This window comes from Chryseobacterium sp. FR048, from assembly GCF_056844665.1.
This window is the reverse complement of sequence record NZ_JBXDSE010000003.1, coordinates 1-57671: the sequence shown is the minus strand read 5'-3', so window position 1 is coordinate 57671 and position 57671 is coordinate 1. Positions and strand designations below refer to the sequence as shown.

The 57671-nt window shown below is 37.5% G+C and carries 46 protein-coding genes (1 of these 46 running past the window's edge); 29 read left to right on the top strand and 17 right to left on the bottom strand.

The annotated features are described in order from the left end of the window. Both AC106K_RS09525 and AC106K_RS09520 read right to left on the bottom strand, forming a co-directional pair. Window positions 1-192: the 5' portion of a patatin-like phospholipase family protein gene (locus AC106K_RS09525; RefSeq protein ID WP_482444840.1), read on the bottom strand. Its footprint begins 1398 nt before the window's first position; the window shows 192 of its 1590 coding nt (coding positions 1-192); it begins with the start codon at window positions 190-192; the stop codon falls past the left edge of the window. 96 nt (window positions 193-288) lie between these two features. Next, window positions 289-1188 (bottom strand): magnesium transporter CorA family protein, encoded by a 900-nt coding sequence (locus tag AC106K_RS09520; RefSeq protein WP_185289084.1) that lies wholly within the window; start codon window positions 1186-1188, stop codon window positions 289-291. Between the two features lie 73 nt (window positions 1189-1261). Here AC106K_RS09520 and AC106K_RS09515 point away from each other — a divergent pair, with 73 nt between their 5' ends. Further along, window positions 1262-2284, top strand: coding sequence for a 3-oxoacyl-ACP synthase III family protein (locus tag AC106K_RS09515; protein ID WP_482444838.1), 1023 nt, complete (start codon window positions 1262-1264; stop codon window positions 2282-2284). A 357-nt stretch (window positions 2285-2641) separates the two neighbouring features. Here the strand turns inward: AC106K_RS09515 and AC106K_RS09510 are convergent, their stop codons facing one another. Beyond that, entirely contained in the window at window positions 2642-3802 is a 1161-nt protein-coding gene (locus tag AC106K_RS09510; protein ID WP_482444836.1) for a thioredoxin family protein, read from the bottom strand. Window positions 3803-4102: 300 nt separating this feature from the next. Between AC106K_RS09510 and AC106K_RS09505 the strand changes: the two genes are divergently transcribed. Next, complete coding sequence (locus tag AC106K_RS09505) at window positions 4103-5728, top strand: tetratricopeptide repeat protein (protein ID WP_482444834.1); 1626 nt, start codon at window positions 4103-4105, stop codon at window positions 5726-5728. 402 nt (window positions 5729-6130) lie between these two features. Here AC106K_RS09505 and AC106K_RS09500 read toward each other — a convergent pair whose 3' ends face one another. Continuing rightward, on the bottom strand, window positions 6131-6337 hold the full coding sequence (locus AC106K_RS09500) for a hypothetical protein (RefSeq protein WP_482444832.1): 207 nt from the start codon (window positions 6335-6337) through the stop codon (window positions 6131-6133). A 202-nt stretch (window positions 6338-6539) separates the two neighbouring features. Between AC106K_RS09500 and AC106K_RS09495 the strand changes: the two genes are divergently transcribed. Then, complete coding sequence (locus tag AC106K_RS09495; protein ID WP_482444830.1) at window positions 6540-8033, top strand: serine hydrolase; 1494 nt, start codon at window positions 6540-6542, stop codon at window positions 8031-8033. Between the two features lie 85 nt (window positions 8034-8118). On the opposite strand, the gene AC106K_RS09490 is transcribed toward AC106K_RS09495, so the two are convergent. After that, a complete protein-coding gene (locus AC106K_RS09490; protein ID WP_482444828.1) occupies window positions 8119-8334 on the bottom strand; it encodes a cytochrome C551 in 216 nt (71 codons plus the stop codon). Window positions 8335-8789: 455 nt separating this feature from the next. Beyond that, a complete protein-coding gene (pruA, locus tag AC106K_RS09485; RefSeq protein ID WP_482444826.1) occupies window positions 8790-10415 on the bottom strand; it encodes an L-glutamate gamma-semialdehyde dehydrogenase in 1626 nt (541 codons plus the stop codon). Window positions 10416-10819: 404 nt separating this feature from the next. Between pruA and AC106K_RS09480 the strand changes: the two genes are divergently transcribed. From AC106K_RS09480 to AC106K_RS09420, 13 genes are all read left to right on the top strand, one after another. Then, window positions 10820-11185 carry a hypothetical protein gene (locus AC106K_RS09480; protein WP_482444824.1) on the top strand — a complete coding sequence of 122 codons (366 nt, stop codon included), beginning with the start codon at window positions 10820-10822 and terminating at the stop codon, window positions 11183-11185. Window positions 11186-11341: 156 nt separating this feature from the next. After that, complete coding sequence (gene ureA, locus AC106K_RS09475; protein ID WP_002977652.1) at window positions 11342-11644, top strand: urease subunit gamma; 303 nt, start codon at window positions 11342-11344, stop codon at window positions 11642-11644. A 12-nt stretch (window positions 11645-11656) separates the two neighbouring features. Continuing rightward, entirely contained in the window at window positions 11657-12025 is a 369-nt protein-coding gene (gene ureB / locus AC106K_RS09470; RefSeq protein WP_027374325.1) for an urease subunit beta, read from the top strand. Between the two features lies 1 nt (window position 12026). Next, a complete protein-coding gene (gene ureC / locus AC106K_RS09465) occupies window positions 12027-13748 on the top strand; it encodes an urease subunit alpha (protein WP_185290084.1) in 1722 nt (573 codons plus the stop codon). Window positions 13749-13857: 109 nt separating this feature from the next. Continuing rightward, on the top strand, window positions 13858-14508 hold the full coding sequence (locus AC106K_RS09460; protein WP_482444823.1) for a hypothetical protein: 651 nt from the start codon (window positions 13858-13860) through the stop codon (window positions 14506-14508). Further along, window positions 14498-15007, top strand: a complete 510-nt coding sequence (gene ureE / locus AC106K_RS09455) for an urease accessory protein UreE (protein WP_482444821.1) — start codon at window positions 14498-14500, stop codon at window positions 15005-15007. The genes AC106K_RS09460 and ureE overlap by 11 nt, the downstream gene beginning before the upstream one ends. Window position 15008: 1 nt before the next feature. Further along, the gene (locus AC106K_RS09450) at window positions 15009-15698 is read left to right on the top strand and encodes an urease accessory protein UreF (protein ID WP_482444819.1); all 690 of its coding nucleotides are present in this window, start codon (window positions 15009-15011) and stop codon (window positions 15696-15698) included. Between the two features lie 292 nt (window positions 15699-15990). Next, window positions 15991-16629: an urease accessory protein UreG gene (gene ureG / locus AC106K_RS09445; protein ID WP_047094673.1), complete on the top strand. Its 639-nt coding sequence runs from the start codon at window positions 15991-15993 to the stop codon at window positions 16627-16629. Next, window positions 16630-17418, top strand: coding sequence for an urease accessory protein UreD (locus tag AC106K_RS09440; protein WP_482444817.1), 789 nt, complete (start codon window positions 16630-16632; stop codon window positions 17416-17418). It abuts the gene before it with no gap. 136 nt (window positions 17419-17554) lie between these two features. Beyond that, window positions 17555-18256, top strand: a complete 702-nt coding sequence (locus AC106K_RS09435; RefSeq protein WP_185290087.1) for a hypothetical protein — start codon at window positions 17555-17557, stop codon at window positions 18254-18256. A 213-nt stretch (window positions 18257-18469) separates the two neighbouring features. Continuing rightward, window positions 18470-19357, top strand: a complete 888-nt coding sequence (locus tag AC106K_RS09430; RefSeq protein ID WP_482444815.1) for an urea transporter — start codon at window positions 18470-18472, stop codon at window positions 19355-19357. 226 nt (window positions 19358-19583) lie between these two features. Next, complete coding sequence (locus AC106K_RS09425; RefSeq protein WP_482444813.1) at window positions 19584-21830, top strand: TonB-dependent receptor; 2247 nt, start codon at window positions 19584-19586, stop codon at window positions 21828-21830. Between the two features lie 130 nt (window positions 21831-21960). After that, entirely contained in the window at window positions 21961-22848 is an 888-nt protein-coding gene (locus tag AC106K_RS09420) for a helix-turn-helix domain-containing protein (protein WP_482444811.1), read from the top strand. A gap of 100 nt (window positions 22849-22948) precedes the next feature. On the opposite strand, the gene AC106K_RS09415 is transcribed toward AC106K_RS09420, so the two are convergent. From AC106K_RS09415 to AC106K_RS09405, 3 genes are read right to left on the bottom strand one after another with little or no spacing between them, the layout of a single operon-like run. Beyond that, on the bottom strand, window positions 22949-24055 hold the full coding sequence (locus AC106K_RS09415; RefSeq protein WP_482444809.1) for a DNA topoisomerase IB: 1107 nt from the start codon (window positions 24053-24055) through the stop codon (window positions 22949-22951). An 8-nt stretch (window positions 24056-24063) separates the two neighbouring features. Next, window positions 24064-24231, bottom strand: a complete 168-nt coding sequence (locus AC106K_RS09410; protein ID WP_482444807.1) for a phosphatidate cytidylyltransferase — start codon at window positions 24229-24231, stop codon at window positions 24064-24066. A gap of 21 nt (window positions 24232-24252) precedes the next feature. Continuing rightward, the gene (locus tag AC106K_RS09405) at window positions 24253-24690 is read right to left on the bottom strand and encodes a DUF6526 family protein (RefSeq protein ID WP_482444805.1); all 438 of its coding nucleotides are present in this window, start codon (window positions 24688-24690) and stop codon (window positions 24253-24255) included. Window positions 24691-24995: 305 nt separating this feature from the next. Here AC106K_RS09405 and AC106K_RS09400 point away from each other — a divergent pair, with 305 nt between their 5' ends. The 9 genes from AC106K_RS09400 (at window position 24996) to AC106K_RS09360 (ending at window position 38877) form a co-directional block, all read left to right on the top strand. Beyond that, the gene (locus AC106K_RS09400; protein WP_482444803.1) at window positions 24996-26765 is read left to right on the top strand and encodes an aminopeptidase P family protein; all 1770 of its coding nucleotides are present in this window, start codon (window positions 24996-24998) and stop codon (window positions 26763-26765) included. Window positions 26766-27487: 722 nt separating this feature from the next. Continuing rightward, window positions 27488-27961 (top strand): T9SS type A sorting domain-containing protein, encoded by a 474-nt coding sequence (locus AC106K_RS09395; protein WP_482444801.1) that lies wholly within the window; start codon window positions 27488-27490, stop codon window positions 27959-27961. 5 nt (window positions 27962-27966) lie between these two features. Next, a complete protein-coding gene (locus tag AC106K_RS09390; protein ID WP_482444799.1) occupies window positions 27967-34548 on the top strand; it encodes an FG-GAP-like repeat-containing protein in 6582 nt (2193 codons plus the stop codon). Beyond that, complete coding sequence (locus AC106K_RS09385) at window positions 34548-34865, top strand: hypothetical protein (protein WP_482444797.1); 318 nt, start codon at window positions 34548-34550, stop codon at window positions 34863-34865. Before AC106K_RS09390 ends, AC106K_RS09385 begins: the two co-directional genes overlap by 1 nt. Window positions 34866-34990: 125 nt before the next feature. After that, window positions 34991-35749, top strand: a complete 759-nt coding sequence (locus AC106K_RS09380) for a hypothetical protein (protein ID WP_482444795.1) — start codon at window positions 34991-34993, stop codon at window positions 35747-35749. Then, window positions 35731-36162, top strand: coding sequence for a hypothetical protein (locus tag AC106K_RS09375; protein WP_482444793.1), 432 nt, complete (start codon window positions 35731-35733; stop codon window positions 36160-36162). The genes AC106K_RS09380 and AC106K_RS09375 overlap by 19 nt, the downstream gene beginning before the upstream one ends. A 280-nt stretch (window positions 36163-36442) precedes the next feature. Beyond that, window positions 36443-37009 (top strand): Crp/Fnr family transcriptional regulator, encoded by a 567-nt coding sequence (locus AC106K_RS09370; RefSeq protein WP_482444791.1) that lies wholly within the window; start codon window positions 36443-36445, stop codon window positions 37007-37009. A 273-nt stretch (window positions 37010-37282) separates the two neighbouring features. Continuing rightward, window positions 37283-38302 carry a saccharopine dehydrogenase family protein gene (locus AC106K_RS09365; protein WP_482444789.1) on the top strand — a complete coding sequence of 340 codons (1020 nt, stop codon included), beginning with the start codon at window positions 37283-37285 and terminating at the stop codon, window positions 38300-38302. Beyond that, entirely contained in the window at window positions 38299-38877 is a 579-nt protein-coding gene (locus tag AC106K_RS09360) for an NAD(P)H-dependent oxidoreductase (RefSeq protein ID WP_482444787.1), read from the top strand. Before AC106K_RS09365 ends, AC106K_RS09360 begins: the two co-directional genes overlap by 4 nt. A 302-nt stretch (window positions 38878-39179) precedes the next feature. Here the strand turns inward: AC106K_RS09360 and AC106K_RS09355 are convergent, their stop codons facing one another. Further along, window positions 39180-39815: a LysE family translocator gene (locus AC106K_RS09355; RefSeq protein WP_482444785.1), complete on the bottom strand. Its 636-nt coding sequence runs from the start codon at window positions 39813-39815 to the stop codon at window positions 39180-39182. Window positions 39816-39947: 132 nt separating this feature from the next. On the opposite strand from AC106K_RS09355, the gene AC106K_RS09350 reads away from it, so the two are divergent. Beyond that, window positions 39948-40538: a helix-turn-helix domain-containing protein gene (locus tag AC106K_RS09350; RefSeq protein ID WP_482444783.1), complete on the top strand. Its 591-nt coding sequence runs from the start codon at window positions 39948-39950 to the stop codon at window positions 40536-40538. Window positions 40539-40625: 87 nt separating this feature from the next. Continuing rightward, window positions 40626-42113: a serine hydrolase domain-containing protein gene (locus tag AC106K_RS09345; RefSeq protein WP_482444781.1), complete on the top strand. Its 1488-nt coding sequence runs from the start codon at window positions 40626-40628 to the stop codon at window positions 42111-42113. A gap of 302 nt (window positions 42114-42415) precedes the next feature. On the opposite strand, the gene AC106K_RS09340 is transcribed toward AC106K_RS09345, so the two are convergent. Beyond that, complete coding sequence (locus AC106K_RS09340; RefSeq protein WP_482444780.1) at window positions 42416-42961, bottom strand: hypothetical protein; 546 nt, start codon at window positions 42959-42961, stop codon at window positions 42416-42418. Window positions 42962-43035: 74 nt separating this feature from the next. Beyond that, window positions 43036-43776 carry a hypothetical protein gene (locus AC106K_RS09335; protein WP_482444778.1) on the bottom strand — a complete coding sequence of 247 codons (741 nt, stop codon included), beginning with the start codon at window positions 43774-43776 and terminating at the stop codon, window positions 43036-43038. Window positions 43777-44094: 318 nt separating this feature from the next. On the opposite strand from AC106K_RS09335, the gene AC106K_RS09330 reads away from it, so the two are divergent. Both AC106K_RS09330 and AC106K_RS09325 read left to right on the top strand, forming a co-directional pair. Beyond that, window positions 44095-45456 (top strand): toxin-antitoxin system YwqK family antitoxin, encoded by a 1362-nt coding sequence (locus AC106K_RS09330; protein WP_482444776.1) that lies wholly within the window; start codon window positions 44095-44097, stop codon window positions 45454-45456. Between the two features lie 22 nt (window positions 45457-45478). Then, window positions 45479-51625 (top strand): alpha-2-macroglobulin family protein, encoded by a 6147-nt coding sequence (locus AC106K_RS09325; protein ID WP_482444775.1) that lies wholly within the window; start codon window positions 45479-45481, stop codon window positions 51623-51625. Between the two features lie 119 nt (window positions 51626-51744). On the opposite strand, the gene AC106K_RS09320 is transcribed toward AC106K_RS09325, so the two are convergent. From AC106K_RS09320 to AC106K_RS09300, 5 genes are all read right to left on the bottom strand, one after another. Further along, window positions 51745-52977, bottom strand: coding sequence for a hypothetical protein (locus tag AC106K_RS09320; protein WP_482444773.1), 1233 nt, complete (start codon window positions 52975-52977; stop codon window positions 51745-51747). Then, complete coding sequence (locus tag AC106K_RS09315; RefSeq protein WP_482444771.1) at window positions 52977-53906, bottom strand: hypothetical protein; 930 nt, start codon at window positions 53904-53906, stop codon at window positions 52977-52979. Before AC106K_RS09315 ends, AC106K_RS09320 begins: the two co-directional genes overlap by 1 nt. A 3-nt stretch (window positions 53907-53909) precedes the next feature. Continuing rightward, on the bottom strand, window positions 53910-54938 hold the full coding sequence (locus AC106K_RS09310; RefSeq protein WP_047094649.1) for a hypothetical protein: 1029 nt from the start codon (window positions 54936-54938) through the stop codon (window positions 53910-53912). Window positions 54939-55124: 186 nt separating this feature from the next. Continuing rightward, a complete protein-coding gene (locus AC106K_RS09305; protein ID WP_482444769.1) occupies window positions 55125-56312 on the bottom strand; it encodes an FAD-dependent oxidoreductase in 1188 nt (395 codons plus the stop codon). A gap of 85 nt (window positions 56313-56397) precedes the next feature. Next, a complete protein-coding gene (locus AC106K_RS09300; RefSeq protein WP_482444767.1) occupies window positions 56398-57246 on the bottom strand; it encodes a helix-turn-helix domain-containing protein in 849 nt (282 codons plus the stop codon). Between the last annotated feature and the right edge of the window lie 425 nt (window positions 57247-57671).

The following is a 57671-nucleotide window of genomic DNA, read 5'->3' as shown; positions in this document are numbered from 1 at the left end:
GTATCCCACCAAAGCACTTCCCCAGACGCCGCCACCTTCCTGTACAAACTCTATATACTGATTGCCCTGCTGATCCAGAAGATCAGAGAATTCTTTGGAAGAGATATTTTCGTGTAAGGCAATAAGCTTATCCTTAGACTCATTCGAAAGCGAATCATCTTCCAGAATTTTATTAAGGTCTTCAGTTTTCATAGTATTTTGTTTTGGGACATTGTAGTTTAAGAAAGGGGTCCATGCAAACAATAGATTGACTTATTCTTCGCCTTTAAACCTGTCTCAACAATGAGATTACCACTGTCTTCGTCTCACATAGATGAAAGTGCTGATCACTACCGTAGCCATTACTCCCAACGTAATAAAATAACCATGCTTATGATGAAGTTCAGGCATATTTTCAAAGTTCATTCCGTAAACTCCGGCAATGAAGGTGATAGGTAAGAAGTAAACCGAATAGATGGCGAGAACTTTCATCACCTGGTTGGCTTTCTGATCCGAAAGGGCCAGAAACATCGAAATAAGGTTGGTAATCTGTATATTCAAATGATCAAAATCGGCTACTACGTCTTTGTGTTTATCCTTTAGATCCACAATTTCAGAATCCTGTAAGTTCAGGAGTTTAAATTTATCAATAGCATCTGATGAGATGACCAGTACCCTGGAATTCAGACCAGATTTTCGCTTCAGCTTATACAATCTTCGGATCTGGCTCGTATGGTTGGTATTCTTAAGGAAAATTTCATTTTCAATATTGTCCATTGTTTCCAGCAGGCTTATCGATTCATCATCGAAACTTTTCATGATCAGAATAGCGATCATCAGAGCTATTTTTTGTGGGGTAATGTCCTCCTGGGTGGTCTGTAGTTTCTTTTTGGTTTCAGAAATACTCCTCGTTTTCATCCTATGGATCGTGATGATGGTATTGTCCAGCAGGAAAATGGCAATTTTGGTGCTGATGTCGCTGATGGTGTTGAGGTTTTTTCGCTCCAGTTCCGTACTTTCACGGAGAAGAAAGAATTTTACACTTCCGTCCTCTTCATATTTGGGAAGGTGGTTAGGATCTATAGTATCTTCCAGAAGAAGATTGTTGATTTCGTATCTTTCATGAAGAAATTTCAGGTCTTCTGCAGTAGGAGCCTCTACATCTACCCATTCACATTGGGAGCTTCTGTATATCGTATCAATTGGCATAAAGTAAAAATACTAATATTTTGAAAAACTATGTGTTAAATAAGTTTTATCTTTGCCAAAATTAAAAAACTATATGATTAAAAGTACAATAAAAGGTGTTGGATTTTATGTTCCAGATAACGTTGTTACAAATGATGATTTAGCCAAACTAATGACGACTAATGATGAATGGATTACGGAAAGAACAGGCATCAAGGAACGAAGACACAGAAAAAACAGGTATGACTCTCAGGAAACCAGCGCTTACTTAGGTTTCAAAGCTTCAGAAAAAGCGATTCAGAATGCAGGGCTTACTTCAAAAGATATTGATTACATTATTTTTGCGACACTTTCTCCGGATTATTATTTTCCTGGCTGTGGAGTTTTGCTTCAGGATATGCTAGGTTGCGATACGATCGGGGCCTTGGATGTGAGAAACCAGTGTTCCGGATTTGTATATTCTATGAGTGTTGCCAATGCATTCATCAAATCAGGAACCTATAAAAATATTCTTGTAGTAGGAGCGGAGATCCATTCTTTCGGATTGGATTTTTCAGATGAAGGAAGAGGTGTTTCTGTTATTTTCGGAGACGGGGCAGGAGCCATTGTACTTTCTGCAACAGAAGACGAAAATGCAGGTGATATTTTAGCAATGAATATGCACTCTGAAGGAAAATATGCTGATGATCTTTGTACACAGTTCCCAGGTTCCAAATTCGGATGGAGTGACCGAATGAGAAAAGATCCTGAAAATGTAACGAATAAGGAAGTGTATCCGATCATGAACGGAAACTTCGTATTCAAACATGCGGTAACAAGATTCCCTGAAACCATGATGGAAGCTTTGAATAAAGCAGGAAAAACAGTAGAAGATCTTGATATGTTTATTCCGCATCAGGCCAACCTTAGAATTGCTCAGTTTGTACAGGAAAAATTCGGGTTACCCAATGAAAAAATCTTTAACAATATCCAGAAATACGGAAATACAACCGCTGCTTCTATTCCAATTGCTTTAAGTGAAGCTATTGAACAGGGAAAAATTAAAAGAGGAGATTTAGTCCTTCTTTCAGCTTTTGGAAGTGGATTTACATGGGGAAGTGTTCTTTTTGAATATTAAGGGGCAAAAAGGCGAAAGGGCTGAATGGTGAAAAGGGGGAGAGTAAGGTAGCTAGGATGGTTGATGAGGCTGAGGAAGAGAAGAAAGTAATGAGGAGAATTAATGAAGGTGATGAGGTGGTGATGGAGTGATAAATGGTAGATTGATACTTCCTATTATTTTGCCTGTAAAGTTGCTTTTGTCTTTAAACATTCACTGATATTCAAATGGAAACCGAATATTCCCCTCCCTTGGAGGGGTGGCAAAAATTCAGAGAATTTTTGACGGGGTGGTTTTACCACTACATCTATTAGAAAAATAAAACATAAAAACCCGCAGAACTCTCGTTCTGCGGGTTTTACTTTTATATAGCACTTATTAAAGGCTTTTCAATAACTTTTCCGTATCAGAAGAATCCTGTCCGGAGCTTTTAGCCAGTTCAATAGACTTTTCAGCCCACATTTTTGCATTTTTCTTGTCCCCTACCTTGTTATAAAGATTGGCTAGCGTATCTGTATTAGCAAAGTTCTGATCTTTCTTTACAGATTCCTGAGCCCAGGCAATTGCTTTTTCCAGGGAAGTCTTATTGCTTACATTTTCAAAGAAGTTCCATGCAAGAGAATTCAGTTCTTCAGAACCTGCTGCAGAATAATCCTTATACAGATCAAGAATTAATTTTTCATACTCAGGAATATCTTTATTCTTTAAAGCTCTGTTGGCTTTCATTCTTTTCAGGATTTTGTCAGCTTCTTCTTTGCTTAGAAATTTTTGAGTTTCCGTCATGAAGTAAGTGTCATTCCATGTTTTGGTATCCGGGTTGTATGCTTTTTTAGCAACTGTATTTAGCTTAATGTTTTTATCAAGCTTTTCATACTTATCTTCCGGGAGGAATTTGACAATATCAGTTTTCTTATCCTGAAAGATTTTATAAAGTGGACTTTCAGTACTTTGAACCCCTGAAAGAAGCATCTGTACGTCTTCCTGATCTAAAGCCGTTTTCTGTTGGAAATAACGGTTCAGAACTTTCCCTGCAAATTCCGGATCATTATAAATAGTAAGACCAGCCAGGTTTTTTAAGAATTCCGGTGATTTTTCTCCCTTTTCAAACTGCTGTTTCAAAGAAGTCAGCCTTCTGGTAGGATCTTCAGCATCCTTAGCAAACTGAATGAAATCCTTTTCTTCCACATACCCAAGCGTTCTGTGTACAGCCTCACCGTTTCCATCGATGAAAAGATAGGTAGGGAATGCCTTTACATTGTATTTTTTAGCCAGTTCGATACCTTCTCCTTTCTCCATATCAATTTTAGCATTGATAAAATGAGAATTATAATAATCACCTACTGATTGAAGCGGAAAAATATTTTTCACCATCAGTTTACATGGCCCGCACCATGAAGCGTATGCGTCTACAAAGATCAGTTTGTTTTCTTTTTTTGCTTTAGCCAGGATGGAGGCAAAATTGCTGTCCTCAAATTTGATTCCCTGTGCCCATGCAAGAATTCCTACAAATAGAGTGGAAAGTATGGTTATTTTTTTCATAAAAACTTTTTATTCCCTGCAAATGTAATAAATATGCTGACATTTAGGTCGTTCATATTGAAAATAATTATACAGGAACCTTGTTTTTAATACAGATATAGATTAATATGAAAGATAATCGTTTATTGTTTTGGTCTTATTATTAAATTTAATACAAATTGATGTTTTAGGTTAAATGATTAAATTTCAATAGAATATTTTAATTAAAAGTAAAATATTACTAATTTTGTAAAAAACAAAAAGACACCCGTGAAAATAATGATGAATTATTATAAAATAAAAATAATAATTTGTTTTTGTATGTCCAGAATCCTACTGATATTTTTGTTTTTGCTTACAACAGCAATCCCTCTATTTGCCCAGAAAAAGAACAGCTTTGATCAGGCTTGTGAAAGGACTTCCTCCATCACGGCCTATAAAGATCTGCCTAAAGCGATCAGAACGGCAGATTCCCTTTATATGGTGGCACAAGAGCCCACAGAGAAAATCAGAAGCCTGATGCTTTCTTCAGAGCTTTATCATCATGCAGGTGAACTTAAAAAAGCGATATGCTACGGAGAAAATGCCCATTCATTAATCAATCAGAAAAGAGATCCCCAATGGATGGCCAATGTAAGCAGATTGCTGGCTCGTGAATACAGACAGGTGGGACTCAATGAAAGAGCCAGAAAATATATCTTAAAAGGACTCGAATCTTCCAAACAGATCTTAAGCTTTCAGGAAAGTAATGAAGCCTCAGGATTACTGAATCAGGAAATGGCTTTCTATGAAATGGAACAGGGTAACTATTCTAATGCAGTACAATATATAGAACGTTCTCTGGAGCATTTTGAAAAAATAAACAGTAAGAATGAAGACCGGACAGCAGCGGCGTCTTATCAGGTATTGGGTGATGTTTATTTTAAACTCAATAATTATACTGCCTCAGAAAATTATTACAGAAAAGCGCAGGAATTACTCAAAGAAGGAAGCTGTACACTGGGATTGGTGTATAACGGGCTGGGAGGAATCCGTCTGAAGCAGCAAAACTGGAAAGAAGCAGAATTATATCTGAAAAAAGCAGAAAAAATAGCCGATACTTCCCGAAGCCTCAAGCTGAAAAAAGCTGTATATTCCAATATTAACGATTATTACGAAGGAACCGGAGACAATTTCAAAGCATCTTTATATGCAGTTAAATATGTAAAAGCCTATGATAGCATTGCTGCCCGAAACCAAGGGTTTGTAGTGAATAATAAGGAAATTCTGGGTAATAGAAATAATAAGAAGAACGGTTCTATGAATGTCGCTAAAAATGCCGCAATCATTATATTGTCGGCAGCCGTGATCGGTCTGATCATCTTTTTCAGAATGAAACAGAAAAAACAGCATTCAAAATTCAGAAGCATTATAAGGGCACAGCTGAAAATGATAAGTACCAGAAATCAACCTTTAAAACCATCTGAACATTCCGAATTCTCCAATATATTCGTAGAAGAAATTGATGAAAAAGACAGTGAAGCAGACCGAAAAAGAAATGACTCACTGATGACTTCCGAAACAGAATCGAAACTGCTTGAACTGCTTGAAGCGTTTGAAAAGGGAGCTCTTTACAACAATAAAGGCATGTCTTTATCTTTCCTTGCAGGAGAGCTGAATACCAATACAAAGTATCTGTCTTATGTGATCAATCAGCACAAGTGTACCGATTTTAAAACGTACATCAACCGTTTAAGAATCAATTATATTGTAGACAAACTGATCAATGATGAAAAGTACAGACAATATAAAATCAGTATTCTTGCTGATGAATGTGGCTTTTCTTCACACAGTAAATTTGCTGCCGTATTCAAAGCAGTCACTGATTATTCTCCTTCAGCCTATATTAAGTATCTTGATTCTGAAAACCAATCAGATAAGAATGTCCATTTTCGTGAAAATGATTAAAAACAGATCGTTTCTTTTATTCTGACTTGCCATTTTCACGAAAACAGACAACCTATTATTTTACGCAAGCGTCCTCCTGTCATATCTTTGCGGCAGTTTCACGGGAATGACGACTATCACACTACAGCTTGTCTCTTTTATTTTTGAAGAAATTCTGTTTCTTTTAGAATGAAATAAAATGAGGGTCTACATTCAATCAATTCAACGATGAAACTTTTAGGAAAAAGATCTGGTCTTCTTTCTGTAATCGGGAAATAATTGCGATGTCATTTTATCTGCTAACGTAAAATATTCTGATCCGGAATTCCGGACCATACCATATAATCGGGGTTGATTGCCCGGTTTTTTTTCAGTCAAGTTTTTTTAAGTGCAAATCCACAGAAAGTCTGTGGATTTGTGATTTTATTTACCTTTTGTTTGGGTACTGTCAGTTTTTGAGGTTGAAGGAGCAGAAGCAGACTGAGAATTGGCTACAGCAGAGTCACCCATTTTGTTTCTTAAAGAATCTTTATTGTGAGCCTCTTTAAACGCTTCTCTTTTTTCTTTATTTTGAGCGCAGCTTCCCAGAAAGAGAATTCCAAGGAGAGCTCCAAAGCAGAACTTTTTCATATTATTTTATTTTTTTTGGTGTTTGTTTAATCAAATATAATGAAATATTAATATTTTTATTGATGATCAGATCATATTCTGATAAAATTGTTTTTAAAGTAATAAGTAGGGGGGATATTATGACTCTGTGCCTGTTCCAAAATGGTATTGAGGAATAAGAAATTGAAGGAATAGCACTCTGTTTATCTTAAAAATAGAAAATATGAAAAAAATACTTTACCTGCTAAGTCTGTTACTATACAGTTTTACATCAAGTCAGGAATCAAAGGTAAATTTAAAAGGGATTGATGACGAAATCAATAAGATCATGGCCGATTATCAGGCGGTAGGGATCTCTGTGGCAATCATTAAAAATGATAAAGTAATTTATTCCAAAGGCTATGGATACAGGGATCTTGAAGCTAAACAACCCGTAACTCCGAATACTGTTTTTAGCATCGGAAGCAATACCAAATCATTTACATCTGCTTTGATAGGCATGTTGGAGACGGAAAAGAAATTGTCCGTTCAGGATAAGCCTTCCCGATATATTCCATATCTCACCTTTTCTACAGACAGGATGAACAATCTGATCACGATTGAAGACTTACTGGAACACAGAAGCGGATTGGGAAGCATAGACGGGACTTACATTTTCTTTCCTGAGGCTAAACGTATACAGTTGATGCAAAGACTTCCCTTTATCAAAGAAAACGGAGAACCTAAGAACAGCTGGAAGTACAGTAATTTTGGGTATCTTATGCTGGGAACAATTGCAGAACAGGTGACTGGAAAAAGCTGGGATAGTCTCATCAGGGAAAAAATATTTGTTCCCCTGAAAATGAACACAAGTACTACCTCGATTGATGAAATGGTAAAACAACCGGACTTTTCTTATCCTTATGGTATTTACCAGAAACATACTGAAAAATTATTATTTCAAAGACCCGATAATGATAAACCAGGTGCTGCTGTCAACAGTTCTGCTACAGAGATGGCCAATTGGATCAGACTCTGGCTGAATTACGGGAAATTTGAAAACCAGATACTTGTTTCAAAAGATTACATGAAAAATGCAATGAGTGCCAAAGTCATGATTGATGGAGCTCCTCCGACAAGTCCGGATGAAAAAAGTTACTTATTTGGTCATGGATATGGCTGGCTTACCCAGATTTTCAAAGGCCATTATAAAGTATGGCATGCTGGCGGAGTATCCGGTTTCAATTCGAACGTCTTTTTGTTTCCTGCAGATCAATTCGGTGTTGTAGTGCTCAGTAATCAGCACAATTCAGACATTTCCAATACTATTGCGAATATGATTTCCATCCGGATGCTTGGTTTGGATGGTAATAAGCCTTACGCATATGAAAAAGGGATTTCGGATATTGTAAAGCCGGATAAAAATATCAGTACGGCGGTTAATGAGAAAAAGAAGCCCACCCACGATCTTGATTCGTATGGTGGTGAATACTCCAATAAAGGCTATGGAACTTTTACCATTTCAAAAGAAGGAAACAACCTCTATGCGAATTTTCCTACCTTTAAATTTATACTGGTTCATCAGCAATACGATCTTTTTTCCTCAAAATTGACAGAAGAAGTTCCGCAGCAGATGAATCCTGATTTCGATTTTAATTTTACCCTGGATGATAAAGGGAATGTAAATGGAGTCGTTATGGATATGCAGGGGGGAACGACCTTTAAGAAAATAAAATAATTGCCGGCTGTTTCAAGATGGTTTAACAAAAAATCTGCAGAACTTTCATCTGCAGACTTCTATTTTAAATTAGACGTATATCATATTATTTGGCAGGAGGAGTTGCCATTGAATCCTTTTTCATCTTAGTAGTATCAGGATTCATTTTCTTTGTAGTCATCGTATCTGTTGTGGCAGGTGATGCTGTTCTGGACTGATCCATTACCGAATCACGATTACTGGTTGACATAGATGACTCTTTGGTTCCACAGCTCACTGCAAATATTCCTATTCCGATGGCTGCTAGCAATAACTTTTTCATACTATTTTATTTTGGGGTGTAATGATGAAAAAACAATTATTATTCCTAACAGGGGTAGTGGAGTTGTAAAGTATAGGTAAAGTTTGTTAAAAGATGTTAGATTGGGGTGGTGTAGAGTATTAGAGTATTAGAGTATTAGAGTATTAGAGTATTAGAGTATTAGAGTATTAGAGTATTAGAGTATTAGAGTATTAGAGTATTGCGGAAATATCAGGCATTTAATCTTAGTCTTAAACATTGAAATCCTTAGAAAGAAACAAATATAGAAACCCATAAACTAAGTTACTTTTACCGTCTAGAGCGTCTATTATCTCATCATCTATTATCTATCATCTCTTATCTCTTTCCCTCTCTTCTCACCATCATCCACAAAAAAGCCCCGAAACCGAAATTCCGAGGCTGTATTCAAAAAACAGACAACAAATTACTCATTGCCTGTTACTCATTACTTATAATTATCCTAAGTATGGATATTTGTAGTCTTTTGGAGAAACAAATGTTTCTTTCACACTTCTTACAGATGTCCATCTAAGAAGATTCATTTTAGAACCTGCTTTGTCGTTAGTTCCGGAAGCTCTACCACCACCGAAAGGCTGTTGTCCTACTACCGCACCTGTTGGTTTGTCGTTGATGTAGAAGTTACCGGATGCATTTTCTAAAGCTTTGTAAGCTTCAGCAATTGCGTAACGGTCTTGAGAGAATACAGAACCTGTTAATGAATAAGGAGAAGAAGAATCAACTAATTTTAGAGTCTCTTTCCAGTCCTGATCTTCATATACAAATACAGAAAGGATTGGGCCGAAGATTTCTTCTACCATACTTTCGTATTGAGGATTTGTCGTTTCAATTACTGTTGGGTGTACAAACCATCCTTTAGAATCATCACAAGTTCCACCGATCGCTACAGTAGCTTCAGAAGACTCATTAGCTCTGGTGATATATCCTTTACATTTTTCGAAAGAATTTCTGTCGATTACAGCGTTTACAAAGTTAGATGGATCTTCAGGAGAACCGATTTTAATAGTCGACATCTGAGCTTCCATTACTTTTTTCACATCAGCCCAAAGAGACTTAGGAACATAAGCTCTTGAAGCTGCAGAACATTTCTGCCCCTGATATTCGAAAGCACCTCTTACTAAAGCGGTAGCTACTGCTTCTACGTTCGCAGACGGGTGAGCGATTACGAAATCTTTACCACCAGTTTCTCCAACGATTCTTGGATAAGTTCTGTAGTTGTGGATGTTGTCACCGATCATTTTCCACATTCCCTGGAATACTTTTGTAGACCCTGTGAAGTGAAGACCAGCAAAATCTTTGTGAGCCAATACTTTCTCAGCAGTTTCTTTACCGTCTGTAAAGATCATGTTGATAACCCCTGCAGGAAGACCCGCTTCAATTAATACATCCATGATTACTTTTGCAGAATAAACCTGCTTGTCAGAAGGCTTCCATACCACAACGTTTCCTAACATTGCCATACAAGTAGGAAGGTTTCCTGAGATAGCCGTAAAGTTGAACGGAGTTACTGCAAAGCAGAATCCTTCAAGTGGTCTGTACTCTACACGGTTCCAGATTCCGTTGTCAGAAACCGGCTGCTCAGAATACATTTCTGTCATGAATTCTACGTTGAATCTTAAGAAGTCGATGAACTCACAAGCAGAATCAATTTCAGCCTGGTGTACATTTTTAGACTGTCCGATCATGGTAGCTGCGTTGATTACATCTCTGTAAGGACCTGCCAATAGATCAGCTGCCTTTAAGAAAATAGCTGCACGCTGCTCCCAACCTAGCCCGTTCCATGCTTCTTTAGCTGCCAATGCTGAATTGATCGCATCATCCACATGCTGCATACCACCCTGGTAGTAGAATCCGAAGTCGTGAGCATGATCCTGTGGAGACTGAAGCTGTACTTTTGTATCAGTTTTTACTTCCTTTCCGTTGATGATCATTGGAATTTCTACCTTTTCAGCCCACATTTTTTTGTAGGTATCAATAAGGCTTTTAACTTCCGGAGATCCCGGTACATAAGAATTTACCGGCTCGTTTACCGCTAATGGTACTTGCGAAATTGCTTTTGACATATTACGTTTTTATTATTTTATTAAATTGAATGTTGTATACAAATTTACGATAATTATAAGGAAAGAAAAAAATACCACCTGTTTTTGTGAAATAAACTTTATTGCTGAATAATCATTACTACATAACGTTTTTTCAAGATTAAATATTGAAAACATTTAATGTATTTCTTCAATTCTTTAGATAGAATAAAAAGATATATCAGATTGTCATAATTGTTGGAATTAGGACAATAAAATATTTGTCATAGTTCATAAATAGTAATTAAGTGTTGTAAATAAAGGATTTAATACGAAATGTTAAAAATATATAAAATTGAGTTTGTTGCGATTTTGAACATTTTAAATAAATTTTTTGATAGCCGGGATTTTAAGATTGTTCTAATTTTACACCATTATTAACAGGTATGAAGAAAAGAGTCCTATTTTTCTCTTTTGTATTATTTTTCTCAGCGTTGTGTGCAGGTCTTTTTGCACATAAGGGGAAAACTCAACCATACTCTGATCTCCTTTCAAAAATTCATCTCCTTCAGCAAAAATCGGATCAGCAGACCCAGCCTGAAATGTATAGCTTTTCAGACGCTCAGGATGTACAGGATTCCAACGACTGGGAGAAAGTAAAATTTGATTATTCTGTACTTGCACAGCAGTGGCTCAACTATTTCTTTGCCAAGTATACCTTTAATACTCCGGTGGCGGCCGTTCAAAACCGTATTTACATTACAGCACCAAGATACATCCTGTATCATTCCCTGCAGATAGCGGGCTGCTAATCTTATTTTAAAACCTTTGATGATCCTTTGCAGTTTGTATTGTACAATACAGATCTATAGACATCATTCCTCAATTTACATTTTTTGAACATTTCTATTTGCCTTTTCAGAAAGGCAGACCAGATACTGTTTGTCTAAACTTTAAATAAAAATACTATGCACTTAACACCGAGAGAAACGGAGAAGCTTATGCTATTTCTGGCAGGAGAGCTCGCTCTAAAAAGAAAGGCAAGAGGCCTTAAACTAAACTACCCAGAATCTATAGCATTGATCAGTCATTTCCTGCTTGAAGGAGCAAGAGATGGAAAAAAAGTCGCTGAACTGATGCAGGAAGGCGCTAATCTTTTGACTAAAGAGGATGTAATGCCGGGCGTGGCAGAAATGATCCACGATGTTCAGATTGAAGCTACATTCCCTGATGGAACAAAGCTGGTAACCGTACACAACCCAATCCGTTAATCCCTATTGATTATGATACCAGGAGAAATTTTTGTAAAAGAAGGTACAATCATCTGCAACGAAGGCAGAGAAACCGTAAAAATAAAAGTAACCAACACAGGAGACCGTCCTATTCAGGTAGGTTCACACTTCCACTTTTTCGAAGTAAACAAGGCGATGAGCTTTGACCGTGAAAAAGCTTTCGGAAAGAGACTGAATATTGTAGCAAGTACAGCAGTTCGTTTCGAACCGGGAGAAGAAAAAGAAGTGGAATTGGTAGAAATAGGAGGAACCAAAAAAGCGATGGGCTTCAATAACCTTGTTGATGGACAGGTAGATTCTGAAGATCAGAAAAAAGCAAGCCTAGCAAAAGTTCAGGAGTTAAACTTTAAAAATCAGTAAGATGAGCTTAAACGTAGACAGAAAACAATACGCCAATATATTAGGTCCTACAGCTGGAGATAAAATCAGACTGGGAGACACTGAAATCATTATTGAAATCGAAAAAGATTTCACCCATTACGGAGACGAAGCTGTTTTCGGAGGAGGTAAAACCGTACGTGATGGTATGGGACAGAATGTGACTGCAAAAAGAGACGAAGGTGTTCTTGACCTTTGTATCACCGGAGCAGTGATCATCGACCACTGGGGAATTGTAAAAGGAGATATTGGAATTAAAGACGGTAAGATCGTAGGAATCGGTAAAGCAGGTAACCCTGATACAATGGATGGAGTATCTCCAAATATGATCATCGGTGCTTCTACCGAAGTGCATGGTGGAAAAGGATATATCGTAACTGCCGGAGGTATTGATACGCATATCCACTACATCTGCCCTCAACAGATCGAAACTTCTCTATACAGCGGTATCACTACCATGATCGGAGGGGGAACAGGTCCAAACGACGGAACGAATGCTACAACGGTAACTCCGGGTAGATTCAACATGCAGAAAATGCTTGAAGCGGCAGAAGAATATCCAATGAACCTTGGTTTCTTCGGAAAAGGAAACTGTTCTGCAGAAGAGCCTATCGAAGAGCAGGTAGAAGCTGGAGCTTTAGGGGTAAAAATCCACGAAGACTGGGGAGCAACACCTGCAACAATTGATGCCGCTTTAAAAGTAGCAGATAAATATGACGTTCAGGTAGCTATCCACACCGATACATTGAATGAAGGAGGATTCCTGGAAGATACCATGAGAGCGATCAACGGAAGAGTAATCCACACATTCCACACGGAAGGTGCAGGTGGAGGTCACGCTCCGGACATCATCAAAGCAGCGATGTATCCAAACGTACTACCGGCTTCTACCAACCCTACACGTCCTTATACGATCAATACAATCGATGAGCACTTAGATATGCTGATGGTATGCCACCACTTGAGCAAAAACATCCCTGAAGATGTGGCATTTGCAGACTCACGTATCCGTCCTGAAACAATTGCAGCAGAAGATATTCTTCACGATATGGGAGTTTTCAGTATCATGAGTTCAGACTCTCAGGCAATGGGTAGACCAGGGGAAGTCATCACAAGAACCTGGCAGACGGCAAGCAAGATGAAGGAGCAGAGAGGCGACCTGGCTGAAGATAAGGATAGCGGAAACGACAACTACCGTGCTAAAAGATATGTAGCTAAGTATACAATCAACCCTGCTATTGCACACGGTATTTCAGAATACGTAGGATCTCTTGAAGAAGGAAAATTAGCAGATTTGGTGATCTGGAAACCGGCATTATTCGGAGTAAAACCTGAAATGATCGTAAAAGGTGGATTCGTCATCGCAGCTAAAATGGGAGACCCGAATGCATCGATCCCAACACCTCAACCAATTATCTACAGAAATATGTTTGGGGCTCACGGAAAAGCTAAGTTCGGTACTTGTGCCAACTTCGTTTCTCAGATCTCTATCGATAACGGAACTATTGCTTCTTATGGATTAGAAAAAATGATCCTTCCGGTGAAAAACTGTAGAAATATTGGTAAAAAAGACCTTATCCATAACGATAAGACTCCTTTGATCGAAGTGAATCCTGAAAACTATAAAGTAACGGTAGATGGTGAATACATCACTTGCGAACCGGCAGAAAAACTTCCTTTAACGCAGTTGTATTATTTATTCTAAGATCAATCTTATTCATAAAACCTAACAGGTTTCAAAAACCTGTTAGGTTTATTCAACAATAAAGATTCATCAGACAATATTTTAAAACAATTAAAGAACTAAGTTTAAAATGAAATATTTAAATAAAACAGTTTTTTCTCTTGCACTGGCCGGGATGTCTGTCCTTTCAGGAAATCTAAGTGCTCAGTTTTTGGGAGGTCACAGAATAAAGAGTGATGAAGACGGGCCAAAAGGGCAATTCATGATGTATGGCTCGTTGGATTATTCAAAAGTAACAACTCCTACCAACAGCAGCAGTACCGTTTCAAGTGCGCCACTTGGAGTAGGATACTTCATCAATAATAATGACCTGATTGGGGTGAATTATGCATACTCACAAAATTCTGTTAACCATAACGTTGCCTACAAACAAAATGAAGCGGGAATCTGGTACAGTCCTTCTGTAATGCTTGGGAAATATTTTGTATTGATAGGGCAGGTAGATGCTCACTATGTTTGGGGACAGCAGCAATCGGCAACAGCTGATGCGATGCAGAATTTTAACGGATTCCGTCTTCGTGCCTATCCTTTGATCGGGATATTATTAGGCGGAGGCTGGGCCTTGAAATTCAAATTTGCAGAACTTTCAATGCTTCAGACCAAAACCAAAGAAGAAGGATGGACGAAGAGCTATGTAGCAGGGCTTAGTGGCTCCACGTTCGGGGTAGGTATTTCTAAAAACTTTGACTTCAGAAAAAAATCCGCTAAAGATGATAATTAATCAGACCTTAGGCAATCTCACCGAAAATCCTACGGTAAAAACCATAGATTATCTGGATCTGGAATGGTTTGAGACCACCAAAAGAATCCAACGCAAAAAAACCAGACAGGGAGTAGATCTGGCGATCAAATTCCTGAGAGAAGGACAACGTTTGCGTGAAGGAGATATTCTTTTTGAGGATGCAGAAAAAGTAATCGCAGTCAACATTTTAGAAACAGATGCGATTGTAATGGCTCCCGGCTCCCTGTTGGAAATGGGAACAGTATGTTACGAAATCGGAAACAAACATATTCCGCTTTTCATTCAGGAGAATAAAGTATTGATTCCTTTTGAAATGCCGATGTTCAGATGGCTGGAAGCAAGCGGTTTCAAACCGGAGAAACAATCCGTAAAACTGCTGAATCTCCTTAAATCGAATGTAGAGCCTCACGGACATGGAAGTCTGGGGTCTACAATTTTTACAAAAATCTTAAAAATGGCCGCTCCAAAAGATGAATAATATGAACATCAATTTTTTGTCAGGACTGCTTCATCTTGCAGATCCTACACTTCCTATCGGTGGCTATACCCATTCTAACGGGCTTGAAACCTATGTACAGGAAAGAATTGTACATAATGTAGAAACCGCGAAGGAATTTGTGCAGAATATGCTTCAGTACAATCTTAAATTCAATGACGGATCTTTTGCAAAACTGGCTTATAAAGCAGCTGAAAAAGGAGATCTGCAGGCACTTCTGGATCTTGATAATGAATGTAACGCGATAAAGTGTCCGAAAGAAATCAGACAGGCCAGTCAGAAACTGGGGCTCAGACTGATAAAAATTTTTAAAAGAAGAGAAAGCTTTCCGTTGATGGAAGCCTTTGAAAAAGCTGTTCGGAACAAAGAAGCCAATTCTCATTACTGTATCGTGTTCGGGGTATATGCTTATTTAATGAAAATTCCTTTATATGAAGCATTGCTGGGATTCTATTATACTTCTGTTGCCGGAATGATTACCAATGCCGTAAAACTGGTTCCTCTGGGACAGCTTGACGGGCAGGATATTTTATTCTCACTCTATCCGGTAATGGAAAAAACAGTCTGGGAAACCATGGAACTGGACAGAGATCTGGTGGGGCTTTGTAATACAGCATTTGACATCAGGTGTATGCAGCATGAGAGGTTGTATTCGAGGTTGTATATGTCTTAGAAGGCGGAAAGGCAAAAGGGCGAAATTGTAAAAGGGTAAAAAGGTGAAGAAAGCGGAGAAGGCGAAGGAAGTGAAGGAAGTGAAGAAGGTGAAGAAGGTGAAGGACGCTGATAGGTAAATGGAGTGAGTTTTTCTTGGCTGAGTAAAATGCCCTTGCGATCGAAAGCTCTTCACAATCAATAAAAAATCTTGGCGCCAATAGCGTTAAAAAAATAAAAAAGCATACAGTGAATTTGCAAATCAACCTTTTCACTGTTTTGCCAACATATCATCAATTAAAATTTAAAATAAAATGGAAAATAGAAAATACATAAAAGTTGGAGTAGCAGGACCTGTAGGATCAGGAAAAACTGCATTATTGGAACGTTTAAGCAGAAAATTATTCGGGACTTACGATCTTGGAGTAATTACCAATGATATTTATACCAAAGAAGATGCTGAATTTATGGCTAAAAACAGCTTGCTTCCTCATGACAGAATTATCGGAGTAGAAACAGGAGGCTGTCCTCACACGGCCATTCGTGAAGATGCAAGTATGAACCTTGAAGCAGTAGATGAACTGGCAGCACGGTTCCCTGAAATTGAACTGGTCCTTATCGAAAGTGGAGGGGATAACCTTTCAGCGACTTTCAGTCCGGACCTTGCAGACGTTACGATCTTTATTATCGACGTTGCGGAAGGAGAAAAAATTCCTAGAAAAGGCGGTCCTGGTATTACAAGATCAGACTTATTGATCATCAACAAAATTGACCTTGCCCCTTATGTAGGAGCGAGCCTTGAAGTGATGGAAAATGATGCCAGAAGAATGAGAAAAGGAAATCCTTTTGTTTTCACCAATCTTAAAACGGATGAAGGGTTGGATAAAGTGATCGGATGGATCAAAAAATACGCTCTTTTAGAAGAAATTGAAGAACCGAACTTAGTAAGATAGATGGATAGCCGTTTAAATATAATTGCAGGATTCAAGGGAGGAGAATCATATGTAAAGGATCTTTATGTTTCATTGCCTTTCCGAGTAGTATCTGTAGGGCAGAGAAAAAGTGATAAGAAACTTTATCAGATGGTGATGAGCTCCTCTCCGGGAATTCTGGATGGAGACCATTATCATCTGGAGGTTGCCCTTGAAAAAGGAGCTTCCCTTCAGTTGCAGTCACAGTCGTACCAAAGGCTTTTCAATATGAAAGACAAAGCGCTTCAGGAGCTTAATGTGACCATGGAAGATGAAACCTCTTTTGCGTACGTTCCGCATCCCATCGTTCCACATGAAGATTCCAATTTCAAGAGTAAAGCTAATATTCATATCGGGAAAGACAGCCAGATCATCATCAGTGAGATCATCACCTGTGGAAGAAAACATTATGGAGAGGTTTTTAAGCTGAAACGTTTTCAGAATCTGATGGAGATTTACCATAACAATAAATTGGTGGTAAAAGATAATGTGGTGATTCAGCCGGATATGATCCCAATCAGCAGTATTGGTAATCTGGAACAATATACACATCAGGGAACCCTGATCTTCTACAGCACAAAAGAAAATGTAGATAAACTGGGATTGATCGAGGAGATTGTTGAAGCAGCAGCACAGCATCACGAGGAAATGGAAGTAGGAGTTTCAGCGATGGAGGATAATGGATTTGTAGTAAGAGCATTGGGACATGGTGGAGAAATGATGTACAACTTCTTCCTGTATATTCAGGAAATCCTTTGGTCATTGAAGTAGCCCAGCCTTGTCAAGGTTTTAAACCTTGACAAGGCTGGGATTCAGTAGAAGCGGGCTTTAGCCCGCAATACTAAAAGATAGACTTCCATTGGCTTTAGCCAAAACTTAATATAGAACAACAATAGATAAATAGAAAATGGATAGTACAGTTTGGGCACTCCTTCTGAGTGCCGTATCAATAAGTTTTATACATACAGCCTCAGGGCCGGATCATTACCTGCCGTTCATTGTGATCTCAAAATCTAAGAAATGGAGTGGAATGAAAACAGCGGTACTTACTGTTGTCTGTGGATTGGGGCATGTATTGAGTTCCCTGATCTTAGGATTTATAGGAGTATTCCTGGGATGGCAACTGAACAAAATTTCCTGGTTTCAGGACATCAGAGGAAATTTTTCAGGATGGGCATTGCTGATTTTTGGAGGTGTTTACCTTGTGTATGGCCTGATCCAGGCAATCAGAAACAAACCTCATAAGCATTTCGATGTCATGGGAGATGATGTGTATGTTTACGAACATAACCATAGCGAAATGGTAATGCCTCAGAAAAGAATAAAAGTGACCCCGCTTGTACTTTTTATGATCTTTGTGATGGGGCCAAGTGAACCTCTGATTCCTTTATTATTCTATTCAGGAGTAAAACATTCTATGTCTGAGATTGCTGTTCTGGTGACTTCATTCACTGCCACTACTGTTTTAACGATGCTTGGAATGGTTCTTTTGGGACGCTATGGCTACTCAACATTATTCAATACTGATAAACTGGAAAGATACATGGGAGTGGTAAGTGGTGCCGTGGTGACAGTCTGCGGAATCGGGATGGTCTTTCTGGGGTGGTAAGCGGGTTGCGGAGTTTGAGGGTTGGAGAGTTTGGGAGTGGGAATGTTTAAAGTTTGAAGTTTAAGGTAGTCATTCTTTCACTGATCATTAAGAATTCTACCTTCACCATTCACTTGCGAAGCAAAATTGACCATTGACCTGTAAGGCCAAAATATCTCCCATCTTCATGTCTTTGTTTCAATATCTACAATCAATAATACAATTAAAAAAACTATGGACGAATTTTTCAAAAAGCTGCCTTTTTTAGATAACATTCTAAAAGGAATCGGGCAGATCATGCTTCAGGAAAACAGATGGACCGGCCTTCTGTTTCTGATAGGAATCTTTATGGGAAGCTGGCAGTGTGGAGTTGCTGTATTGATCTCAACGGCAGCAGGAACCTTCACCGCAATGACGCTGAAATATGACAAATCTCAAATCAATGCCGGGTTATATGGTTTCAGTGCAGCACTTGTAGGAGTAGCATTGGCCTTTTTATTCGATACTACCATCCTGATTTGGGTGCTTATCATCTTAGGGGGCGCATTGGCTGCTATTATTCAGCATTTCTTTATTCAAAAGAAAATTCCGGTATTTACTTTTCCTTTCATCGTGATTACGTGGATACTGGTATTTGCCCTGCATCATTTTACCCATATTCCGCCGTCTGCTATGTTGAGTGCAGAGGTAATCCCTACAAAATATGATGATTTGCTTAGCTGTACCAATGGTTTTGGGGAAGTGATCTTTCAAGGAGGGGTACTTTCAGGAATGATTTTCTTTCTTGCAGTTTTTATCAGCTCACCTGTTGCAGCGTTATACGGACTTGCGGCATCTATTCTTGGAGCCGGATTATCACAATGGAACGGAGAACCTGTAAAGGAAATTCACATGGGACTTTTCGGATTTAATGCTGTGCTTTCGGCCATTGTATTCTCAGGAGTTAAAAAAACAGATGGTTTATGGGTACTTATTGCAGTTCTTATAACAATCGCAATCGATGATCTTCTGATCGATAACCATTGTCTGGATGCGGTAGGTGGAGTATTTACTTTCCCGTTTGTTGCCGGAACATGGATTACCCTTTTAATTCAAAAAATATTTCTTAAAGCGAAAGCGTAGATTGAGGTTGGAGAGTTATAGAGTTTGAGGGTTTTAGAGTGGGAGGAGGAATGTTCAAGGTTTAAAGTTTAAGGTTGTTATCCTTTCATTGGTGACTGACAATTCACCATTCACTTGCGAAGCAAAATTGACAATTGACATTTTAGATTAAAATATTCACAGTCTCTCATCTCTTCGTCTATTATCTTTTCTCTCTCCTCTAATTTCTAATTTAACAAAACAAAAAATGAAAATAACTAAAATAGCAGCTGTATTTCTCGTCATGGCTTTCAGCGGAAAAATGATGGCACAGGAAGCAGAAAAGCAGTTGCAGATCAAAGATGCTGATGATAAATTCCCTATTGCTGATGTACTGGTAAAATACGACCACGGAAACAGCCATACCCACACAGGAACAGACGGTAATTTTGCCATTCCTGTAAAATCTCTTCCCGATACACTGGTGATCAGCCGCCAGGGATATGATGAGGTAAAATGGGTAGTGACCAATGAAGAAGATAAGAACAAAGTTATTTTCTTACAGCATAAACCTTTTCAGATTTCTGAAGTAGCCATCAATCACAGTGCATTCTTATCAGCGATTACTAAAGTTGATCTGAATAAATTTCCGGTAAACTCAGCACAGGATCTGTTGAGAAAAGTTCCGGGCTTATTTATTGCACAGCATGCCGGAGGAGGAAAGGCTGAGCAGCTTTTTCTAAGAGGATTTGATGCCGACCACGGAACTGATGTAAGTGTAAATGTAGACGGAATGCCCGTGAATATTGTTTCTCATGCTCATGGGCAGGGCTATTCAGACCTACACTTTGTGATTCCCGAAACCGTAAACAATATCGACTTCGGAAAAGGGGCTTATTATATGGACCGCGGTGATTTCAATACCGCAGGATATGTCGATTTTCAAACCTATAATGGGTTGAAAAATAGCATGATCAAACTGGAAGGTGGTTCTTTCAACTCAAAAAGAGTGTTGGGAATGTTCAATATCCTTCACGATGATCTGGGCAGAAGAAATGCTTATGTTGCGGCAGAATACAATTATACCGACGGGCCTTTTGATGTAAAGCAGAATTTCAACAGGGTGAATATTTTCGGAAAGTATAATCAGTGGCTTACCGATAATGATTACTTCAATATCCAGTTCTCAACCTTCAACTCTTCATGGAATGCTTCCGGGCAGATTCCGGAACGTGCAGTAGATGAAGGTATCATTGGCAGATGGGGAAGTATAGATCCTACGGAAGGCGGAAAGACGTCAAGAACCAATCTTCAGATGAATTTCAAGCACATTATTTCTTCTTCTGAGCAGATTGATGCGATGGCTTTTTATTCAAAATATAATTTCAATCTGTATTCTGATTTTACCTTTTATTTAAAAGATAAAGATAACGGAGATGAAATACAGCAGACAGATGAAAGAAACATCTATGGTGCAGAAGTGAAATACACTAAGAGTTTTGCTCTTCCCAACAGCTCATTGAACTGGATCTCAGGAATAGGTTTAAGAAATGATGATATTAATACATTACAGCTTAACCACGTTTACCACAGAGACTTACTGCTTAATAGAATGTCTGATGTAAACGGTACGGAAACCAATCTCCATGCTTACTCAGGTTTAGTCTGGAAAACAGGAAAATGGACCATTAATCCTGCCGTAAGAGTAGATCATTTTATTTTCAATATGCATAATCTGCTGGATCCGGAGCAGTTACCTTCCGGACAATCCAAAGAAGCGACAAGAGTGAGCCCTAAACTGAACTTCTCCTATGCCCAGAATGATCATGTGATGTGGTTTCTGAAAACAGGGATGGGCTTCCATTCCAATGATATGAGGGTGGTGGTAACTAATAAAAATGAAAACACCCTTCCTTATTCTATCGGTGCCGATTTTGGAGTGAGATTACACCCGTTCAAATCTTTGATTATTACCCCAACTGTATGGTATATGGATCTGCAGCAGGAATTTGTATATGTAGGAGATGACGCTGTAGTGGAGCCTTCCGGGAAATCAAGACGTTTCGGGGCTGATCTGGGAATCCGTTTCCAGCCATTGGAAAACTTTTATCTGAATGCAGACATCAACTATTCACACGCCAGATTTACGGAAGAAGAAAAAGGTCAGGATTACGTGCCGCTGGCACCGGTAGTGACCAGTACCGGATCTGTAAACTGGGATTTCCTTCATGGGTTCTCATTAGGGATTCAATACCGTTATCTGGGAGCAAGACCGGCTGTAGAAGACAACAGTATCAGAACAAAATCTTATTTTGTAAATGATCTTGTACTTTCCTACAACCGTCAGAAATGGGGAGCCAATATTCAGGTGAATAATCTTTTCAATGTAAAATGGAATGAAGCCCAGTTTGCTACAGAAACCCAATTGAGAGGAGAAGCAGAACCTGTTACAGACCTTACTTATACACCTGGAAGCCCTTTCGGAGTGAGAGTGGGAGTGTATTATAAGTTTTAGAGTGGGAGCGTTGGGGAATGAGAGAGTTTGAGGTAAGATGATTTTCAAATTCACTCATTCTCAAATTTTCAGATTCTCCTGGCTGTACTTTATAAATTTTGTATAACTTTAATTTATCATAATATCGGATATGGAAGTATTATCCAATTTTCAATATAAAAAACTTTTTCTCCCGAATATCACAGAGAAAATATTAGCAAATAATGCGGATATACAGCTTTATCGTATCGAAAACTACCTTAAGGGAATTCTGATGCCGGTGATTCCGTACCGTACCACCTTTAATTTTATTATTTTCGTTACCAACGGGCATATCAAGCAGTACCTTGAAAATAAAGAATACCATGCTGAAAAAGGAGGTGTGATCTTTATCAAACAGGGAACCATTACAGCTACCGTAGAGCTTTCCGATGATATTGAAGGCTTTTTTCTGGCCTACGAAAATAATATCCTCTCCGAACAGGAATTGCCCAAGCATAAAAGCAGTATTTTCTTTATGACCCCTTTCCTGAATCTGGACAGCCTGACCTACGGGACAATTACCCAGCTTTTACCTATCATGGAGCAGGAATTATGGCTGAATAATCTGAACATTAATGATGTGGTGATTACAATGCTTCACCTTATTCTGATCAAAATGCTGAGCACAGATTCGGATACCCATCACAAGTCTGCCACACGTCCTATGGAACTGTCTCTTCAGTTCCGGGATCTGTTATTCAAATACCATGTGACAGAAAAACGGGTAGCTTTCTATGCCGATAAATTATCCGTGACAGAAAGTTATCTGAATAAATGTGTGAAAGGAGTGACCCAAAAATCACCCAAACAATGGATCAACGAGATTGACATCAATTATAGCAAAGCATTGCTGCATTCCAGTAAAGATATTGCAGAAATTGCCTATGAACTGAATTTTCATACGGCATCTCATTTTACCCAGCTTTTCAAAAAAATTGCAGGCATTACCCCAAAGGAATACAGAATCCAATTTTTGAGCAATAGAGTAACAGGATAGATTTGAAACTGGGAGAGGGAGACTTGAAGTTATTGAAGTTTGAAGAAGCCAATTTTTGAACAATATAGTCTGATAATGTTTCCTTCTTCCGACTTAAAAATTACAGTCTCTCATTTTCCAGGATCTTAAGTACCAGTTTTTCTTCCTGGGTCAGCCCGGCTTTTCCATCATTTTCCTCAATCACATCCAGTTCGTCCAGATATTTTTTGATCGTATTGTTTTCATAGAGGTTGATGACCAGAGGGTGAACATAATATTTTCTGCATACAGCTGTGGTATTACCAAGATGTTCAGCAACAATATCTAATGCTTCTTTTACTTTCTTTTTGTACTGGGTGTCGTTTTCCGCGTAGCCGATTTCTTTAAAAGCAATCAGCGCTCCCACAGTTCCCGACCAGGTTCTGAAATCTTTAGCCGTAAAGTCCTCACCACTGATCTCTTTGATGTAATCATTGACCATTCCTGAGTCTATAGAATGACGAATGCCTTCTTCGTCAAGATACTGAAAAAGCTCTTTCCCTGGAATCTCCCTGCACTTCTGAACCAGCCTTGCAAGCCTTTTACTTTTAAGATCCACATGGTGCATGACTCCTTTTTTTCCTTTGAACGAAAAAGTAATCTTTTGTCCTTTGATCTCTACATGTTTGTTTTTAAGAGTCGTAAGCCCAAAAGATCCGTATAGTTTCTCGTAGATATTGCTGCCAATACGGATGTTGGTTCTTTGCATCAGGCTTACAATCAGGGCCAGAATTTTACGTTTTTCAAAATTCCGTAAGGCCAGATCCTGTTCAACCTGAAGCCGAATATCCGGAAGAGCATATCCAAACTGCAGCATTCTGTAGAATTTGGTGTGGTTTCTAAGGGCATTCCATAAAGGATGATAGCGGTATTGTTTTCTTTTTTTAGCATCAATACCTGTTGCCTGAAGGTGTCCGTTTTCCAGTGTACATATCCATACATTCTCCCAGGCAGGAGGAATAATAAGTTTATTGATCCTGTTGATCTCGTCTTTATCCTTTATCTTTTCTCCATCTTTATAGTAAGAATACTTCTTTTTGTTTTTTTTACGGCTAATGCCGGGTGTTTCCGAGTCGGTAGTATATACAAGATGTACTGCCTTGGCAGAAGCTTCCGGGCTCTTCATAATTTTAACAATTTTGGCGGGCTTCAAGCGAGAAATAATCTCGATCTCTGTATTCTTCTCCATAAAAATCGTTAAGAGTTTTTACCCTTCGAAAAAATGAGTAAAAGAATCACTACAATGATACATACTAAAAAGATTCCCCACCACATTCCGGCCTTAAAGATAGTTCCTACTGCCTCACAGCCTGTTAATGTCAACAAGCTTATAATTGTAATACTGTAAATACTCCACTTTTTCATAGCTTACTATTTTTGATAAGGTTAAATTCTGAGCCGGTCAGCCTTCCAGTTTTTGATCGATCTCTTGATCTCATCTCCTGAAATGTTTTCGTGAAGGGCTCTGTATAATAGCTCTTTGAATTCATCATCGTAGGTAAATCTCAGGGCAGCGATCTGATCAAATCTTAATTTCTCTACAGTTTCATCAGATCTTATATTGAAGATCTCATAATAACGCTGCTTAAATTCGAGGATGACCATACGGTTTTGAAGTCCTAAAGCATAATGCTGCCTGGTCATAAATGCCAGATAAAAAAGCAGGAAAATAACGATTGAAAATAAGATCCAGATCAGCTGATTGGCAGAGTCATTCCAGATTTTATAAATGCTAAATATCTCTAATAAGATCAATAACGGAAGATAGACAAAATGATGAGGTGGATAAAATTTCCTGTGGTTATTATAGTTTTGCTGTTTCATAGAAAATAATGCAGCAATAATCTTTCCAAAATCTTTAAAAACTAATAATGTGGTAGCTTTTTGTTGAATAAAAATAAGTTTTGAATTAAATATGTTTAAAATTTTAATGTTTGATTGCATTAGTGGCGAAAAATTTATGTGGTTTTTGTCATTCAATAATGAACAAAATAACGCCACATATTCCATTATCCATATCATCACTGATGATGAAGGAAAAAATAACAGTTTATAAAGGAAAATAGAATGTTGATTTCACCTTTCGACTTCAAATTTTTCGTAACTTTCGGTGTTTAAAAAAGAAAAGAATGACTTCAAAGGAAAAAGTTGCTGCACTTCGTGAAGAAATGCAGAAAAATAATGTTGATGCATTTATAGTATATTCTGCAGACCCGCATATGAGTGAGTACCTTCCTGAAGAATGGCAGGAGAGAGCATGGCTTTCAGGATTCTTAGGTTCAGCAGGTTTTGTGGTAGTAACAAAAGATAAAGCCGGACTTTGGACAGACGGAAGATACTTTACACAGGCTGCTATTGAGCTGGAGGGTTCCGGTATTGACCTTTTCAAAGACGGAATGGAAGGAACTCCTAATTATATCGACTGGATTATTTCTGAAATTCCAGTAGGAGGTAAAGTGGCCGTAAATGCTTTAGCAGCTTCGAATGCCAACTGGGAACTGCTTTCTCAAAAATTAAATTCCAAAAATATAACCCTGGCAGACCTTCCGCTTTTAAAAGAAGTATGGAAAGAAAGAGGAGTGGCATCAGCCAATCCTGTCTATGTACATCCTGTAGAAAGAGCTGGGAAATCTGTAGCAGACAAGATCGCTGCCATTCGTCAGAAAATGGAAGATCAGGAAGCTACCGTTCACATTATTTCAAGTCTGGATGATGTAGCCTGGACATTGAACCTTAGAGGGAGCGATGTAGATTGCAACCCTGTATTTTTAGGATATATCGTCATCACTAAAAATGATGCAGTGCTGTTTACAGGACTGGAAAAACTGGAAGTAGAAGCCAGAAAACAAATGGACGATTCTTTCGTGAAAATGATGCCTTACGAAGAATTTTACAACTATCTGAAAGCATTTAAAAATGAAAAAGTATTGGTTTCTCCCAACAGCAACCAACAGATTTTTGCAACTTTAAAAGCAGACAACCAATTTATTAAAGCTCCGGTTCCCGGAAACCTGATGAAAGCTCAGAAAAATGAAGCAGAGTTGGAAGGTTTCAGAAAAGTGATGGTGAGAGACGGAGTGGCAATGGTAAAATTCCTTTACTGGCTGACTCAGAATGCAGGTAAAGAAGCTATGAACGAATATTCCATCGGTGAGAAGCTGAGAGGTTTCCGTGCTGAAGGAGAAAACTTTGTAGGAGAAAGCTTCGGTTCCATCGTAGGCTATAAAGATAACGGTGCTATTATGCACTATTCGGCAAAAAAAGAAGGCAGCAAAGAAGTAACCAATGAAGATACCATCCTGGTAGATTCAGGAGGTCAGTACCTTGAAGGAACTACCGATATTACAAGAACTTTTGCATTAGGAACACCTTCTGAAGAGTTTAAAAGAAATTCAACATTGGTATTACAGGGATTGATCCGCTTATCGATGGTGAAATTCCCGAAAGGTACCAAAGGAGTACATCTTGACGCCATTGCAAGACTTCCGTTGTGGATGGAAGGTAAAGACTTCAACCACGGAACAGGACATGGGGTGGGAAGTTTTATGAACGTTCACGAAGGCCCGCAAAATATCAGAAAAGACTTGAATCCTCAGGACCTTCTTCCGGGAATGGTATGCTCTAATGAGCCTGGATATTACCTTGAAGGACATTATGGAATCCGTCACGAGAACCTGATCGCTGTAAAAGAAGTAGAGAAAACCATTCATGGAACTTTCTATGAGTTTGAAACCCTTACGTTCTGCCCGTTCTTCAAAGATACTGTGGCAAAAGAGATTCTTTCAGATCAGGAAATTGCATGGTTAAATGATTATCATAAGACCTGTGAAGAAAAATTAGCTCCTTACCTTGAAGGAGAAGTTAAAGAATGGTTCTTACAATTAGTAAGCCCTCTTTAATAAAAATAAAGTACATGAAGAAAGATAATCTATTCATTCTGAGTGTTGTACTTTAAATCCTAAACATAATAATTGTTAGATACACTAAAGTCCTGTAAGTTTCTTACAGGGCTTTTTCTTTTACACAACCGTATTTTTACGGATAAATTTTTAGGGATTCCACTGATGTACAGGAATAGCGCTCTGCCTATCTTTGTACCAACACAAACATCATTCATATCTTCATATAAATAACTCAATCAATTCAAAACGGTAGAAATCATCTCGTCCTGAGATGATTTTTTTTATTGAATTTTAAAGTCTCCTTTCCCTTCGATCCAAGAGGTCTGTGATCTGATACATCTGGGAAGATACTTCTTTTATTTTAAGGAAATTTCTGATAACAGCTATTCAGGTATCGTTTCCGGTAAAGTAATCTGATCATGACCAACACAAACTGTTTTTCTTTTTTCAGAAATCCAATGCACACTTTAATGAAAACCATTGTATTGTTTTTAGAGTATGAAGCCTTATAAATTCAATGGTTTCAATACTGAAGGTTTTGTTTTCATACAATCATAATTTAGTTTAAGGTTTATAACATATTTAAAAACAATTTACTATGAAAACGCTGTGTTTATCAGGGTAATTTAATTTACCGTAAAAACCCTATATAAAAATGGGGTATTCCCTGATTGAGGAATTGGAAATAATGTTTATATTCACATTAAAATTACACAATAATGAAAAAAAATTATCTAAGTGCATTACTTATATGCACTTCTATGGGGATCTCCTATGCCCAGGTAACCGAGGTTTACTTTAAATACGACGAAGCAGGCAATCAGCGGTATCGGGGTCCTGATACCAACGCCAGACAGACGTCGGAAACTTTATCAAAAGTTGATTCTAAAACCACATCTGCAACCTTATCACAAGCAATGGATGAAAAGTCATTCTGGAAACAGATCCGTCTTTATCCTGTTCCTGTGAATGATGTATTAACCATCGATTGGACAGATGAAGTAGATGGACTTATTGAATCAGTCTCATTATACCAGCACAGCACGGTACATTGGAAATTTCAGCAGCAAAATATGCCTAACCTTAATAAGCAGGTCAAAATTAATATGACCGACTACCAGTGGGGCGTATATGTGATCAGGTTTACCCTGAAAGACGGACGGATCTTCAGTAAAAACATCACTAAAAGGTAATAACTATGAAATACTATAATACGAAAATAAAGCTATTATCTTCATTGATCATGGCCTGTATTTCTATGATGGGGATTTCACAAACAACCCCTGTTCAGAAATTTCATGATACCAAAGGGAATATTGAAGTAACCCAGGCGGGACAGCTTCAATACACAATGACGATAGACACCCCTCCCGGAGTTCAAAAAACAGCACCTAATATCAGTTTAGTATATGTAAGCGGTGCAAGCAATGGCCTTGCAGGGTATGGTTGGAATATTTCCGGGATAACTGCCATCTCAAGGGTTGGAAAGAATCTTGAAAAGGACGGGATCTCAAAAGGAGTACAACTCGACTATTCTGACTATTACAGTTTTGGCGGCCAAAGGTTAATTCTAAAATCAGGAGAGTATGGTAAGGATGGTGCAGAATATGTGACAGAGAAATATTCTAATGTTAAAATTAAATCTATAGGTACCCTTTCAGGGCAGGCATGGCAAGGACCTGAATATTGGGAGGTTACTTCTCCTGATGGATCGCAGGCCTGGTATGGTGCTATAGCTTCAGGAAACAGCACAGCGAGAAGCCCCATTGACTATAATATTGTCAAATCAAAAGATGTAAATGGGAATTATATTAGTTATAATTATACTTCTGAGGGTAATGTTTCAGTAATTAGTTCCATTGAATGGGGAGGCAATGAAACCCAAAATACCCCTCATTTTAATAAAATTGAATTTGTATTTACAGCAAGGCCAAAATCAGAAATGGCCTATGTAAAAGGGATTGAGTTTTCACAATCAAAATTACTTGAATCAATAGTTGTTACTGCATCTGGCAAACAATACAAAAAGTATAATGTTTCCTATAAAAAAGATGTACAACAAACATCTTATAGGTATCTAAATAAAATTGTTGTATTAAACAGTAATAATGAGGAAGCAAACCCCGTTGTTTTCACTTATGAACCTTCAGGGCTAAGTGATAGTATACCTGCTCAATTAGGCACTGCGTTAAAACCTAATCCAGATAATGATGTAGTAGGAGATTTTGATGGTGATGGCAATCTGGATTTATTAAGGTATCATTCAACAGTATCGTCAAAAATACCACAACCCGGAATATATCTTTATAAAGATTTTTATTCTATGGCATATGATACCTGGACTCCAATATTTGTAGGCAATTCTTTGCAAGGATTAAAAGACGCCACTGCAATTAACTTTAAAAAAGATCACCTTATCCATAATCGCCAAGGATTTGTTATAAAAAAATCGTTTTACAATCCTTCGACTGCTAAAGCAGATCTTGAGCTTTCTTTTTATAGCATTACAGAAAACAATCAATTAAACCTTGATTTTAAAAAATGGATCAATAACACAGATTATGATTGGACCGGTAGTATTTCAACGGTTGGTAAACTTAATGTTATTGACCTTAATGGGGATGGTTTACATGAATTGATTTTACCCGTAAGTCGTCTTACTTGTCCTCCGGTAAATGATTCTGATCCAAATGGGCGGCCACCTGGTTGTAGAGATACTAAGACCTACTATCTAATTGATCCTGATCAATCTCTGCAAGATGGACAGTGGTTTTATTCAATTATACTCGATTATGAGCTTTTAAATACCATTCGGAATGTATTTGATACGCATAAAATAGGCGATTTTAATGGAGATGGTGTTACTGATCTTTTAAAAATAAATGATAATAAAAAGCCCTATTTACTTACCTTTTTCAAAAATGATCAGGGTCAATATGAGGCTGATACCGCACCGTTTTTCAATCCAGGAATTATTGAAACTATAGATGGCCTTTGGGAAAAAGCTGTGGTTGGAGACTTTAATGGGGACGGATTAAGTGATATTATGATCCCACAAGCAAACAACTCTACATTTTGGAATAAGTATACATCAACAGGAAAAGGGTTCAAAAAAGAAAGTGTAGAATTTAGAAAGCCTGACGAACGAGCAGTGTATGTGAATGGTCCAAATTTTAGCATATATAATCCTCGAAATTTTGTTGCCTATGATATTAACAATGATGGAAAAACAGAATTAATAGCTCTTAAATCAGTCAGATATTATAGCGCCAGTCCTACGAATAATAATAATACCGCAAAATATACCACGACGAGTGAAATACAAACTGCTTTTTATTCAATTACTGGAGGTTATGGTACGATGGAAAACATATACTCCAATGGAGCTTATCTTCAAGCAGATCAATATGATCTTTATCTTAACAGTAGTGATATTAGTTCAGAAACAGCGCCTAATTTTAGAGACCTGATGGGGTTGTCTGGTGATCAATGGACAGGAGGAATGCTTAGAAAAGTTGTTATGGGTTCCGCAGTTGGATTCGGTAGCGATGTTGGTGATTTGCAGCGTATTGTATCACATCCGTATTATGATATTGCAAAGGAAGGAAGAATAAAAAGCATATTCCAGGGAGGAATTATTACGGATATTACCTATAAAAAGTTGGATAAAAAAGAAAACCCGGGATTATACGATAAAGTGACAACCCCCAATTTCCCGTACGTTGAAATTAATCAATCAGTGGGAATGTATGTGGTTTCGGGAATGGCTCAAACCATTACTGCTGACAATAAATTGAAACAGGATTTTCTTTACAGGGGACTTACAGCCAATATATTAGGGAGAGGAATGGTAGGCTTCAGAAAAACAGCCCGAAGCTCATGGTATGCCGATGGTTATGAAAACACAAAAATCTGGTCAGCTGTGGAGACTGATCCTACTAATGATGGAGTTCCAATTAAAGAATGGAGTATCAGGACTAATGATGGAACAAAAGTATTCCCTACTGATCTTTCTGAAAACAATACAAACTTATTAAGCTTTAAGTCTACTACCTACAAGATCGATAAGCTTATCAACGGTCAGGTTGTAACCAATATCCCGGATGCCGATAAAGCTAAAGTAGTAACTGCTATTGTCCCTACAACCACCAGAACTAAGGATTTTTTAACGGGTGTTGTTTCAGAGAATAGTATTATCTATGGTGAGTATTACCTACCATCTGCCTCAACTACATCCATCAACGGAAATTTTGGACGGTCTGCCAAAAAAATTGTCTATACCCATAATCCTTCCGGGCAAGGAAAAGATTATTATATCGGGCGCATTACTAGTAATATTAACGAGGAAAATGCGTATTCTGACACACAAAAAATAACAGAATCATATACTTACGAAAACAATCGTATTAAGACAATTACTAAAATTGCAGGAAATGATACCAATAGGGCTGTAACCGATGAATTTACCTATGATGGATTCGGAAATGTTATACAAAAAGTAACCAATACGGCTTATGACACAAGCAAACAGACTGAAAAAAATGAATTTGATGCAAAAGGTAGATTCGTTGTTAAAAAAACAGATAATTTAGGGTTGGAAGCTCTGTTTACTTATAACGATTGGGGACAGGTATTATCGCAGAAAGATACATTTGATAATACCCTCACTCATACCTATGACAATTGGGGGAAACTTATAAGCTCAACCTCCAATTTAGAAGGAACCACTACCTATGCTTACGAGAGGGATAGTAATTCAAATGTAACGGTTACCAGGAATGAGCCTGATGGTAATATCTCAAAGGTGTTTACCAATAAGTTTGGGAAGGAATATAAAACATCTGTAAAAGCTTTTGGACAGGGGCAGTTTATTTCCAAAGAAATGCTTTATGATGTTTTAGGCAGAAAGATTAAAGAATCCGAACCTTATTTTGAAGGGCAGACTGCATCCCAGTGGAATATGATCACTTATGATGATACAACATATCCTCAATCAAAAGTAATGGCCACTGCATTCAATGGTAAGAAAACAGAGACGACCCTATCAGGGTTGACAACTACGGTGAAGGAGCTGAGCGGATATGGTAGAACCACTTCCAAAACAGCAGATGCTTTAGGAAATATAATCTCTTCAACGGATAAAGGAGGTACAATACAATTTTCTTACAATGCTGCAGGAAAACAAATTCAGGCAAAATATGCTGAAAATAGTGTTACCACAAAATATGATGTCTGGGGTAGAAAAACAGAGTTTAATGATCCTTCCAATGGTCTTTACAAATATGAATATAATGGGTTAGGGCAAACGAGCAAAGTAATCAGTCCAAAAGGGTTTAAAGAATATACATACAATAGCCTGGGACAGCTGGTTGCTCAAAAAGAATATTCTACCATAGACAGTGGACAGACAACTAATAAGACTATTACCTTTACCTACAATAGTAAGGGACAGCTTATAGAAAAGTCAGGTCTCATAAAGGGACAGCCTTTCGGAATTGTATTAACCTATGATCCTAAAGGAAGATTATTATCTTCAACTGAAAATAGTAATGGGAAAACTTATATTCAAAAAGGGATCATCTATGATGACAAAGACAGAATTCTATCTTACGAAAAGGAATTACGGTCTTCAGGCATTATCACTAAAGTTAGTGTAGAAAATATCTACAGCTCATGGAGCGGAGAACTTTACCAGATGAAGGACAAAACTTCTGGAAAAATCCTTTGGGAATTACAGCAAACCAATGCCAAAGGACAGATGTTACAAGGTAAGCTGGGTGCTGCGAATATCAATAATACATACGATGCTAATGGTTTTTTAACAGGTGTAAACCATTATTCTCAGGTAAGCCCAGACATTTTGCGTATATCCTATTCTTTTGATGCGGTTAGAAACGAACTGAATTTTAGAAAGACCACTGGCGATATTAAAATTGAAGAGTACTTTAATTATGATGATAACAACCGCCTTATTAACTGGACCAATCCACTTACAGGAATTAAGCCATTGGCAAATAGAAATGTATATGATATAAAAGGCAGGATTAAAGAAAATGATCAGGTGGGAACCATGAAATATGAAAATTCAGCTAAAATCTATCAACCTACCGGAATGATCTTAAATGCGGATGGAGTACAAAATTACAATAATGATCTGATCCAAAGCATTGTTTATAATGAGAATAACGATCCAACCCTGATTAGTGGTGAAAAATCCCGTGTCTTTTTGGAGTATGGATTGGGCAATATGCGCCAGCGTGTGAATATTGAAAAGTTTAAAAATGGAACATCTTCTGAATCAAAATCAGGAAAAAATGAAATCTGGGATCCTGATGCTTCACAATGGAAAACAGCCTTCACAAAGTATTATAATGAAGACGGAAGCTTTGAAGTAAATGTAGATCAAAACACGGGGCTTCAAAAGCATATTCTTTATATTGGAGGCTCACCTTATGAATCTAATATTGTATATTTGAGAGACTTTGGTCAGGCAAATGGTTCGTATAAATTTCTTCATAAAGACTATATAGGAAGCGTTCTGGCCATTAGTGATGAGGCAGGGAATAAGCTGGAACAAAGACATTATGATGCTTGGGGCAACTTTACCCATCTTAAACTGGGGAACGATGCTGCGATTACCGATAAATCATTAATTGCCGGAGCTTCACTGCTTATTGACAGAGGCTATACGAGCCACGAGCATTTCATGGAGGTAGGAATCATTCACATGAATGGCAGATTGTATGATCCGCTACTGAGAAGGTTTTTGAATGCAGACGAAAATATCCAGGACCCTACCAATACCCAAAACTACAATAAGTACGGGTATGTGATGAATAATCCGATGATGTACAATGATCCTAGCGGGGAATATTTACAATGGATTATTGGAGCTCTTGTAGGGGGCTATTTAAATGGCGTAGCTGCTAATAATGGTAATTGGAATCCTGTAAAATGGGACTGGCAAAGGACTTGGGGAGCAGTAGTTGGAGGTGCAATAGGTGGCGCTGCTATTTCCGGCACATTAGGAAATATTGCCAGTAATACAGGGGCGATTAAAAATTTCTTGCCAGGATTGGTATCAGGAGGATTGAACTCAGCATTTAATGGAGGAAATTTCTTAGGAGGAGCTATTGGAGGATTATCCTATAACACGAATGTATTTACAAATAGAGTCACTTCTACAGATGGTATCAATGCTGGATATAAATATATTATCTCTCCTGATTATAATGATGATACTGGATTGAATCATGCCGTAAATGATAAGGATAGTTGGCTGGATAATGAAAAAGATCCTCCATATAGAAAACTTTCAGCATCGGAGGCCAGAAAACGTTGGCAAGCAAGACAAGGAGGAATTGTAGATGTTGATGTTTCAACAATTGATTGGTCTAATGTAGATTTAAGTGAACCAGGAAATAAACCAGGAACTTATAGAGCTTTATTTGATTCAAAACATTATACAAATTCTAATCAAGCAATGATACAAGGAACAGTAACGTTTGAACCTGTTAAAGGAAAACCTGGTTATTATCAGATTGCATATGATGGAGAAACGCGTTGTAGATGTGAAAGATTTGATTTTGATATTAAAAATAATGAATGGACTAAAGGACGAGGCTTTGTGCGAAATATAGGAGCAATAGGAGGAACTGTTTTTAATGGATTATCTTTTCCTGCTGGACCACGAGGAATGTTAATGGTAAATATTCCAAGATTTGTAGGGGGAGCCCCTTTTACAATAAGATATAATGGAACCTTTAAAATAGGCAAATAATGAAAAGTGTAATTTATTTTTTGATTCTTCTTTTGTCTCTAGTTTCTTGTGAAAATGAGGACGGAATAAAAAAGAATTTAGAGGAATATAGTTGGTCGTTTTTTGAGAGAAATAAAATAGATAGAACTAAGTATAAAAAGTATTACTTTAAAACAGTAAATAATAAATCTGGCTATACACAATATACAATTTTATACTATCAAAAAATCAATAAAAATGACTCAATAACAATTTATTTTACTAGAGATAGTGAAGCGAGTTATTTCATTGAGGGGAATGATAATTTTTACAAATACATAAAAAAACCAGAACATTAAGTTCTGGTTCTTTACATATTCCCAAAGCTGGTATATCTTTGATTATGTCCTCAAAAAGGATGTGAGTTCTTTTTACGTATGAGGCTTTTGGTGGTGATTTTTGGTAGGAAACTGCTATTTCTGAAGTGTTTGGGAATATTGCCAGTAATGCAGGGGCGATTAAAAGCTTCTTGCCAGGATTGGTATCAGGAGGATTGAACTCAGCATTTAATGGAGGAAATTTCTTGGGTGGAGCAATTGCCGGAATGTCATATTCAGGTAATTTGTTTACGAATAAAGTGACTTCCACCGATGGAATTAATGCTGGTTACAAATACATCATCTCTCCGGATTATAATGATTCAGGAAATGGATTTAATGATTTCGGACAAAACGATCCAGCAGCTTTTTGGTTTTTTGATAAAAAAGGCGAAGAGCTGTTAAATCATTGGCTTGGAGGATCTGGAAAAAATTTGAGTTTCATATATGATAAAGGTTGGAGTGATTATATGAAAAGTAATGGGATTTTACTAGAGAGACTACAAAGAATAGCACGTTCAAGAAGTTATTTGATGAATTCAGAAGGGAAAACTAAATATTCTGAAACTTCGGGAAATTTTCATTTTGAAATTGATGATGGATATAATACTGGATATAAAATGTTGCATGGAACCAATTATTTAAGTTATATAGCGAACGGAAGATATGATAAATCAAGTGATTCATATATATTTAAATTCAATTTGAAATGGACAGATCACATAAACCATAATAGCAATATCTTAATGGATAGGGCCTTCAATAGCTTTACAAGAGCGTTTGCCCATCCTGCCGATTATTGGATAACAATTAAATGGACGCAAACAATAATAATAAAAAATAAAGAATGGGAAAGATTACACTAATTATAACATTATTTTTGCTTATAAGTTGTGACAAGAATTCTAATTTTATAAGAGATAATAATGATAAAAAGTCAGGTGTGTTTGTTAAAAGAAATACATTTATAAATTCGCCAGGATTATATTATTTTAGAGATATTGATATAGTAGTAAAAGAATTTAAAGAAGGTACAATTGTCTATGGTCTTTTTGATCTTCACAGTAAATTATTATACCAGCGAAATATCAATGCTTCAATAAGCAATCATATGAAGTGGACTATCTATATTGATAATCAAGGTCAAATATGGTTCTATAATGCAGATTATCAAGAAACCAACGTATTTGTTGTAGAGGGGGAAAAGAGTACTTTTATCAAAGATAAAAATAAGCTCCCACCAATCCCCATAGAACTTTCCAAATTTATAAAAGAGTAAACACAGAGGCTACCTAGAAAGGTCAGCCTCTTTCTTAAAAAATAAAATTCTGAAAATACTCTTTCATACTTTGGGAAATTCTATAGCCGGATCATCTATTTTTGGAGCATTAGGAAATATTACCAGTAATACAGGCGCAATTAAAAACTTCCTGCCAGGAATGGTATCTGGAGGATTGTAAACTTCCCTAAAAATGTATTCCTTCTTTGTTTGATTCGTAAATAATCTATAAATATTTGGTTATTTTCGCCATGTTGAATGAGTCCCCATTAAATGTAATATGATACAGAATTATTTTCAAAGTTTCAATCTGTTTTCCAAAGATGAAATTAAAGAATTTCTAAACCTTTTTGAGTTCAGAAAGGTCAGTAAAAATGAATATTTCATTCATGAAGGCGAGCCGTGTAAGGAAGTAGCTTTTATACAATCTGGTATTTTTCGTTCTTTTTATATTTCAGAGGATGGGAAAGATATGACGTATTGTTTCAGATTCCCCAATACTATGATTGCTGCCTATTCCTCATTTATTTCAGGTAATCTCAGTAAAGAAAATATGCAGGCCATTACTGACGCAGAACTGTTGATCCTTAAAAAAGAAACTGTAGATGAATGGATACAGGATAATCTTAACTGGACGAAATTTCTAAAGTCTATTGCCGAGCAGGAATATATGGAACTTGAGACCAGATTTTTCCAGCTTCAAAGAGACAGTGCTGCCCAACGCTATTCAACATTGCTGACCAATCACCCTGATTATATTCAGAATATCCCGCTGCAGTATCTGGCGTCTTATCTGGGCATTACACAAAGGCATCTCAGCCGGATCAGAAAAGAGATTACTTTGTAAAAATCCTGCTCAGACTAAAATTTAAAAATTCTTTTTCAGATTACAGGTGCATGAACTTTTCTTTCGCCATTGCATTGATTTGTGCATTCTAAGACATCTACAAATTATAAAATTTTGCACTTTTCCCTGTCATTTTATTCGTGCATTCGTGGCAAAAAAAGACCAGTACGATTGTCCTGTTTAAGAGCACTTCAGGCCTGTTGATAGGTTTTCTTTTTAGACATTTGTCCTGTTTTTAGAGGAGACGGTTCTATAATTTTGTCAAAAAAACATATGGAACACAATATTCTGATTATAGGAGGAAATGGATTAGTAGGTAAAACAATTGCCCGCATTCTGAAAGCAAGAAACCCTCAACTCAATATTTTTATCGGCGGACGCAAAGGAGGAAAAACAGCAAATGACCTGAAAGTTGATGTTACAGATCCCGCTACTTTTAAAATCATTACCGAGAAGAGGATCAATCTGATCATTCTTTCGGTGAATGATAAAACCGATCACATTCTTCAGTTTGCTATAACCAATCATGTGGATTATCTGGATATTACCAAGCCGACACCTGATCTGGTAAAAGCTTATGACATTGCTGAGAAAAGAGAGATCAACAGCCGGATTGTATTCAGTTCCGGATGGATGGGGGGAATAGTACCCGGATTGGCCAATACGCTTTCAACTGACGATATTCAGGGAGTGAAGCTTTTTGTATATTATTCTGTTAAAGATTTGGCAGGAGAAAGCTCAGCTCACTTTATGGCAGAAAATGTAGCCGTTCCTTTTCATGACTATAAAAATGATAAGCCTGATAAGATCAGACATTTTCTGGATACGGAACCTTTTGATTTTTCCTTCGGAATTGGAAAGAGAAAGGCTTATAATTTTGATGTTCCCGATTTGTATATCTTAAACCGTGTGGAGAGAGTTCCCAATGTAAGCGTCAAAATGACTTATAATTCTAAGTTTATCACCTGGCTGTTGGGGAGTTTCCAATCACTCAGAATTTTTAATATTTTGTCTTTAAAAGAAAGGCGAATGATTTTCGGATCAAGTGGGAATGGAGATCAGTCTGTCTTCGAAATTGTAGTAAAAGATAAAACCGGGCAGAAAAAACTAAGTCTTCAGAGTACCAAAGGGCAGGCGGAACTTACGGCACTATCAGCAGTTCTGCACACAGAAGAGCTATTGAGAAATCCTCATGACAATAAAGTGTATTTTAGTCATCAGCTTCATGAGCCTTTATCATTATTGGCACAGCTTGATGCTTATGAAACCATTAATATCCATGTGACCCAATGAAAAAAATAGCCATTATCAACGGCCATCCCAATAAAGATTCCTTCAATTTTGGAGTTGCAGCTGCTTATAAAGAAGGAGCCGCAGAATCGGGAGCGGAAATCAAAGAAATTGTCATTGCTAACCTGAATTTCAATCCGAATCTACAGTTTGGTTATCAAAAAAGAATGGAGCTTGAGCCGGATCTGTTAAATGCCTGGGACATTATCCGGTGGGCAGACCATCTGGTTTGGGTACATCCTGTGTGGTGGGGTGGCTTTCCTGCTCTCATGAAAGGCTTTATAGATCGGCTTTTTCTACCTGGATTTGCTTATAAATACAGAGAAAATTCTGTATGGTGGGACAAACTTCTGAAAGGGAAAACCGCTCATATTATAACAACCCTTGACCAGCCAGGATGGTATTATCGGCTTATGTATGGAAGACCAAGTGTCAATCAGTTGAAAAGATCAACTCTGGAGTTTTGTGGAATAAAGCCGGTAAAGGTTACCTATATTGGGATTGTCAGAGATTCTAAAGAAGACCAGCGAAGAAAATGGCTCGGAAAAGTAAAAGAATTGGGAAGAAGATTAAAATGAAAGAACAGATCTTATCGATTCGGAAAAATACGGACGGGTCAGATTACGTATTTGTACTGATGGAGATTCGGATCTTTAATCTGAAATTTGCATCAGTACTGTAATGTATTTCACAGTTCAAGTTTTTATATGAATATACATCAAAATTCGGAACCGTATTTTTCTGTTCCGAATTTTAATTAAACCTTTATAGAAGAAGAAAAGAAAGGCCTTATTATTAAAAATTCCATATTCCCTGAACAGCATCTGATGATATACAGTATGCTGTTTTTTATCAATATATAGGAAATCCTGAAATCGTATTATTTGGCTTTTGAGACTGCCATTTTTAAGGCTAAATAAGTCAGTATACTGGCCATAAACCATTTCTGAACCTTTATCCAGGCAGGATTATTGGAAAAAAATGTGGCTACTTTCGCCGCAGTAAGTACAATCAGAAAATTGACACTAAAGCTTATCAGAATCTGAACAACTCCAAGTTCCAGACTTTGGGTGAATACAGAACCATATTCCGGTTTAATGAACTGTGGAAAAAAAGAAAGGTAGAAAACAGCAACTTTGGGATTTAGTACATTGGTCAGAAATCCAACGGTAAAAAGCTTTTTTGGGCTGTCATGAGGAACATTCTTATCTACCTCAAAGATATTCTTACTTTTCGGTTTAATAGCCTGATAGGCCAGATATAAAAGATAGACGGTTCCTATTGTTTTGAGAATACCATAGGCAAACGGAACAGCCAGCAAGACTGCCGTCAATCCGAAAGATACCATTACAATATGGAATAAAAATCCGCAGACTACTCCGATCAAAGAAATAAAACCGGACTTTTTCCCCTGTGTTATCGATTTCGAAATCAGGTAGATCATGTTAGGTCCCGGGCTGATCACTAAGATAAGCGCTGCCAGAATAAAGAATGAGAGATCTTGAAGTGGAATCATTGATTTTAATGCAAATGTCTTATTTCTTACAATACTGTACAATACCTTAGAAGCACTGATCAACAGATTCTGATTCAAATGTTGAAAAATCTGTAAATTAGCCCCGGAAATTATCTTACATCTATTGGAACCATGTCTAAGCTAAAAGCCTTAAGAGAACAGAAAAACCTGACCCAGGAAGAATTATCAGAAAAGTCAAAAATTTCTGTCAGAACGATTCAACGAATTGAAGCTGGCACAGAACCCAAAGGACATACCTTAAGAGCATTGGCCTGGACATTGGGAATAGAAGAAAGCTTATTACAGGATACTGTCGTAATTCCTGAGACAAATGATGAGATAATAGTGGAGACAGATGCTGAGATAAAAGTAGAACAGCAATTACAACCCGAGATCAATTATTCTTTAGTCAAAATCATTAATCTTTCCTCCCTGTTATTGACCTTATTGCCACCATTGAATATTCTTGTTCCTCTTATTCTGATGTTTGCCATGAAGCAGAAAAATAGTCTGGTGAAACAAATTATTTCAGTTCAGATGCTATGGACTGTGATGGCTCCTATTGTATTCATTTTAGGGATCTTTTTAAAGCTCGGAAGACCATTTACTTTAGTTCTTATGATTGTAATTGTACTCTCTAATATTTTTATTATCCTTCGCAATGCTGCAGAGATTGATCGAAAGAAGAAATTGTATTTTCGATTGAATTTCAATATGATATAAGACCTGTCAGGACTTTGTCGGGTTTTTGTCGGGTTCATTTTTCGTTCAGAAACAGATGAAAATATAACCTTTGTCAAAAATTTAATCATGACAAGGACCACTTTATTTGCGTTTCTTTTTTTTACCTTTCTTTTTAATCATATTCAGGCACAATTACCCAAAACAGATCCGCTTTACCGAACAATCATGTCAAAAGACAGCCTGTTTTTTTCAGTAGCCTACAATACCTGTGATATTCCGAAGATGGAAAGTTTTCTGAGTGAAAGATTTGAATTCTATCACGATAAAGGAGGCTTTGCAGAAAAAGATAAATTTATATCCGATTTTAAAAATGGCCTATGCAAATCTCCGGAAACATATCAACTAAAAAGAGTCCTGATTGAGAAAAGCACTCAGGTTTATCCCATGTATAAAGAGGGTAAAATATATGCTGCCATCCAGAATGGAGACCATATGTTTTATGAAAAAGAAAAAGATCATGCCGAAAAGCTGGTAGGAGAAGCCAGTTTTACCCATTTGTGGATACTGGAAAACAATGAATGGAAGCTGAAAAATTCCTTAAGTTTTAATCATCATCCAAAGCAAACCACAGATAATGAAACGATGTTTGATAATGACCAGTCAATGGAAAGCTGGCTTAAAGAAAACAATATTCCTGTGCTTGGATTAGGCATCATCAATGGCGGAAAATTACAGGAAGTAAAAGTGTTGGGAGAGGTTACAAAAGGAGTTTCAGCTCCCCGTAATACCCTTTTTAATGTAGCCTCTCTTACCAAGCCTGTTACTGCAATGGTAGCCCTGCGTTTGATCAGTTTGGGAAAGTGGAAGCTGGATGAACCTTTAGATGCTTACTGGACAGATCCTGACATCATCAACGATCCAAGACATAAAAAGCTTACAACCAGAATCGTTCTGAGCCACCAGACCGGTTTCCCAAACTGGAGATGGATGAATGAAGATAAAAAACTGAATTTTCAGTTTGAACCCGGAACAAAATATCAATACTCAGGAGAAGGCTTTGAATACCTGCGAAAAGCCCTCGAAAAGAAATTTGGAAAACCATTGGAAGAACTTGCAAAGGAACTGATTTTTAAACCTCTTAAAATGAAGGATACCAACTATATTTGGGATCAGAATACCGATGAATCCAGATTTGCCATAGGATACAACGAGAAAAGAGAATCTTACCCGATTGAAAAAAACAAAACAGCCAATGCCGCTGATGATCTGCATACCACGATACAAGATTACAGCAATTTTATGGTCGGTGTAATGAAAGGAAACCTTCTGAAACCGGAAGTATTTCAGGAAATGATTAAAAAGCAGGTGAAAACCAAAGAAAATAAATATTTCGGACTAGGTCTTGAAATCTATGATCTGGGGAATGGTGAATATGCATTATCTCATGGCGGGGCCGATCAGGGTACAAGATGTATTGCTTTGGTGCTACCAAAATCAGGGAAAGGAATTATCATCTTCACCAATATAGACGATGGTTATAAAGTCTATGAAAAGCTGGTGGTTTATTATCTGGGGAAAGAAGGGCAGAGAATTGCAGATATAGAAAGTAAATGATCTTTCTTTCCTCAGATCCAGAATATTACGTAGATTCTTTAGATCTGCTTAATCAGCAAAATCAGCGAGAGATAAATTTAAAACACAAAGTTTTTATTTCTAAATGTTGCATTTCAAGGAAATAAATAAGTTGCTTCATGAAGCTGTAAAGTTATACATCCGCTTCATCAGAATCAATGAAATTGATTCATCCTTAGCTCCCTTAAAAATATAAAGATTTGTCTATAAAACTTTGCGTTTTAAAAGTACAATCCTTAAAATAAAAAGCCTGTCTTCAAAAGTTAAAGACAGGCTTTTTTATTCTATTTTACCTTTTCCAAAAGATACAGTTTAGCTCCGGAAAATGCCAGTTTAGGCATCAGATTACCTTCCAGAATCATCGTTTTATTGTTCACATCAATCACCGAAATATAATTATCGGAATTGTATTCTATATAGTTCTCCTTTTCTTTGGTCGCAGGATTTTTTCCGAACTCCATCTTGTATTTTACCCAGTCTTCCTTGTCGGAGCTGCAGTGTACCGGCTTGAATTTAGACTTTTTAGCTTTAAAAATAATCTGATCAAAGCTGTCAGTACAATCCGAAGTAAATGAGCCATCCGGATTCTGATCCCTTGAAAAATCTTCGAAAGATCCTTTGTAAACGCCTACTACTTTCCAGGTTCCATCCACACGGTCTTCATCTATTTTTCCTTTCGCTTTGCTTACCGCCCAGCTGATCCCGTTTACGGTACCTTTTACGGCTTTATAGCTTAAGCTTACGGCTCCAGAAACTACTTTTGTAGCCGTTCTTACCACACAGGAATTTAATACCAGAACAGCCGAAGCCAGAAGTATCATTTTTTTCATACTTGTCAAATTTGATACGAAGATAATATTTTAACTTTTAATGAAAGAAATGCTTGAATTTGAGGGTTCATGAATTATTGTACCCAGTTTCGTACTGTTTCAAAGAAGAAATCATACAGTTTTTTGTCGATGTTATTCTGATCGTGGATCTCCATATTATATTCTTTAAATGTCATATAAAAGGCAATACTATATTTTTCGGAGGTGTTTTTTGCCTGAAAAAGCCTGCTTTGAGATACCGTTTCCAGGTATTGCTGAAATTGTTCCTGAGTCAGCTTTTTATGTTTGTTAATATGGATGGGATTTTTGTTTTTGTCCTGTGAACGTCGGATGTAATGAACAGAACCATCATTTTTTATACTGATACTTTCCTGATCCCAGTCCGTATGACTATAGCGCTGAAGGTATAGGGAGTCTGCTTTTTTAAAATCAATTTTATAGAATTTTTGAGGCTCATTGTCTTCTTTTGTAATAAACTTTACCGGATCATCGGAAGCTATTACCTTATATTTTACCGTTGAATAATCATAATGCTTATTGATAGAATCAGGCTTAAAAGAGATGATATTCTGTTTCAGATCATAATTTCCTGATGTCAATTCCTTGGTGAGGTAATCCCCTTGATCATCCTGATGATAGGCATTAAAAGTATCATCATTGTTGAGCTGCAATACTTCAGTCGCTGTGCAGCAACCATTATACATAGGAAGCATGACAGACTGTGAAATATAAGTTCCGGAAATAGGATTGCTTCTATTACAGCTGTTTAAGATGGCAGCTGATAGTAAAATAATAGTTGTTATGAGTTTCATCATCTTAATATCCTTTTTGGGTTAAAAGACTGTCTGTATTCATCTTGTTTGGGATAAGTTGATACCAAATATCAGATGGAGTCAGAGTTTGCGCCGATGACAGAAAAATACCCGGAAATAGGGCTGTTAAGAATAATATTTTGTATCTCATTTGTTTTTTAATATTCGGGATTGTTTTTGTCACTTCTTAAAAATACACATTATTGAGTAGATTTTGTTTATCCTATTTTTCGTATTTTTTCAAAAAATATTAGGAGTACTATTCTTAAGTGTTTTTGACGAACATTGAATAGGATAGAATGATATAAAAAACTAAAGCCGATGAAAAACTTTTCATTATTCTGTTATCCGGACTTCCGGGTTGTCCTTTTCTGCATATTCTTTTTCTCTGTTCACTCCTTTGCCCAGCAAAAGCCTTTATACTTTGATAAAGGTTGGAAAGAAAGCGGAAAATCTGATGCTGTATATTTCCGACCGCTTCCTCTGGCTAAACTTGGAAATCTGGAGCTGCTCAGGGATTATTATATGAAAGATAAAACACTTCAGATGCAGGGATATATTGCAGATGGAGATCATAAAAGCTATGTAGGCGATGTTTTCTGGTTCAGTCCGGAAGGTGAAAATAGTTCCGGCTATTCTTTTATTAATAAAACCCGGGAGAAAAAGCTTACCTATTACTTTGATGATGGTAAAATCTGGAAAACGGTAGAATACGGAGACAGTCTGAAAGCCGGGAAAACCATAGAGTACAAACCAGACGGAACCATTTTGGGGGAAGCAGTTTATAAAGATGGCTTTCTTGAATCCGGAACAGTGGGATTTACTGATTTCAATGAATACCGCAGATACAATAAAAAAGGAAACTATGATGAAGGAGTTTTTTTTCCGAAGAAAATTGAACAAAGAATGCTGAAGTATAAAAAGGTTTATTACTGGAAGAAAAGCCTGAAAACAGCGGTAGAATATGTATATCAAAACAATGATGTTATTCAGGAAAGTAATTTTGATGAAAATGGAAATCTGATTCAGCAGTTGGATAGTACATCTTATTTTTATCCTGAAAAAGAATTTAAAAATGGTAAAAAAATATATTATAGGCCCCATAAAAGTGCTATTGTAGAACCTCCTTCCTATATCGATTACAGGAGCTATCCTTTTTCTGAGGTCAGTATGGAGACGGTCAGTTATATTATTCTTTATCGGGGAACCGTGCATTTTTTAGAAAAACATCCCATTGAGGCAAAGTACAGGGAAATACAATATCGGTTCTTTAAAGATAAAAACGAAAAGCTGATGCGTCTGGAAAGGAATTATCGTTTCGCAGAAGTATGGAAACCTTTAGAAAAATATCGTGATTCAGAAACCATCCTGATCCCAATATCAGATATTGATGCCCTGTCTAAAGAACAGATTTTTCAAAAGTTTTCTAAAAAGAAATGGACAAATGTCTACCTGAAAAACAAAACCATTTCAGAGCAGCTTTATCTTTCTTCTCCTGACTTTATGGGGAAAAAGACACAGTATCTTTCTTCCGGAAAAATATCGACGGATGAACAGGAGTCTGCAATGATTTACATTAGCCCGGTTCCCGGGAAATATATCATTCTCCGGGAAAAAGGAGGGTATCTCATTCCAAAAAGTTCAGGGGATGTGATCGAAATCCCCAATTATGTTCAGGAGTAATTTTCCAATTTAAAATTTAACTATGAAATTCTCATTCAAAATATTTTCTGCATTATTTCTGCTGATTTCTGTAGGTCTGCTGGCTCAGATTCCTGTCCGGAAAAGCATCGAACCTTTGAAAAAAAACATCAGGAAAAAGCTTCCGCCATCCCCCAAAATGACTTCCAGAGATTCTATTCAGGACGAAGTCTATGATGTTGTAAGCGATTATTATGATTGGGATGAAGACAATACCAATCCAAAATATGATATAATTCTGACACTCCGGAAAAAGATAAAAGACTCAAAAGGTTTGCGTAAAACATTGTATCAATACCACCTTGCAGGTGTATATGCTTCTTATACCAAAGAATATAGCAGAAGAATCAGAAAAAAAGAGATTACCTCTCTAAAAGAGCTCCCTGAAGACTATAAAACCTGGGCGGTTAATGACTTTTACAGAGAAGCGGATGATCTTTATAATCAGGTACTTTCTGATCATGAAACCCTGAAGAATGAGAAAACGGAATACTGGGGAAAGCTGGTACATGATGTAGATTCTAAAGACTATAAACCGACTTTGTATGATCTGGTCGCCACATCCTATTTACAGTTTTTAGATGAGCTGCCATTTGATGAGGATAATGCTGTAAAGCAAAAAATAACGCGTATCAAAAACGAGCTGATACAGTTTCATGCTAAGGATGCTGATAAAACAGCTTTTATTTATCTCAAAAGTACCCTGATTGAGGGCAGTGTAAAAAAACAATCAGAAGAACTGGAAGCATTGGTAGGCACCTTTCCAAAAGAACCTTTTTCTGCCTATCTGCTGTTTCAGGCGGCGGATCTTATCAGGCAGGACAGATCGGAGGTCTCCTTCACCAAGGCTCATCAGCTTTGTGAAAAAGCAGTTGGCCATATTCCTGCTTCAGATTGGACGAATCATTGCAAAAAGCTGCTGAATGAGCTTGATGTGAAAATATTGTTTGCCAGAATTCCCGAAAGAAATCTTCCGGGTGAGTATATTCCTATGAAAGTAATTCATAAAAATATTGATGAAATCAGAGTGGAGCTGAGCAAAGAATCAGGCAAAATAGATTTTGATAAAGGGGTGCCACAGCGTAATTTTTATCTCAATGAAAAAGTACTGGAAAGTCATAATGATGAACTGGATGATCAGAATTTCAGAACCGAAATATTTTCTATGAAAAAATTCAGTGATTTCAGAAAACGTCAGACGACATTGGCTATTCCGCCATTAGAAGAAGGACTGTACACCGTGAAAGTTACTTCCGGTCATCATACGATTGACGATGAATTTGTAGTTTCGGATCTGTTTTATGTAAAGAGATTTGAAGATGATACCAAAGTGACTTTTCAGGCTTTGAATTCCAAAACAGGGAAAAGTATTGCCTATGCAGAGTATGTGATGTACCAGAATTTTGATGATTATAAAAATAAACCTGTTTCAGTAATTAGGGATAAAGTCATCACGACCGGAAAAGGAACCACAGACAGATCAGGGATGTTCTCTTTGCCAAAGTCTGAAGATCGGAGCTATAAAAACAGTATCATTTATTTTCCCCATCTGAAAAAATACCTGGCAATTGATGATGGGTATGATCAGATCAATGATGATAAGGAAAAAGATGAAAAAGAAGAAGACTTAGTCAGTAAGAGATGTATCGTATTTACAGACCGGGCCATCTATCGTCCGGGGCAAAAAGTTTTTTATAAAGGAATTCTGACACAGGAATATTATGAGAAAACGAAGATCCTTCCGAAACAAAAAGTGATCGTAAAACTACTGAATACGAATGATGAAGAAGTATCTAAAGTCGAATTGGTAACCAATGAATTCGGGAGTGTTACAGGAACATTTATCCTTCCTTCTGATGGAGCTACCGGCAGTTATTCTATTGATATGACCGCTGATTTAGGAGCGATTTCCGGGAAAAAAGAACATGAAAAGGTAAGAGGAACCGGTAATATAAGGGTTGAAGAGTATAAAAGACCGAAATTCCGTGTGATTATGGATCCTGTGAAAGTGGCTTACAGGCTTGGTGACAATGTAAAGTTGACCGGGAAGGCTGAAGCGTTTTCCGGGGCCAATATTTCCGGGGCATCGGTAAAGTATGAAGTGAAAAGGAAAAAGCTTTACTTCTGGAGGTATTACGATGATGAAGATGATTATAGTTTTGATAAAAATGATGAAGCCCTTGTGGCAGAGGGGAAAATGACCACAGATGATAACGGAAATTTCAGTATTTCATTCAATGCAGATGCTGATCCTAAAAACCGGAAAAAACGCAGAAGCTATCAGTATGTAGTCACAGCTTATGTGACGGATATTAACGGAGAATCTCAAAATAATCAGTCGGTCATCAATATTGGCGATCTGAAAGCCAATATCAGTATTGAAAGTCCCAAAACTATTCTTCAGAAAGAATGGAGCTCTCTGCAAGTATCCGTGAGTAACCTTAACAATCAAAAAATTGAGGCAAAAGTGAGTCTTACCGTCAGCAGGTTGAAAGGAGAAAATAAAATTCTGGTGCCTAAACTGATTGATAAAGCAATGTATGGAAGAACAAACAGACCGGATAATATTGATAGGATCTTAAACTATCAGTATTATGACCGGGAAGTTTTTGATGCTTATTTCCCATATATCAGCTATGATCTGAAAAATAATCCTGAGCATTTTGAAAAAGAAGAAATCGTTTTTACAGGAAGATTTGATACCAAAGCCACTGAAAATATTGTACTTCATCAAAATCCAAAACCCGGAAAATATCTTATAGAAGCAGAATCTGTTATAGATCATGATACCGTGAAGACCTTTAAAGTAATTGAAGTTCTGGATAATCTCAGTTTAAGAAATGGGGAACCGGTTTACTTCAGGGTAAAAGCAGATAAAAAATCCTACAGGGTAGGAGAGAAAGCAACGGTGACCTTTTACTCGGATTTTGCAGAAGGATATGTAAATTACCGTCTCGTTCGCAATAAAAGAGAAGAAGAATATCAGCAGATTGCCATGAAAAACGGAAAGGCTGAGGTTGCTTTTACCATTACCGATACCGATCTGAAGAAAAAGATCTTCCTTGATTATGATTTTATTCATGAGAACGATTATGAAAGCCGATTGATGGAGTTTACCATCAATGAAAAAACAGACCGTAATCTTGATATTAGCACTCAGGTTTTCCGGGACAAAATTCAGCCGGGAGCTCCCGAAAAATGGATTCTTACCATCAAAGGAAAAGATAAAGAGAAAATCAATGCAGAAGTTCTGGCTTCCATGTATGATGCATCACTGGATCAGTTTGTTAAAAATAAGTATAATTTCAGCCATTATGTTCCCTATGATTATAATCGGTACTATGCTTATGATCATTATGAGCATCCAACGTATGATTTTTTAAGAAAACTGACCTATTTTACAAATTTGGAACTTGATAAGATGCAGGAAAGCTATCCTCTGGGATATGGGGATGAACTGAACTTTCCGGTTCCAAAGGTGCCTGTTTTTGAGTATGCAGGTATCAAAAGCAGGAGAGAGTCATCTGCTGGTGACGGATATTATAGTTCCAGTAAGAAGGACACTGTAAAAACAGCTATGATTGAAGAGGTCGTTGTGACAGGGGCATTGGGTATAAAAAAGAAAAAAGAAGAAATGCTTCCTGTCTATGTTGTAGATGGGAAACTGACCGATAAAAGTATTTCAGAGAATGAAATTGCAGAGATCAAGAAAATGGACCCGGAGGAGGCTGTCGCTTTATACGGAGAAAAAGCTTCAGGAGGTGCATGGGTGATTACCTCCAAAAAAGCAATGCGTGAAGACCTGCTCAAAAATGTAAAAGCAAGAACGAATCTGGATGAAACCGCATTTTTCTTTCCGAATCTGTATACGGATGCAGACGGCAATATCAAACTGGAATTTACTTCACCGGAAGCACTTACCCAATGGAAACTGATGCTGTTTGCCCACACCAAAGATCTGAAAACAGGCTCTGCAGAATTTTTTACCAGAACCCAGAAAGAGCTGATGGTCACCCCCAATCCGCCAAGATTTCTGAGACAAGGAGATAAGATCCGGCTGTCGGCCAAAATTGATAACCTGTCAGATAAAGATCTGTCAGGAGATATAATGTTGTATCTTTTCAATCCGGAAACTTCAAAACCTTTGGATTCCGCATTTATGAATGTCAATACTCTGAAGAAAATCAATATTCCTTCGAGGGGTGCAACAGAAGCCAGCTGGGATCTTAAAATACCTTATGCCCTGGATCAGGTTTCGTATAAGATTCTGGCCAAAACCGTGAACTTTTCCGATGGTGAGGAAAATATTCTTCCTGTTCTTTCAGACCGGATATTGGTGACAGATACCACCCCGATATTCATTAAAGAAGGGCAGACCAAAACCTATACCATGAGCAGTCTGCTGAATAATACTTCCTTTTCTGCAGCCGGTTTCAACCTGAGTGTAGAGCTTACAACCAATCCGATATGGTTTGCAGTGATGTCTGTTCCGTATCTGAGAACGTATCCTTACGAATGTTCTGAGCAGCTTTTCAGCAGGCTGTACGGGAATATGCTCTCAACCTATATTATGAATTCCTCACCGAAGATCAAAACCATTTTTGATGAATGGAATGCTAAAGAAACGGCTTCAAATCCTTTAGAAACCAATGAAAAATTGAAATCGATCCTTATTGAAGAAACACCTTGGCTGAGCAATATTAAAGATCAGAAGGAACAAATGAAACAGCTTGCTCTTTTCTTTAATCTGAATAAAATGCAGCGCGATCTTAAAAAGGCACAGCGTGATCTGATCGACAGACAGAATCGAGATGGTAGCTTCTCATGGTTTCCGGGTGGGAATAAGGATAAAACGATTTCAGGACATATTCTCGGAGGATTTGGTAAATTAAATAAAATTCTGAAAGAAAAGGCAGATGATTATTTTACCAATGAAATGAACAATGTCATCAGAAATACGATCGATTATCTTGACACAGAATATTCCTCTCAATTAGCAGAAAGCCAAAAAAAGAAAACTTTACCGGATGTAAGTGATTATTCATCCTACTTTTATTACAGAAGTTACTGGACTCATAAAAAAGAAATCCCTGCCGAACTGAAAAAAGTACTGAATGCACTGGTTAATACCTATGTAAAGGACTTTGATACCTACAATAGGTATTACCAGGCCATGATCACAACTTTCCTGAAACGTTACGGATATACGGATCTGGCCAAAAAATGTGTGGCCTCTCTGAAAAAATCGGCCGAAATATCAGAAGAAGGAGAAATGCACTGGAAAAATAATACCTCCGGATGGTATTGGTATCAGGCTCCTGTAGAAACACAGGCAATGCTTATCGAAGCCTTTGCAGAGGTCACTCCTGAAGACGAAAAGAGTATAGAAGATATGAAAGTATGGCTTCTGAAAAACAAACAAACCGAAAGCTGGGGCACTACAAGGTCTACAACAGAAGCAGTTTATGCCTTATTAAATTACGGTAAATCCTGGCTGGACACAGAAAAAGGAATCACAATGAAGCTTGGAAATGAGACCATTTATTCTGAAAAAGAAACTTCAAAAGCTTCAAATACAGGATTCTTCAAAAAATCTTACTATTGGAAAGACATCACTCCTGAAAAAGGAAAGCTGGAAATTCAAAAAAACAGCCCCGGAGTAGCATGGGGCGGAATGTATCATCTGTATTATGAAAATATGGATAAAGTGATCGCGCACAATTCTTCCAATGTTTCTATTGAAAAGAAGCTTTTCCTGAAAACGATTGAAGGGAAAGAGACTAAACTTCAGGAGATCACTTCAGAAAACCCGATTAAGCTTGGAGATCTGGTGACGGTAAGACTTGTTATCCGTACCAATCAGAGTATGGAATACATCCATTTGAAAGACATGAGAGCAAGTGGTTTTGAACCTGTGAATGTTCTTTCTTCCTATAAATGGCAGAATGGCGCAGGCTATTATGAAAGTACCAAAGATGCAGCTACCCATTTCTTTTTCAGTTACCTGCCACAGGGAACCTATGTTTTTGAATACGAACTGAAAGCCAATAACACTGGAGACTTTTCCAACGGAATCACATCTTTCCAGAATATGTATGCTCCCGCTATGAGTGCCCATACTGAAGGAACAAGGGTGAAGATTGTAAAGTAAATGAATGATTTGGAGGTGGGAAGAAGGACATTATTTTAAATTAAATAATCTACGATCATAAGATTCGGGCGTTTTCGAAGAAAACGCCCGAATTATTTTCTATCTCAATTTAGATGAGTCTATTGCGAGAATATTTTCAGATAGCTTTCAGGCATCCACATGAAACATAAAACTAAAGTTCCTATCAGCAGAAGTGATAAAATCAGGATAGCGATTTTGAAACCGTCCGGTCTGAACTCTTTTTCCTGACCTCTGCCGGAACTGTGGAAACCGGCAAGGCTATTTCTATACGGTTGATTTTCAATACTTCTATGCGTTCTTGTGGTCGTAGAGGAAAGAGTAGAGAGAGGTTCTACATTTTTATGCTGATTGACGATATGGGTGAATGATTTTGTGTTTTCCTGATGCATTCTTTTGGCGGTTTCTACTTTTCCATCTGCTTTAAGGTGGCTGATCACTTCATCGATCTTTCCTGCATATTGAGTATATTCTTTATTAATGATTTCAATTCCGTTTTTAGACTCTTGTATTTTGATCTCATTTTCCTGATGACGTTGTTCATTTTGAGAAATCTGCCTGTTGAGGTGGTCAATGCGTACCGATTTCTCATCTTTTAAACTTTCTTTTTCTTTCTCCAGATCAGCAATGGTATTTCGAATATCCCGGAGCTTTTCCTCATGAAGGTTTTCAATTTCCTTTTTTAAACCATTGGTATCTACGATTTTAAAAATTCCCTTCTGCCTTACAAATTCTCCTATTTCATGACTTTGGGTAAAGTAGATAGTATCATACACATTGAGTAATTCAATAGCCTGATGAAAGAAATGCTGTAACTGTTCAGGATGAGTCTCACAATAGATCACCAGATAATTATTACTGCTCTGCGTAAAATTGAGTTCCCCAGCATCCTTTAGATTAAACCCTATTTTATCAAAATCTTTAGGTTTATGAATAGAAAACTGATCAGAATGATTGACTTTCAAGGTTCCTTCTGATACATTATTTTCTTCAAGACCGGCATGAAAGTCATTTAGGGTATTAATGATAAGACTCTCCGAAGCGATTTTATCTGCAAACAATAAACTTGAGCCTATGAATGTACCGCCTCTGTCAGACTTCTGCTCTTTCGCAAAGGTATAAACAGAGTAGGAGAGCAGGCCGCATCCACCGGCATACTCCTTTCGTATTGCATAGATACTGGTTTGAGGAAATAATTTGATGGCATCGGTTTTCAGATCAAATGTTCTGATCTCCTGGGCTATAGATTTACTGCCACCCAGAAAAAAAGACTGCCTGAAGCCGTTAGGGCTGCCGAATGTTCCGAATGCTGAGAAAAAATAGGTACTGTCCATTAATTTGTAAAACTAAATTTTATACGTTCCCAAAAAGTTCCTTCATAATCCAGATCATATCCGGTAATGCTTCTGTACAGCCATTTTGAAAGTACTTCTGCAGTAGAAAGATTCAACAGATCGATTCTTTCTGTACCGGTGGTGTTTTGGACACTCCCTACGGTGTAATAGGTTTTGCTGAGCCCGTAAGTATTGATCCGCTGTGAGGTCATTGGCAGATGTTCAGAGATAAAGCCATCAAGAGCTTCGGCACTTTCTACATCCATTCTTCCGGATTTATCCCATTTAGAGATCACCAGAATGGCATTGACGGATTTTAGATTCTTACCCTTTCTTTCCAGTTCATCCAGAAACTCATTGATCAGAGAATCTTCTCTATGGGCAGATTCATAGCTGGTTACAATAATAAAATTCAACGGAATATTTGCATTCAGGAAGGTTTCTATACTGCTGTGGTAGCTTCCGCCTTTTCTGATTTCGTTATGATTTTCTCCGGAAGTTTCCAGGAAGGTGAGATCTATCGGAACTACTTTTTTTGATTTGTTATTGGGCTCGAAAACAAGGTCCATACGGGTCACCTGATCCCTTGTGGTTCTGCTGGGCAGGATTCCCAATCTTATATTTTCAAAAAAATCTGAGAGAAGTACATTTGCTCCCTTTGAGTTGGGAGTACTTAATTTGGGCCTCAGGACTCCGGCATATGATCTCAGATAATAAAGCATAGAGGCAAGGATAACAGATTTCCCGGATTCTGCCGTTCCGAAGAAGAATACAAAGTTGCTTTCTTTATTTTTGATGTCGTTGGTGATGGTCTTTGCTATAGGAACGAAATCTTCCCGTACATCATTTTGATAATCAAAAGAAAGAGGCTTTAAGGTGGTTTCCTCGGTTTCAAACAGCAGAGGTTTTAAATGATCATTATTTTCCATGGCTTAATTATTAGGGATGATGGTTTTTCCGCTTCTTTTGTTATTAAAAACACTGCCTCCGTTATTGCTGTTGTACCCTCCGGGACTGGTGACCAGAAGAATGATAATAACGATCACAAAATCTAGTAGAATACAGCCTGCCAATACCACAAACTGATACATTCCGAAATTTTTAATGGCATGTTCGAAGGCAAAACCTATTTTTCCGACCTGCTGGGTTTTGGAAACCACAGGCTCAAAGTGTATTTTCTCATTTCCCAATACAGTCTGTGCTCTGCTTCCCAGTTTATTGTAATCTGCAAGAGACTCATCAATCAGTCCTTGTGACATTTCATCTTTTTCCTTTTTAGACAGCAGTAGCAGATCCTGAATATTCTTATTCCATTTTAAAGAAGCATTATTAATATCTGTTTTTAAAGCCCTTTCTTCCGGTGACAGATCGGAGATCATATTATCAATCTGACGGCCCATTCTTTCGGAAAGATCTTCGTAATCATTGCCTACAGGTGTAAGAAGGTCTATTTTCTGACCCGTTAGTTTTTCAATATCCCGGATCAATGATTGGGCACGGGTACCAATACCTTTATTGCCGGGATCTTTGATCTGTTCCATCAGTTGCTTTTTCTTGATTTCAATATTTTGAGTGGTGATCTTATTGTATTTGTAGCTTAATTTAGATTCCACATCGTTTTCAAGAGTGGTAAAGTTTTTATTTATATCCCGAAGTTCATCAGTGTATATATCCGTTTTCATAAACCTGGTGTACAAAGCATTAAAATTGGCAATGAAGCAAAAGGAGGCAATGAAAATATAAATCCCTACAAGGCTTCCGGTAGGTTTTCCTTCCAGTTTGGCATTCCTCAGCATCCAGCACAGAAATAAAAGGAGCAGAGATAAAACCAAAGCAATGACAAATGAGGCCGGGCCAAAGATCTGCTGCAAGCCTAGCCAGGTCTGGTAAAAACTTACGCTGATCAGTAGTAATGCAAGAATTCCCAAAAAGAGATCTGCAGGAGTCGTTTTTTTATTCATAATGTATCTGTTGTTTTTGAACGAGGTTATAAAAAATACTTTGTTTTATAATGTTCGAAACTACAAACAACAGCGTGAAGAAAATTACGGGAAACCATAAAACGTTATTTTCCCGGATAGCTTCAAAAGGCCAATGAAACACCTTTTCATTGACCTTTTTATTTTTTTTGAAAGAGAAATTATCTGCTATTGATCCTTTTCATGATTTCCATGAAGAATTTCCCCACCTTGCAGTGATAGCTCTACGGCCTGATTACTGTAAACCCTCATTTTCTGTTCATATTCTTTAACTGCTATTGAAATACTGTCTTTATTCACCATATTTTCAACTAAAACAGCAGCATCTATAAATGCTGTATTGGCACCTACACCTCCGGCCGGACTCATCGTATGTACAGCGTCACCCAAGGCTGTCACACTTCCTGATGGCCAGGGTTCTTTAGGTAAAGATGACCGTATCGGATTAACAGATAAGGATTTTTGATCTGCATATTTAAATAAAGCCTGCAGCTGAGGATGCCAGTCATCTGTACGCTGACAAATCATATGAGAAATCTCTTCCCCGGAATGATTATAAAAATCTGCCTGTGGAAGTCCAAAAGCTTCAGGATTTCCTATAAACGCCCAATAAAAATAATTGGAAACAGGACTTACCATATCCCATGACTTATCTTTCTTTGAAAAATCAAATACCATTGCATCTGTGATGAGCGAATACTGGTCTTCTATAATGACAGATGTTCCTTTTTGCAGTTCAGGGGAAATTGCTTCAAGAGCTTCAGGAGAATAGAAGGTTCTTCCATAAATCGTAATATTTCCGGTATTGATTTTCTGATCTTTACAATATTCAGATCCTATTTTAGAATGAACACCATCAGCAGCGATGACGAGATCAGCGGTATAAGTTGTACCATCAGAAAAAGTAAGTTCCACCTCACCATTGTCCAGTTCTTTCCAATCCTTAAGTTCCTTTCCGAAACTGATATTTTGTTCTAATCCTTGCAGTAAAATTTCACGGAGAGTTAATCGGTTAGGCTTCAGATCCGGAGTTTCTTTTATTCCGTCACTCCAGGACTCTACGAGATCATTGATTGAAGATTCCAGTTGGATGGTCAATACATTCATTCCGGATCGACTTGCGGCACAGGTAGCTATAAAAAGATCATACAAATCTTTGGGCAGACATTTTTCTAATGCTTTTCTGCCTGGTTCATTCACTCTGATTCTGTAACCCTGAGTACGGGTATTGATAGCAGTATCCTTTTCAAAGATCTTACAATCTATACCATTCTTTTTTAATCCCTGAGCAAGGCAAAGTCCGCCTAATCCTGCTCCTATAATAGCAATGCGCTTGTTAGTGTTTTTTTGTGCCATAATTTTAAACATCAATCTAGTTTATGTATTGGTGATGATTGATGGAGCAAAATTATAATAGGCAGATAGGAGAACCGATAGCTATTTAATGGTGATGATGAGACAAGTCTTGGTTTTCTGCCCGAAACTGTAAAGCAGTCATTCCTGTTCCTTTTTTAAAAAAACGTGAAAAGTAGATAGTATCTTCATAACCCAGCTCAAATGCGATCTGTTTCACATCCATGGTAGTATACACCAACAAACGCCTGGCTTCCCAAAGAATTTTTTGTTGTATCCAGAAACTGGCAGGATAACCTGTGACCTCTTTTACCGCTTCATTCAGATACAGCGGAGTGATTGTTAGGAATTGAGCGTATTGTTGTACCTGTTTGGTGTTTTTAAAATGTTCCGAAATCAGTTTCTTGAACTGTTTGGTAATAAAATATTTCTGACTGCTATTTTGGAACATGGATTCCTGAGTTTCTGAAATTCTGGAAATGATAATTCCAACAACAGCATCTGTCAATGACTGCTTTATGGATAGATGATGCAGCGTTGCATCTTTTTCTGTCTTTTCCAACAGGGGAGGGAGATCGAAAATTAAATCATTTTCTTCAATACAAACAGACTGACGAAGCCATTGATGCATATCCAGAATTTCCTGATACGGTTTTGAAATACTTCCTGCTTCTATAAATAAAAACCAACCTTCATTCTCCTTCTGATCAATATACTGGTGAATTTGCCCTGGTCCAACAAAGCATAGGGAAGGGCCTTCAAGCTTAATGGTATTAAAATCTACCTCCAACATAAACTCCCCTTTCCTCTGTATAATAAACATATAGTGATCATCCCGATGAATTTCTACCTGCTTCTCATGAAACACAGATAAAGGCATCAGTCTGACCGCTGAGTTTTCCAGTTGATTGTGATGGGAAGGAATAGTCTTTTTCATAAATCCTGATTGGAAATACGAAGATAAGTATAGTTAAGAAGAAACTTCATGATGGCTACACATATGCTTAGTAAGAATCAATGAAATTGATTCAAATCTTTGCTCCCTTAATATACTACGGAAAGAAAATAAACTCTTTGCGTTTATATAGCCCCCACTATTTAGCCACGAATGCACGAATGATTTTATTAGTGTATTCTAAGACATATGCAAATTATATCTTGTTAAATTTACAAAAGGTTCCTCTCTTTTTACCACGGCGAAGATTCTATATACTAGTTTACAGCATACCGCATCTGTAGCAATATTCAGCGGTATACAATTTTATCGAAGATAAAATCCTTGCGTCTTCCAACACTTTGTATGTAAAAGAACTTGCGCCTTTGTGATTTCCAACCTTTCATACTTTCCGCACAGAACCCTGG

What these genes read in the sequence shown, in the direction of transcription:
- AC106K_RS09520 (WP_185289084.1), bottom strand. Translation starts at nt 1,188, where the DNA reads ATGCCAATTGATACGATATACAGAAGCTCCCAATGTGAATGGGTAGAT.
- AC106K_RS09515 (WP_482444838.1), top strand. Translation starts at nt 1,262, where the DNA reads ATGATTAAAAGTACAATAAAAGGTGTTGGATTTTATGTTCCAGATAAC.
- AC106K_RS09510 (WP_482444836.1), bottom strand. Translation starts at nt 3,802, where the DNA reads ATGAAAAAAATAACCATACTTTCCACTCTATTTGTAGGAATTCTTGCA.
- AC106K_RS09505 (WP_482444834.1), top strand. Translation starts at nt 4,103, where the DNA reads ATGTCCAGAATCCTACTGATATTTTTGTTTTTGCTTACAACAGCAATC.
- AC106K_RS09500 (WP_482444832.1), bottom strand. Translation starts at nt 6,337, where the DNA reads ATGAAAAAGTTCTGCTTTGGAGCTCTCCTTGGAATTCTCTTTCTGGGA.
- AC106K_RS09495 (WP_482444830.1), top strand. Translation starts at nt 6,540, where the DNA reads ATGAAAAAAATACTTTACCTGCTAAGTCTGTTACTATACAGTTTTACA.
- AC106K_RS09490 (WP_482444828.1), bottom strand. Translation starts at nt 8,334, where the DNA reads ATGAAAAAGTTATTGCTAGCAGCCATCGGAATAGGAATATTTGCAGTG.
- pruA (WP_482444826.1), bottom strand. Translation starts at nt 10,415, where the DNA reads ATGTCAAAAGCAATTTCGCAAGTACCATTAGCGGTAAACGAGCCGGTA.
- AC106K_RS09480 (WP_482444824.1), top strand. Translation starts at nt 10,820, where the DNA reads ATGAAGAAAAGAGTCCTATTTTTCTCTTTTGTATTATTTTTCTCAGCG.
- ureA (WP_002977652.1), top strand. Translation starts at nt 11,342, where the DNA reads ATGCACTTAACACCGAGAGAAACGGAGAAGCTTATGCTATTTCTGGCA.
- ureB (WP_027374325.1), top strand. Translation starts at nt 11,657, where the DNA reads ATGATACCAGGAGAAATTTTTGTAAAAGAAGGTACAATCATCTGCAAC.
- ureC (WP_185290084.1), top strand. Translation starts at nt 12,027, where the DNA reads ATGAGCTTAAACGTAGACAGAAAACAATACGCCAATATATTAGGTCCT.
- AC106K_RS09460 (WP_482444823.1), top strand. Translation starts at nt 13,858, where the DNA reads ATGAAATATTTAAATAAAACAGTTTTTTCTCTTGCACTGGCCGGGATG.
- ureE (WP_482444821.1), top strand. Translation starts at nt 14,498, where the DNA reads ATGATAATTAATCAGACCTTAGGCAATCTCACCGAAAATCCTACGGTA.
- AC106K_RS09450 (WP_482444819.1), top strand. Translation starts at nt 15,009, where the DNA reads ATGAACATCAATTTTTTGTCAGGACTGCTTCATCTTGCAGATCCTACA.
- ureG (WP_047094673.1), top strand. Translation starts at nt 15,991, where the DNA reads ATGGAAAATAGAAAATACATAAAAGTTGGAGTAGCAGGACCTGTAGGA.
- AC106K_RS09440 (WP_482444817.1), top strand. Translation starts at nt 16,630, where the DNA reads ATGGATAGCCGTTTAAATATAATTGCAGGATTCAAGGGAGGAGAATCA.
- AC106K_RS09435 (WP_185290087.1), top strand. Translation starts at nt 17,555, where the DNA reads ATGGATAGTACAGTTTGGGCACTCCTTCTGAGTGCCGTATCAATAAGT.
- AC106K_RS09430 (WP_482444815.1), top strand. Translation starts at nt 18,470, where the DNA reads ATGGACGAATTTTTCAAAAAGCTGCCTTTTTTAGATAACATTCTAAAA.
- AC106K_RS09425 (WP_482444813.1), top strand. Translation starts at nt 19,584, where the DNA reads ATGAAAATAACTAAAATAGCAGCTGTATTTCTCGTCATGGCTTTCAGC.
- AC106K_RS09420 (WP_482444811.1), top strand. Translation starts at nt 21,961, where the DNA reads ATGGAAGTATTATCCAATTTTCAATATAAAAAACTTTTTCTCCCGAAT.
- AC106K_RS09415 (WP_482444809.1), bottom strand. Translation starts at nt 24,055, where the DNA reads ATGGAGAAGAATACAGAGATCGAGATTATTTCTCGCTTGAAGCCCGCC.
- AC106K_RS09410 (WP_482444807.1), bottom strand. Translation starts at nt 24,231, where the DNA reads ATGAAAAAGTGGAGTATTTACAGTATTACAATTATAAGCTTGTTGACA.
- AC106K_RS09405 (WP_482444805.1), bottom strand. Translation starts at nt 24,690, where the DNA reads ATGAAACAGCAAAACTATAATAACCACAGGAAATTTTATCCACCTCAT.
- AC106K_RS09400 (WP_482444803.1), top strand. Translation starts at nt 24,996, where the DNA reads ATGACTTCAAAGGAAAAAGTTGCTGCACTTCGTGAAGAAATGCAGAAA.
- AC106K_RS09395 (WP_482444801.1), top strand. Translation starts at nt 27,488, where the DNA reads ATGAAAAAAAATTATCTAAGTGCATTACTTATATGCACTTCTATGGGG.
- AC106K_RS09390 (WP_482444799.1), top strand. Translation starts at nt 27,967, where the DNA reads ATGAAATACTATAATACGAAAATAAAGCTATTATCTTCATTGATCATG.
- AC106K_RS09385 (WP_482444797.1), top strand. Translation starts at nt 34,548, where the DNA reads ATGAAAAGTGTAATTTATTTTTTGATTCTTCTTTTGTCTCTAGTTTCT.
- AC106K_RS09375 (WP_482444793.1), top strand. Translation starts at nt 35,731, where the DNA reads ATGGGAAAGATTACACTAATTATAACATTATTTTTGCTTATAAGTTGT.
- AC106K_RS09370 (WP_482444791.1), top strand. Translation starts at nt 36,443, where the DNA reads ATGATACAGAATTATTTTCAAAGTTTCAATCTGTTTTCCAAAGATGAA.
- AC106K_RS09365 (WP_482444789.1), top strand. Translation starts at nt 37,283, where the DNA reads ATGGAACACAATATTCTGATTATAGGAGGAAATGGATTAGTAGGTAAA.
- AC106K_RS09360 (WP_482444787.1), top strand. Translation starts at nt 38,299, where the DNA reads ATGAAAAAAATAGCCATTATCAACGGCCATCCCAATAAAGATTCCTTC.
- AC106K_RS09355 (WP_482444785.1), bottom strand. Translation starts at nt 39,815, where the DNA reads ATGATTCCACTTCAAGATCTCTCATTCTTTATTCTGGCAGCGCTTATC.
- AC106K_RS09350 (WP_482444783.1), top strand. Translation starts at nt 39,948, where the DNA reads ATGTCTAAGCTAAAAGCCTTAAGAGAACAGAAAAACCTGACCCAGGAA.
- AC106K_RS09345 (WP_482444781.1), top strand. Translation starts at nt 40,626, where the DNA reads ATGACAAGGACCACTTTATTTGCGTTTCTTTTTTTTACCTTTCTTTTT.
- AC106K_RS09340 (WP_482444780.1), bottom strand. Translation starts at nt 42,961, where the DNA reads ATGAAAAAAATGATACTTCTGGCTTCGGCTGTTCTGGTATTAAATTCC.
- AC106K_RS09335 (WP_482444778.1), bottom strand. Translation starts at nt 43,776, where the DNA reads ATGATGAAACTCATAACAACTATTATTTTACTATCAGCTGCCATCTTA.
- AC106K_RS09330 (WP_482444776.1), top strand. Translation starts at nt 44,095, where the DNA reads ATGAAAAACTTTTCATTATTCTGTTATCCGGACTTCCGGGTTGTCCTT.
- AC106K_RS09325 (WP_482444775.1), top strand. Translation starts at nt 45,479, where the DNA reads ATGAAATTCTCATTCAAAATATTTTCTGCATTATTTCTGCTGATTTCT.
- AC106K_RS09320 (WP_482444773.1), bottom strand. Translation starts at nt 52,977, where the DNA reads ATGGACAGTACCTATTTTTTCTCAGCATTCGGAACATTCGGCAGCCCT.
- AC106K_RS09315 (WP_482444771.1), bottom strand. Translation starts at nt 53,906, where the DNA reads ATGGAAAATAATGATCATTTAAAACCTCTGCTGTTTGAAACCGAGGAA.
- AC106K_RS09310 (WP_047094649.1), bottom strand. Translation starts at nt 54,938, where the DNA reads ATGAATAAAAAAACGACTCCTGCAGATCTCTTTTTGGGAATTCTTGCA.
- AC106K_RS09305 (WP_482444769.1), bottom strand. Translation starts at nt 56,312, where the DNA reads ATGGCACAAAAAAACACTAACAAGCGCATTGCTATTATAGGAGCAGGA.
- AC106K_RS09300 (WP_482444767.1), bottom strand. Translation starts at nt 57,246, where the DNA reads ATGAAAAAGACTATTCCTTCCCATCACAATCAACTGGAAAACTCAGCG.